The organism is Bartonella mastomydis, assembly GCF_900185775.1.
Taxonomy (GTDB): Bacteria; Pseudomonadota; Alphaproteobacteria; order Rhizobiales; family Rhizobiaceae; genus Bartonella; species Bartonella elizabethae.
Genome location: NZ_LT883138.1, coordinates 231,752 through 289,422, shown reverse-complemented (window position 1 = coordinate 289,422; position 57,671 = coordinate 231,752). Strand labels below are relative to the sequence as shown.

Below are 57,671 nucleotides of genomic sequence, written 5' to 3'. Positions count from 1 at the left end.
GCCGTACGGCATCTTAGCAACACCATAACCATTTGCTCCAATATGCTCGATTATGACATTGTCACTCACTGTCGCTTTTCTCCAAATAGTAAATATTCCACATTGCCATCACCCCCTGTAATGGGGGAGGAGAGTAAATCTTTTGCACGCCACCCTGTTTGAGTATTTAACCAGACAAAAAGCTCTTCAGCGGTTTCTTTAGCCCTTAATGGATCTAATATTCCTCCCTTACCAAGGTGCTTACGACCAACCTCAAACTGAGGCTTTACCAGTAAAACAGCTTGGGATCCCTTTTTAGCTAAAGACAAAACAGGAGGCAATGCAAGTTTGAGAGAAATAAAACTAACATCTGAAACAATAAGATCAATTTCCCGCCCACCTAAATGTTCCTGTTGAAAATCCCTCACATTTAAGCCTTCTAATAAGGTTATAGCACTATTGCCCAATAAACGTTTATCAAATTGATGATGCCCAACCTCAACAGCAATGACATGTGCTGCTCCACGTTCTAAGAGAACTTGTGTAAAACCACCTGTCGACGCACCAACATCAATGGCCGTTACTTTATCCGTTATAATCGGAAATGCATCAAGTGCAGCAATCAATTTCAATGCTGCCCGTGAAACATAATTCTGCGCTGGATCACAAACGACAATCTCTACATTGTCAAAAAAGGTTTGCCCCGCTTTAAAAACGGTTTCACCATTAACTTTAACAGTTTGGCGCATAATAGCATCACGTGCGCGGGAACGTGTCGTAAAAAAGTTTTTTTCAACTAAAAGAATATCGAGCCTTTTTCTGAAAGCCATCTCATACTCGAGTTTTTATCCTGTTAAAATCTCGCGCCCCAAAGCCGTCAACACCGTATTGATAATACCCATAGCATCAAGCCCAATCGTTGAGAGAACTTTTTCTGGTGAACCATGATTTAAATATTCATCAGGAAGTTTGAGTGTACGAACTTTCAAACCATGCTCTAAGAGCCCTTCTTGTGCTAAAAATTGTAATAAATGTGCTCCAAATCCACCGATTGCACCTTCTTCAATGGTCACCAATACTTCATGCTCACGGGCTAAACGACGCATCAAATCTTTATCCAAAGGTTTTGCAAATCGTGCATCTGCAACCGTTGTCGATAGCCCTTTAGCTCCCAACATATCAGCAGCTCGCAACACTTCTGACATTCGTGTTCCAAAACAAACCAGAGCGATCCTACTTCCTTCACGCAGAATACGTCCCTTTCCAATCTCTAATAATGCACCACGTTGCGGTAAATCTATACCAATACCTTCACCACGTGGATAACGAAAAGAAATGGGACCCTGATCATAAGCTGCAGCTGTACGCACCATATGCATCAGTTCAAGTTCATCTGAAGGCGCCATAACAACAAACTCAGGAAGTGTGGCCAAAAAAACAATATCAAAACTGCCAGCGTGCGTTGCCCCATCTGCCCCCACAAAACCGGCTCTATCAATGGCAAAACGTACCGGTAATTTTTGAATTGATACATCATGAATAATTTGATCATAAGCACGCTGTAAAAATGTAGAATAAATTGCAACAAAAGGCTTATACCCTTCACAAGCAAGTCCGGCCGCAAAAGTTACGGCATGTTGCTCAGCAATCCCAACATCAAACATCTTTTTAGGAAATTTTTCTGCAAAAGCATCAAGGCCTGTCCCTGTTGGCATTGCTGCCGTTATGCCAACAATCTTATCATCATGGCAGGCTTCTTCTATTAAAGCTTTAGAAAATACCTTGGTATAGGGTAGAATATTACTGGGTGCTTTAACCTGTCTTCCTGTTGTGACATCAAAACGGTTAACACCATGATACTTATCAGATGAGGCTTCTGCGGGTGGATATCCCTTTCCCTTATGCGTTACAACATGCACCAAAACAGGACCATGAGGATATTGGCGAACATTTTTTAAAACAGGCAATAAATGCCCAAAATTGTGCCCATCTATGGGGCCAACATAATAAAAGCCAAGCTCATCAAATAACGTTCCTCCAACCAAAAGGCCACGCGCAAATTCCTCTGAACGACGTGCTTTATCCAAAAAAAACTTTGGCAACTTTTCGCTCAACATCTTTACGCGTTCACGCAAATGACGATAAGAGGGACGAGAGACTAATCGTGCAAGATGCGCACTCATAGCACCTGTAGGCGGTGCGATAGACATATCGTTATCATTTAGAACAACAATCAAGCGTGCATCCAAAGCACCAGCGTTATTCATTGCTTCATAAGCCATGCCCGCAGACATTGCACCATCACCAATAACAGCAATGATATTGCGTCTTGTCTCTGCTTTCAAAGCACTTGCCACCGCCATGCCAAGCCCCGCCGAAATAGAAGTGGATGAATGCCCCGCTCCAAATGGATCATACACGCTTTCTGAACGTTTTGTGAAACCTGATAGCCCCCCCTCTTGACGTAATGTGCGAATTTTTTCTCTACGCCCCGTTAAAATTTTGTGCGGATAGGTTTGATGACCAACATCCCAAATAATCCTATCCTCTGGTGTATTAAAAATATAATGTAACGCAACAGTAAGCTCAACAACACCAAGTCCCGCCCCAAGATGGCCACCTGTTACAGAAACCGCATCAATTGTTTCGGCCCGCAACTCATCAGCCAACTGTACCAGATCAGACTCAGGTAATGCCCGCAAATCTTTCGGAAAACAAACACGGTCAAGCAATGGTGTTAAGACCTGAGACAAAAAAAATCCTTCCTATTATCTTAACTCAAGAGAAAGCAACAATAAAAATATATCTTTTCTACTCTTTTATTGAGCGTTTTACATCTTTTTTACTGAAAAAATACTCTTCTCTCTTTGAGATGATTGATGATCTTTCCTATTTTTAACTTATTTTATAAAAAAGAAATCAATAAAATTTACTCTCTATCAACAAAGATTATTGCATTTCTTAAGCGCCACAATAAATATCTCCAAATTTTAATATTATTGAGCGTCAAGCGGCTCTACGCCTTCTGGAGAACCTTCCTGTGAAAGCTGAATTTTTTCAACTTTGGCTTCAGCAACCTTCAAGAGTTTTTCACAATGTTTTTTCAGCGCTTCACCACGTTCATAAATATCAATGGATTGTTCCAAAGGCACATCGCCACGTTCTAAATTTTCAACAATAGCTTCAAGTTGCTTAAGCGCTTGCTCAAAGCTTAAAGCTGTAATATCCCCCTCTTGTATCTCTTTTTTCATATGAACCTCAAAAAATATCTGTCCTAGATATACGAATTCCAAAATCTTCTAAACCTAGATAATGGTGCTCTTTAGAAGCATAAACAATAACAGAGCCAATTCCTAAATATTTTAAAATTTGCGATCCTAAACCAATTTTGCGCCATTCTTCTTCGCGTTCAATCGCCTGCACATGATTTTCTGAACCGTCTCTTGCCATGTTTTGAATGCCAATCGTTGATTGTATAACAGACCCTTCACGCAAATAAACAAATACACCACGTTTTTCTTTTTCCATCATACGCTGCATCATCACCATGATATCTGAAGATTGACAAAAAACGTCATTTATAATGTTTTCATGGTGTAAATGCACAGGAATACCCTCTCCCTCACGGATATCACCAAAAATAATCGCAATATGTTGAACATCTTCCCAAGGGAGTTGATAACTTTGAATAATAGCAGGACCTACAGGTGTTTCAATCGGCATTTCTCCAACACGCTTGATCAATATTTCTTTACGCTGTCGGTAAGCAATTAAATCTGCAACCGTTATGATATGCAACCGATGTTCTTGTGCAAATTTTGTGATCTGATCGCCATGTTTAACACTTCCATCATCATTGACTAACTCACCAATAACACCAACCGGTGGTAAACCAACTAATTGACATAAATCAACAGCGGCTTCCGTATGACCCGAACGCATGAGGACCCCCCCTTCATGCGCAATCAGAGGGAAAACATGCCCTGGACGAACAAAATCATCCGCACTTGTATTTGAATTTGCAAGATTACGCACCGCTAATGTACGGTCATGCGCTGAAATCCCTGTTGTTATGCCGTGTTTAAAATCAACAGTAACCGTAAATTGCGTCCCGTGTGCAGAGTTATTATCTGGTACCATAGGAGCAAGATTAAATCGTTGTGCTTCTTTTTTAGGCATAGGTGTACACACAATACCTGTTGTGTGACGAAGAATAAATGCCATCTTTTCTTCTGTACAATGGGCTGCAGCAACCGTTAAATCACCTTCATTTTCACGGTCATTATCATCTGTCACTACAACAATTTCACCACCTTCAAAAGCTTTAAGCGCAGAAATAATTTTTTCTTCATTATACGCCATTATTCACCTTCTCAATCACCCAACTTGACCGCGATGTCTTAAATAATGGTCAGCAAGTGCACAAGCAACCATCGCTTCACCAACAGGAACAGCCCGAATCCCAACACATGGATCATGACGTCCCTTCGTTATTACGTCTACTTCATGACCATCAATATCCACAGAGCGACGAGGCGTTAATATGGATGACGTAGGTTTTACAGCAAAACGTGCAACAATTGGCTGTCCACTCGATATTCCCCCTAAAATACCACCAGCATGATTGGATAAAAAAAGTGGTTTTCCGTCATTTCCCATCCGCATTTCATCGGCATTTTCTTCTCCCCTCAAGCAGGCTGCCGCAAAACCATCACCAATTTCAACCCCTTTTACCGCATTAATTGACATAAGATATGATGCAATATCTTGATCAAGTTTTGCGTAAATAGGAGCTCCTAAACCTGCCGGAACATTTTCTGCAACGATCTCAATAACCGCACCAACAGATGTACCATCTTTACGAATTTTACGGATATAATCACTAAAAATTTGAACCATCTCTGCATCAGCTGTAAAAAAAGGATTATTTTCAACCTCTGACCAATCCCAACGATCACGATTAATCTTATGGGGACCAATGGCTATCACAGCTCCTCGAACAACCAAACCAGGAACAATTTTACGAGCCAACGCACCAGCCGCAACACGTGCTGCTGTCTCGCGTGCTGAAGCACGCCCTCCCCCTCGAAAATCACGGATGCCATATTTAACGTCATAAGTATAATCTGCATGGCCAGGACGATATTGATGAGCAATTTCTCCATAATCTTGAGAGCGTTGATCTGTATTTCGAATCAATAGAGAAATTGGTGTGCCTGTTGTAACGAATGTTCCCCCGTCTTCTTGAGCAATTGTTCCTGAAAGGATTTCTACTTGATCTTGTTCTCGGCGCTGCGTTGTATATAAGGACTGCCCAGGTCTACGCTTATCGAGATAAGCTTGAATTTCTGCACGCGTAAAAATAATTCCGGGGGGACAACCATCAATGACACAACCAAGAGCAGCACCATGACTTTCACCCCATGTTGTTACACGAAACAAATGACCAAATGTATTATGCGACATGAAAAAAGATCCGTTTCTCTGTCAAATATATGTAATAACAACGCATGTGGAGCTATACACAAAACAGCTCTTTAACTTCAAAATATTCTTGGCTACTTTAAATTTGGTCAAATCATTGCTGTCCAATACAAATCCTATACACCAAACTTATTCTTTAACAACGGAAATATCTGGAGCATCAACGGCTTTCATACCGATGATATTATAACCTGAATCGACATGATGAACTTCACCAGTAACAGAACGAGACAAATCTGAAAGAAAATAAAGGGCAGAATCACCCACCTCTTCAATGGATACCGTACGACGTAAGGGCGCATTATATTCATTCCATTTTAGAATATAACGGAAATCACCAATACCTGAAGCCGCTAACGTTTTAATGGGTCCAGCAGATATCGCATTAACACGAATCTTTTGGGGACCTAAATCTACCGCTAAATATTTCACGCTCGCCTCAAGAGCAGCTTTGGCAACCCCCATGACATTATAATTGGGAACAACCTTTTCCGCCCCATAATAGGTTAATGTTAAGATAGATCCACCATCTCGCATTAACTTTTCTGCACGTTTTGCTAGAGCTGTTAGCGAATAAACGGAAATATTCATTGTCATCATAAAATTTGATTCGCTGATGTCAATATAACGGCCACTTAATTCATCTTTATCAGAAAAACCAATAGCATGAACTAAAAAATCAAGTCTGCCCCATTTCTTCTCTACAGCTCTAAAGGCCTCATCAATAGAGGCACTGTCAGAAACATCACAATGCCCACAAACAAACCCCTTTAATTCTTCAGCCAAAGGCTCAACACGCTTTTTCATTGCTTCACCCTGATAGGTGAAAGCAAGCTCTGCTCCTGCAGCACTTGCTGCTTTAGCAATTCCCCAAGCGATGGAGCGATTATTAGCCAACCCCAAGATTAAACCACGCTTACCATACAATAAACCATTACCCTTAGCCATCAGCACTGCCCCATTGTTACTTAAAATTAATATTATTAATCTGCCTATGACACAGGTCAACTTTTTCTTCAAGTAATTGGTTTAAAATCAAACAAAAACTACGCTGTATATATAAAAATTTTACAAATTAATCCTTTTGCGTTTGCAAAAACTGTTCTAGCGCAGCATTTCCACCTTCCGGCAACATAACACGAACATGCACATAAAGATCATCTCTTGTACCATTTTTTAAATGAAGCCCTTTTCCTTTCAACCGCAAAACGCGATCAGAACTTGACCAAGCAGGAATCGTCAAAACCACACGTCCTTCCAATGTCTCAACTTCTTCTTTTGCTCCCAAAACAGCATGTTTAAGAGAAACGGGTAAATCAAGATGGAGCGTCCTTCCTTCAACCCGAAAACGAGGATGTTTTTGAATTTGAATGGTTATTAACGCATCTCCTGCTTGACCATGAGGGACCTCTTCTCCCTGACCTTTTAAACGAATAGTTTGTCCATCTTCAATATAATCTGGAAGTTTAATTTTTAACTTTTTTCCATGAGGGAAAACAGCTTCCACTTTTTCTGCGCCAACCATCTGCTCTAATGTTATGGTAAGATTAGCACGAATATGGGCTCCTTGTTGAGGGCGATTATAGTGTGTGGAATTCGAGAAGCTACCAGCTCCTCCAAACAGATCGCGAAAAATATCACTCGCATCAAAACCCGCCCCTCCTGAAGAGGAAAAGTCAAATCCTTTTGCTCTTCCTGAAAAAGGATTTTGTTTATTGCTAAAATTTTCACCAGCACCATAGGCTTGATAAAGTGGTTTGCCTTCCATATCAATTTCACCGCGGTCAAATTGTGCCTTTTTATCTTTATCACCTATAATCTCATAAGCCTGATTAATTTCAGCAAACTTCTCTTTAGCCTTTGCATCATCTTTATTGTGGTCTGGATGATACTTCTTTGCTAATCTTCTAAATGCCGATTTAATCTCTTGCGGTTTTGCGGTACGTGCCACACCTAGGATCGTGTAGGGATCACGCATATTGCCCTCTTTTCAATTTTTTCGTTTTCAAAATATCAACGGATATGTTGCTCAATATTCCTCATAGCTTCATCTGTCTATTCTAGAGAATAATTTCTTCTTTTCTTTATATGTCTATCAAGAAAGTAAAATACCAGATAAAATGAGATATTTATTTAATATAGCTCATTGTCTTCTATGCTAAAGACAAAAATAATGAAACCACCATAAAAATACTCATTAAAAATATATGAAAGCATTGGCTTTTTGAAAATAAGAAAAAATGGTACTCTACTTCTTGATGAAAAAGTAAATGAGAAAATATTCATGCTCACTGACATTTGGAGATACTATGAGCGATAAAATACCAACAGACGATCATTTTATGGACATGCAAAAACCTTTTGAACTTTTTGCAAAGTGGCTTGAAGAGGCAACGATAAGCGAAATAAATGATCCGAATGCTATGGCACTCGCGACAGTTGATGAAACAGGTCTCCCTAATGTTCGAATGGTTCTCCTCAAAGACTATAGTCCTCAAGGCTTCGTCTTCTATACCAATTATGAAAGCCAAAAGGGAAAAGAAATTTTAAAATCAATGAAAGCATCCTTAGGGTTTCATTGGAAATCGCTTCGTCGTCAGATCAGAATAAGAGGCATTGTTGAAAAAGTAACTCAACAGGAAGCCGATGCTTATTTCAAATCACGCCCCCGTGGGAGTCGAATTGGTGCATGGGCATCAAAACAATCTCAACCATTAGAAAATCGTTTTGTGCTCGAAAGAGCAATTGCTCAATATACTGCGCGTTATGCTCTAGGCAATATTCCACGACCACCTTATTGGTCTGGTTTTCGTGTTAAACCCCTTTCTATAGAGTTCTGGTGTGATCGCCCATTTCGTTTACATGATCGTCTACTTTTTACACGCGATTGTGTTGAAAACAACAATTGGAAAAAACAAAAACTTTACCCTTAATCCTTCAAGCGTCATCGTTATAAAGTTTTTCCTCATGCTTAAACGATTACTTTCTATTTGTGAAATTCTAAAAAGAGGTGATTTATTTCATTTCAAGAAGAATTTTATTTTTCTATAAACGTTGGTTGATAATATTCTCCATCGCTTGACGCTAGATTAGCGACAAGCTTATTGAAAAAAAATACTGCATTCACCAAAACAATGACTTTACTTTTGAACTTCTGGTAAGAGAAACAGTGATATTCAAAGGAAGCCTAAATAATACAATCATCATATATATTTTGATTCTGATGAATAAACAGAAAATGCACTTTTAATTAAAAAAGTTTTTTATTCCTCTTACAAGTCTATTTTTATTTCAATAAAACTTGACGGACTCGTTATAAAATACAAACAAACTTTGACAAATTCAAAAGAATTATAAACTTTAGAATCAATGAAAGTATCTTTGAATTTTCATTCCTCTTCCCATCATCACAGAACATATGATTTTATCTAACGTGTTGTTAAACTGCAGGATAAAAATATCATCCATAAACCACCACAGACTAAACCAGCAAAAATCACAAAACCAATAAGCGAATTGGATTTGAAAAGCTTAAGACATTGTGCACTGTCGTCTATATCAATGACTTTAATTTGAATAAGCATATGGATGCTTGCTAAAAAAATTCCCAAAAAACTCAATAGAGGAACTTTAGCCAAATAAAATGCTAAACTAACGAATATGACAAAACCACCATACAAAAAGACTAAAGCACGCTTGGTTCCTTTTCCAAAGAGAAGCGCTGTAGAACCGATACCAACAGTAGCGTCATCCTCTTTATCTTGATGTGCGTAGATGGTATCGTATCCTATGGTCCACAAGATTGATCCCACATAAAGTAAAATTGGTGCCCAGCTTAAACTTCCAAACACAACGGCCCACCCCATTAGTGCTCCCCAATTAAATGCAATGCCTAAAAAAAACTGTGGCCAATAGGTTACACGTTTCATAAAAGGATACAATGCAACGGCTATCAGTGACGAAATGCCTAGAAAAAAACTAAACCTATTAAATTGTGATAAAACGCCTAAACCAACCAAACATTGCACAAGTATAAAAACTTTTGCTTGAAACCGACTCACATGACCTGTCGGTAATGGGCGAGAACGTGTTCTCTCTACCTGAGAATCAATTTTATGATCAATCAGATCATTCCAAGTACATCCTGCCCCTCGCATAGCGATGGATCCTAGAAAAAAAAGAAAAAGATACCAAATCCAATGAAGAAGCATTGGTAAAAGAGGCTCGTAACGCATGTCATAAGAGAGAAAAGCCATTGTTGTTGACCAAAAACAAGGCCACATCAACAATTGCCATCCGATAGGCCGATCCCAACGCGCCAATTGCGCATAAAACCATAAAGAACAGGGAAGAAAATTATAGACCCATTGTTTGGCAGAGGCATCCATAACCCGTCCTTGACTATCATAGGACTGAACATGAGGAATATTTTTATTTTTTTTCATCAAATGATTTACCTTTAGTCTTGCGATAGAGACATTTCATTCTTATGAGAAGAGGATGAGATTAATCATCTTTTATGAGAGGAGCAAGCAATGAATATTCTTCTTATTGGCTCAGGTGGGCGAGAACATGCTTTAGCATGGAAAATAGCAGCATCACCACTGCTTAAAAAGCTATATTGTGCTCCTGGAAATCCTGCAACAGAAGAATTTGGTGAAAATATTAATTTAGACATTGATAACCACCCCCTTGTTATCGATTTTTGTAAAGCACATTCTATTGATCTTGTGATTGTAGGACCAGAAGCACCATTGGTTGCAGGTATAACCGACTCTCTTAATAGCGCCAACATCTGTGTATTTGGTCCCACTCAAAAAGCTGCTCAACTAGAAGGTTCAAAAGCTTTTACAAAAGATCTATGTCGTAAGAATAACATTCCGACAGCAAGTTACCAATGCTTTAATGATGCAGCTAAAGCCAAAGCTTACATTCATCAACAAGGTGTTCCCATTGTCATTAAAGCGGATGGCTTAGCAGCTGGCAAAGGTGTCGTGGTTGCAACAACAATAGAAGAAGCATTGAACGCCGTTGATGCCTGTTTCAAAAATGCCTCCTGCGATGCAGGAAACAAAATTGTTATCGAATCTTTTCTTGAAGGTGAAGAAGCAAGCTTCTTTTGTCTTTGTGATGGTAAAATTGCCCTTCCCTTTGGATCTGCTCAAGATCATAAACGTGTAGGTGATGGAGATACTGGAGCAAATACCGGTGGTATGGGAGCTTATTCACCAGCGCCCATCATGACCGAAGAAATGGTGAATCGCACCCTCAAAGAAATTGTTGAACCTGCTTTAAAAAGCATGCATGAAATGGGCGCCCCCTTTAAAGGCATTCTCTTCGTTGGATTGATGATAACGCAAAAGGGACCCGAACTCATTGAATTTAACGTACGATTCGGTGATCCTGAATGTCAAGTTTTAATGATGCGCCTCAAAGACGATATTCTGCCGATTTTTCTTGCTGCAGCTCAAGGGAATCTTAAAAATAAACCTCTTCAGTGGTCTGAAAAAGCAGCCCTCACCGTTGTTATGGCTGCGAATGGTTATCCAGGCTCTCCCCAAAAAGGGACTGTTATCCGTAACGTTGATAAAGTAAACAAACTTGCTGATGTGAAAGTTTTTCATGCTGGTACCGCATTGCGCAATGGAGAACTTATTGCAAATGGTGGACGTGTTCTCAATATAACAGCAACAGGAAAAACCATTACAAACGCACAAAAACGTGCTTATGAAGCGGTTGATTGTATCAATTGGCCAGAAGGCTTTGCTCGTCGTGATATCGGATGGCGCGCCATTGCGCGAGAAAACTAAATCTTTTGGTATTCTTTTTGACGATTTGATTCTTTCGCCTAACAGCATGATACGCTAATTTTCTTATTTGTTTTGGGTTGCTTATAATTTTGGAAAAAACGAGTCTATTTTCCTTAAAAAATAAAATACAGAAAAAGAACGCACTTCATTATCCATGCACAAAGCAATATTCCTCATGCTCTTTGGCCCATTTCACGATATTAACCGTGGAGAGTATAAATCGATTCCACCATCTTTATTGAATAAAGGCAAAAACCGATACCATCATTGTATCCAACCTCCAATCTGACCATAACCTTTGTTATCTAGAAAATTTATCAAAGAGTTTTTGCTCTTTTTTAATAGCATTCATCCATATGAGCATCCCTTCCTGATGACGTGAAAAACAATGATTTTGATTAGAAGAAAAAAATGAAATGAGAATATTATATTCGTCACTCTCATTCACTATGACAAAATGATCATTATTTGATAAATCAATAATTTGCTTTATAAAAAAGAAAGTAAAAAGACACTCTCAGTAATCTGCGTGTGCTTTAACGATATAGCAAAACCAAAAATTACATCATCAACAAAAAGCATTGAATATAATTGATTCCTGCTACTAATATGTGCTGCCAAAAAAACTCTTATTTACAATCCTTGGCTTCCTCTTTGCCTTAAAAAACGAAGACTCCTGCCAGAATCGATCTCTAAACAATCAGATTTCTTATTGAGTTGATTCCCCTTGTCTGCCCACTTATGTGCTTTACTGGTGTAAGGCTCGATAAACAAATTGAAGAATATTCACCTCGTCTGCTAAAAAAACCGCATGTGTGCAGCTCGCATGCCTTATATCACGGCACTAAAGAACCGCATTTACATCCCAATAAGATCGATGCTTATGGTCGCATAAAAATGAATGCACATGAATGTTACTGAAGTGCAATTCTATTTGCAATTACCAAACGCAAACCTAATGGATTGCTATAACGGAGTAAAAAACGCTTGTGTTTAGAATGCGGCGTTGTACAAAAAAATCGATGTAAATCAGAACGATCTTTTACAACCACAATGCGATTATCTTCATCAATCATAAGCATGGGAAGACCATAAGTATCCGCCCATAATCGCCAATCCAGAAGAACATTATTCAAATCTCTAGAAACCAAAAGTGGAATACAAGATTCTTCATCTACATGAAGTAACTCTAATGCAACAGCTCTTTCTCCTGAACGTGTTTTTACAGTACGTGCTGCAATTCCTTTGAAATGATAAGGGGGGACTAAATGCGATACGCTTGAAGGTTTATCCGTTTTAAAAAAAACACCGCGCTCATTTAATGAACAAATAACCTTATTACCCGTTTTGGATGAAAAATACGTCGTCGTCTGTGGCAAACGGCAAGGATCCAACCGAAATTCAAGCACCGCTTTTGCCTGATTAAAGCATTGATTAGCCATATACAGTGTCCCAATTTATCTTAAATAACCTACACCTTTTAGCAACTTTTCCTCATTGGATTATTAAAAGTTTGAATAAAAAACAACTTGTTTCTTTTTTGGTTATTAAAACCTAAACAAAAATATAGATCAACATTCTTGAATTATAATATTTTTCTAGGATTCATGATCCCTAAAGGATCGAGTGTTTTTTTTATTCCTCGCATAATATCCAGTGCGACAGGCGATTTAAAAGAACGAAGTTCTTCGCGCTTAAGCTGACCAATTCCATGCTCAGCAGAAAATGCACCTTGATAGTCCATCACTAACCTATGAATGCGATGGTTCATTTTTGACCATAACTGCAAGAATGCTGTCGTATCAGCGCCTATCGGTTGTGTAACATTGTAATGCAAATTTCCATCTCCCATATGTCCAAAACAAACCACCCTTGCCCCTGGAGCGATATCTTCAACAATAAGTGCAGCCTTAGAAATAAAATCAGGAATAAAAGCAAGTGGTACTGCAATATCGTGCTTAATCGATCCTCCCGCTAACTTCTGTGCTGGTGATATAGCTTCACGCAATTGCCAGAAAAAATCTTGCTGTTTTAAAGATTGTGCAACAATTGCATCTTCTATCACCGCCCTGTTCAAGGCTTTTTCTAAAATAATACTCAACACGGATGATGCTTCATCATTGCCTTGCAACGATGAAATGTTCATTAATACATACCATCCATGTTTCTGCTGAAAAGGAGACTTCTCACACATCTTATACTCTAAAGCCATTTGCAAACTGAGATTTCCCATGAGCTCAAAGCCCGTCACCATCCCTCCTCCATATTCTTGAGCCAGAGATAAAAATTCAAGAGCCTTTTCTGGACTATCTAACCCCACCAAAGCAACGGCTTTTCCTTTTATTTTTGGAAAAATCTTCAAAACGGCTGCAGTTATAACGCCTAATGTACCTTCCGCACCAATAAAAAGATTTTTCAAATCATACCCGCTATTGTCTTTTTTAACAAAGCGCAAATCATCCAAAAGACGACCATCTGGTAAAACAACTTCTAAACCAAGGCAAAGATCACGCATATTGCCATAGGCTAAAACAGCCGTCCCTCCGGCATTTGATGAAAGATTTCCTCCTATTTGGCAAGAACCTTCAGATGCCAAAGAAAGAGGGAAAAAACGACCCGATTCATCTACTTTTTTTTGTAAATCCCGTAAAATAACACCAGCTTCTACAACAACAAAATTCCCCTCAAGATTTATCGCTCTCATCTTATTTAACCGCTCCATGGATAAAAGAACGCTCTCTCCTCTTTCATCTGGTTGTTGCCCCCCCACAAGCCCTGTGTTTCCACCTTGAGGTACGATTGGTGTGCGTGTTTGGCTCGCTAATTGCATGATCAATGAAATTTCTTGCGGTGAAGATGGACGTAAAAGTAAGGGCGTTTTGCCATGAAAAAGCCCTCGCTCTTCAAGCAAATATGGTGCAATCAATGCCTGATCTGTTATCGCATACTTGGCCCCAACAATCTCTCTAAACCTCTCAATTAATTCCTGCTCCATGTTCATTTCTCCCTTGGAGCTGCAGCCCGTATAAGACGATCATTGATAGCCTCCCCTAATCCATATGATGGAATAGGTTCTACGGCAATACATTTCACTTTAAATGAATCCAATTCCTTCATGTATTGGAATAAATGAGAGGCTGCCTCTTCCAACTTTCCTTCCTCACTAAGGTTTAAACTAAAAACGGCATTTTCAGCCCCCATAACGCGCTTTGAACCAAATGCTAAAAGCGCTTCACCATTTTCTACCTTTTCTACATTTAAACGAATCGCAGCATCGGGAGCATAATGTGACTTTAACATCCCTGGAGCTTCAATCGCCGCCCTTTGATCTATCCGCTTTAGCGACTTTCCTACAACTTCTTCAATTTTATCAGCCGCAAGCCCCCCTGGACGCAAAAGATAAATATCTTCACCACAAATCTTAATAATCGTTGATTCAAGTCCTATTCTTGCCGCTCCTCCGTCCAATATCAAAGGAACAGATTTTCCCAAAGATGCAAAAACAGCCTCAGCCGAAGTAGGACTAATACGCCCCGATTGATTCGCACTAGGAGCCGCAAGTGGACGTCCAAAACATTGAACAATTTCCGCAAAACGACTGTCTGGAAAACGAATAGCTAATGTATTTAAACCGGCAGTCGTTAAAGGATGGATATCATGTTGTTCTTTTAAGGGTAAAACTAATGTCAAAGGTCCAGGCCAAAAGGCTTCCATGAGTTGGCGTGAAAGAAAATCAATTTCAACATAGCGCTCCGCCATTTCGATACCGTTGACATGCGCAATAAGAGGGTTAAATTGCGGACGCTTTTTTGTAGAAAAAATAGAAGAGAGTGCCCTGCCATTGGTTGCATCGCCCGCTAATCCATAAACAGTTTCCGTTGGTACAGCTACTAACCTGCCTTGTTCAAGAAGCGCTATTGCTTCTTTTATCGAAACGCTATCAAGTGGTCGAATCGTCATGACACATCATTCCTATAACGCTCTTTGAGTGGCGCAAAACTATAACGATGTAATCCTGCAATTGGACCCTTTTTATCAAGAGCTGTACGATGGGCTAGCGTTGCATACCCTACATGCTTCTCTAAACCATACCCTTTATAAACTTGTCCAGCACATTCCATCATCCGATCACGCGTTACTTTCGCAATAATAGATGCAGCTGCAATTGAGACGGAACGCTGATCACCCTTAATCAATGCCGTTGCGGGACAGGATAGCCGAGAGGGAATATCACGTCCATCAACAAGGATATAATGAACTGGAACAGCTAATCCTATAATACAGCGACGCATTGCTTCCAAAGTTGCTTTTCTAATATCAGATTGATCAATTGTACGGGCGCAAAGACTAGCGACTGAAACAGCTAAGGCACTTTGCAAAATTTGATGATAAAGTTTACTGCGTTGAAGAAAGGAAAGCTTTTTTGAATCATTTAACCCTTCAGGAATATGATTTTTATCCAAGATGACTGCCGCTGTTACGACAGGCCCAGCAAGAGGTCCCCGTCCTACTTCATCAACCCCTGCTATATGCAAAAAACCTTGGTTTTGCAAATCCAATTCATATGAAAAGTTTGGCTGAAGCGGCAAATTAAACATCTTTGATAAATCACAAATACAACAAACACCCATATATTTCTGTAACCTGCTTATTTTTTGCAAGCATTACAGTTTTAAATAACTCTTCAAATATTGCATGAATTCTTGCACAAAAGATAGAAATAAAATGCGAAATAAAAGAGTATCCTAACGTCCATTTTCGCTTCTAAAAGCTTATTCTAGTATGTATTTATTTTATCTAAAAAAACAAAAAAATAGATTTGTTTAGTCTCCTCTTCATTATCTATAATAGAATCAGGGTAAAATAGAAGTTTTTATTTCTCAAATCGTTCCCAAAGTCATGATCGGTTTTACAAACCAACTTGGGTACATTGATTTGATAAAAAGAGCTGCCTGTTGTGCTGCTTGTTGATTTTTAAAAATGCCAAAACAAGTTGCTCCCGTTCCAGACATACGAGAAAAAAGAGAGCCACATTCATCTAATATAGATAACACTTGTGTTAATTGAGGGGCTATTTTCAAAGCAGGGGAAAAAAGATCATTACGCGTTTCGTGTAAAGCTTCAACCAATGAATCAACGCTCTTTAAAGCGACTGGATCAATTTTTAAAGGAGGATGATGGCGCTTGTCTAACGCTTTAAAAACAGCTTGTGTTGAAATTTCTTGTCCATGATTAACCAATACTATTGCAAGAGAACAAGCTTCTTTTAGTCGTATAATCTCTTGACCAATTCCTTTAACTAAAAGTGGCTGCTGATATTCCAATGCAAAAAGGCACATAGGAACATCAGCACCAAGAACTAAACTCATTTTTGCTAATTGTTCACAAGAGCAATCAAGATCCCACTGTTGACGCAACATGCTAATAACCCCTGCGGCATCACCTGAGCCACCACCAATACCTGAAGCAATCGGGAGTGTTTTTACAAGTCGAAAAAAAGCAGGTTGAGCACTTTCAGGGAAAGTCTTACGCATAAAGTTCTGTGCGCGAATAACCAAATTGTCTGAATGAGATACAAGTTCTTTTGCAAACGGTCCCGTTAAAACAAACTGGTCACTTTCACAAGGCGCATAGTGTAGATAATCACCGCTAAGACTAAAATAAACCAAACTTTCTATTAGATGATAACCATCAGCACGTTGTCCTACAACATGCAGAGCTAAATTCAATTTAATGGGTGTAAACACATAAGAATGTCTTTGGAATGGAAATTGTACATCCGATGTCATATGACGTAATATTCACTTTTATAGGGTTCTTTTACAATTCTCCCCCTTTTATTCATACTTTTAAGCATCAGCCCTATAAACCGTTCGAAATATTCTTAATTTTTTTTCTAAACAAACAATAAATATTATGAAGAACTCTCATACAAAATAAACGACATGTTCTCATTCGTATCATTTCAAGCCTTTTTTCTTCTAACATCTGTTTTTTAGATAAAAATCCCTTTTGCTTGAATGTTCCTTTTTATCACAAACCATAACGCTGCCAAAGTGCTCGCTCTTCTGCGGCCATCAAAGCACTGTCAACGACCGTATAAACTGTATGAGCAGTCACCCCTGAAGGCGTTTTAAGTCCTAACAAACTTTTAGGAGGCGTAATAAGTCGAATTTTTGCATCAGGACCAAAGCGCTCTTTAATAACAGAACGGACATCATTCAACCCGTCAACCAGACCAAGCTCCACGCCTTTCTTTCCACTCCAAAACATTCCTGTAAAAATATCTGGATCACTTGATAACTTCGCTGCACGCCGCTCTTTTACCAAATCAATAAAAGTTTGATGAACTTCAAGTTGAAGAGACTTCAAATGCTCAATATCAGCTTTTTTTTCAGGCTGAAATGGATCTAGTGTAACCTTGTTCTTTCCTGCTGTGTAAACGCGACGTTCCACACCAATTTTCTTCAAAAACTCCGGAAAACCAAAGGAAGCTGAAACTACCCCAATAGAACCAACAATCGAAGAAGGATCTGCAAAAATCTCATCTCCCGCACAAGCAATCATATAACCACCAGATGCTGCGATATCTTCAATAAACACAAGAACTTTTTTATTGTTTTCTTCTGCTAAATCGCGGATACGCTTGAAAATAAAACGTGATTGCACTGGAGAGCCACCAGGAGAATTAATAACAATTGCAACAGCCGGTGCTTTTTTGTATGCAAAAGCCTTTTCTAAAAGATTGGCACATCTACTGAGAGAAAGCGTACGAGATATAGATGATGAATCCATAATCGCCCCTTTAAGGCGAACAACAGGAATTTCAAGTTTATTGGAAGAAAAACGGCGTGGAATAAAATTTTTTAAAACATCCATCAAAATAAAATCTCCTGAATTTAAGAACAATTAAATAGGCAAGGACAACAAAAAGGAAGAATGCGATACCATCCAAAAACGCCAATCAATCCCCACATGACAACCAGAAATATAACTTCACCCAAATCTAAGCCTCCTTAATAACAAAGTTTAGACTTTAAATAATAAACTGAAAAACACAAGAGAGCATTACAAAAGTTCCCAAAAACTTATACATCCATTATTGATTACATCAATCCGTGATGAAAAAGCATGCCCTTCATCTTCATGTATAACTAACGCTGGTAAAATCGATAAAGCTGCTCTGCTCCCCCGTTTCGCGTAAAATAAAAGACGAATTGCTGGGGTTGATGCACGCGCATGAATGGGGATGATACAGATACCACCAAAGCGACCTTCTAAAGCATGCAAGATATCCGTTAGTGATTGTGGACGCGCAATGAGCCCTAAATATCCACCTGGCTTAACGATAGCTGCTGCACTGCGTAGCCAGTTATCAAACATCGCTTCAGGCATAACATGTGCTTCAGATTTTTGTTTATCAGGTGTCTTGCGATCCATAGGATTATTAAAAGGTGGATTCATAATGGCAAAATCAAAGCTATTATCTATCAAACCTGCTTTTATACGAGCACTCCCTGTGAGCGTTACATCTGCTTTTAACAAACAAACTCGCTTAGAAAATTTTTCATTTTGCTTTAGCGTAAGTGTTTTTTGTGCATAAGATGCCATAAAAGATGAGCGCTCAACCAATGTAACATGAACTTGCGGACAACGCGAAGCAACAGCCAACCCTGCTGCTCCAGCCCCCGCTCCTAAATCAACAACCTTGCCCTTTAAATCAGTGGGAACCAAACTGGCTAATAACATAGCATCCATTCCAGAACGATGACCATGTTTACGGGGTTGAACCAAATAAAATTTCCCGCGATGAAAACTGTCTATTGTTTCATCACTCTGATTCGTTGTTTTATCCATTTAAAAGCCTAATGTTCACCTTTATCAACAACCCTTTGGTCCTTCAACTGCTGTTTTAATTTTTTTATTATTTCATAAGAACAGCATTACACGCGTTAAAAAACATTTCTTGCCCATATCATTCCAAGCTTCCACTTCAAAGCACCATCAAAAGCTTGAGTCAAAACAAAAGCCCCTTTATGCTAGCGAATAAATAAAATTTATATATGTCCATTGCAACACTCTAGGAGTCAACATATTGAGTGCCGTTATCAAACAAGAACAAATAAGAAATAACCAAATTTCTCTTCAATCTCTCATTCGCCTTACGCAACAAGATATGGAGCGCGTCAATCAATTTATTCTCTCTATGGCAAAATCAGAAGTTGAGATGATCCCTGAAATTTCTAACCATCTTATTTCATCAGGTGGAAAGCGATTACGTCCAATGATCACATTAGCAGCTGCTCATATGTTCGGCTATCAACATGACGGGCATATAAGACTTGCAACAGCCGTTGAGTTTATGCATACAGCGACTTTGTTACACGATGATGTGATTGATGAAAGTGATTTGCGACGCGGAAAATCTACAGCACGAATGATTTGGGGAAATCAAGCAAGTGTCCTTGTTGGAGATTTCCTATTAGGACAAGCTTTTAAAATGATGGTTGATGTTGGCTCTATAGAGGCGCTCTCTGTCTTAGCAAACGCTGCTGCAATTATTGCTGAAGGAGAAGTTATGCAACTTTCTGCCGCAAAAAATATCAAAACCAGCCCTGCAGACTATCTGAAAATCATCAATGCAAAAACAGCAGCACTTTTTTCGGCAGCTGCTGAAGTAGGCCCCATTATTGCTGGTTATGGAAATAAAGAGCGTTCTGCATTACGTGACTATGGAACATCTTTAGGATTGGCTTTCCAATTGATTGATGATGCGCTTGACTATAGTGGTAATGCTCAAAACTTAGGAAAAAATATAGGGGACGATTTTAGGGAAGGAAAGATCACAATGCCTGTGATTCTCGCATATGAGCGTGGGAATATGGATGAAAAAGCTTTCTGGAAAGAAGCACTTGAAGATGGTAACAACAGTAATGAAGCCTTCGCACACGCGCAACACTTAATGGAGAAGTATAATAGTATCACAGATACCATAGAACAAGCACGCATCTATGGAAAAAATGCAATTGATGCTCTTATTCCCATGCATGAAAATCTTGCTTACAATGCTCTCGTTGAAACTATTGAGTTTTGCATTGCCCGCGTAAACTGATTCTTTGCAAGAATCGCAGTATTTCTTAAAAAGTAATGAGATATGATTTATAAACGACACAATCGATTGATTATCTTGAAAAGGATTAGCTCCATGTGCTCTGCAACGATATCCCGACTTTTTACCCTCTTTATGGTGGGTATCATGCTGATGCCATCCCCTACCTACAGTAAAATAAGCGCAACGACTCATACAAGCTCATTTACAGGTGCTTATTTAGCTGGAAGGGTTGCAAATCATGAAAATAAAACAGATCTTGCGATCAATTATTTTAAACAAGCACTCGTTTATCAACCTGATAACATTGAAACACAAAAAGAACTCCTTGAAGCTATGCTCTCGGTTGGAGACTTTAAAGAAGCTGTGCAACAAGCCAAAAAACTTAAAGAGCAAGGTGTTATAACTCCCTTTGTTTCCTTAACGTTGTCAATAGAAAGTCTCATTAAAAAAGACTATAAGAATGCCAAGCTTCTTCTACAATTAAAAGAACCTCCCACAGCCAATAACCCAATACCTGAACTCATCGGTGCTTGGATTACATTTGGATCTGGGCAAAAATCTCAAGCAATTGCTGATCTTAAGAAGCTCAAAGGTCCTGTCTGGTATGAGCTTTTTATATCTTATCATCTAGCGCTTATGAGCGACCTTGCAGAACGACCACAGGATGCAAAAAAATATTTTATTAAAGCACTGAATAACAAACAGGGGACTCTTATCGCTCCTAACACCTATGAACGTATTATTACAGCCTATGCCTCATTCCAATTGCGCAATAATATGCGTAACCAAGCTCTTCAAACAATCCAGCATGGCGAACAAATGTTGTCAGCTCGAGAAGTTTTCCAAAACTTTCGAGAAAAAATTGCAAAAAATGCTTTCTTAGAAAGATTGATTAAAACACCTCAACAAGGAGCAGCCGAAGTGTTGTATAATTTTGGAACAGCTCTCAACCATAAAAACTCAGGACGTATTGCACGTATTTTTAAACAATTATCTTTCGCTTTATATCCTCAAAATGATGCAACACTGTTTCAACTCGCACATATTTCTGCTAAACTGGATGATCTTCATCAAGCCATTAAACTTTATCGCGCTTTATCTCCTAAATCTCCTTATTATAAAGATGGACAAATTCATCTTGCATTCCTTCTTGCCAATAACAACAATTACAAAGAAGCAATAAAACTACTGACGTTGTTAAATAAAAAATTTCCCAATGATCGTAACATTTTGATAACGCTCGTTGCTTTTTATATGCAGGATCATAAATTTCTTGAAGCGACGAAAACTCTAGACTATGCGATTGCTCAGATAAAAAACTTTCAGCAAGACGATTGGAAACTTTTTTATCAACGTGGTATTGCTTTTGAACGTCTAAAACAATGGCCAAAAGCAGAAATTGACTTGCGAAAAGCCCTTGAACTTTTTCCAAACCAACCGCAGGTTCTAAACTATTTAGCCTATTCCCTTGTAGAGCGAGGTGAGAAACTTAAAGAATCACTCCATATGTTGCAAAAAGCTTCTTCTTTGCAAGCTCATAACAGTCATATTCTTGATTCTTTAGGGTGGGCTTATTATAAACTAAAAGAATACAACAAAGCAGTCCAAATATTGGAAAATGCTGTCAGGTTACAACCTGAAGACCCAACATTAAATGATCATTTAGGGGATGCCTATTGGAAAGTTGGACGTAAACGTGAAGCAATATTTCAATGGAATCACGCAATTGACGGAAAACCAGAAAATTCTAAACAAATTCAAGAAAAATTGAAATTTGGTTTGCAATAAACAATGCTTAACCGTAAACCACATAAAATAATAAACAGAGAGACTGAAATTTTTTTGGTTGCTGTTTGTGTCGTTCAATATTTTAAAGAGTATAAAGTGTGAAATTACCTGAACATCTTAACCCTAAACGTTCTTTTCAGGGACTCATCTTAACTTTGCAAAATTATTGGGCCCACTATGGGTGCGCGATTTTGCAACCTTACGATATGGAAGTTGGAGCTGGAACTTTCCATCCAGCAACAACGCTACGCTCTCTAGGTCCGAGACCTTGGAAAGTCGCTTATGTGCAACCTTCTCGGCGTCCAACAGATGGTCGATATGGTAAGAATCCAAATCGTTTACAACACTATTATCAATTCCAAGTGCTTCTCAAACCCTCTCCACCCAATCTACAAGAACTTTATATAAAGTCGCTACAAGCTATCGGGCTTGATACGAAACTACATGATATTCGTTTTGTTGAAGATGACTGGGAAAGCCCAACCCTTGGCGCTTGGGGACTTGGATGGGAATGTTGGTGCGATGGGATGGAAGTCTCTCAATTTACTTATTTTCAACAAGTTTGCGGCATTGAATGCGCCCCAGTTTCAGGAGAACTCACATATGGTCTTGAGCGTCTAGCAATGTATATCCAAGGGGTTGATAACGTCTATGATCTCAACTTTAATGGTTTGGAGAAAGAAAATAAAATAAGTTATAGAGACATCTTTCTACAGGCAGAACAGGAATATTCATATTATAACTTCGAATTTGCTGATACGAAACTGCTCCACCAACATTTTATCGATGCCGAACGCGAATGCAATGCACTTCTTAATGCCGGAAAACCCAATAAAGAAAATGCATTCCATCGCTGTGTTTTTCCTGCCTATGATCAATGTATTAAAGCGAGCCATATTTTTAATCTTTTACAAGCACGTGGCGTTATTTCTGTAACTGAACGACAAAATTATATTCTTCGCGTTCGTGATCTCGCACGCCGTTGTGGGGAAGCCTTCTTACTCACAGAAGCTGGACAAATATATACTGGAGAAGCCTAATGTCTGATCTTCTTCTTGAACTTTTCAGTGAAGAAATCCCTGCACGTATGCAACGAAAAGCTGCTACTGATCTTAAAAAAGCTGTTACAGATCAACTTGTCAATGCTGGATTGACCTATAAAGCTGCTCGTGAATATTGGACCCCCCGTCGACTAACATTGGACATCCGTGGACTTTCTATACGCTCAAAAGATATCCATGAGGAACGCAAAGGTCCCAGTACAAAATCACCACAGCATGCAATTGATGGTTTTCTCCGAGCAACGGGGCTCAACGATATTTCTGAAGCACAGATTGGACATGATGATAAAAAAGGTGATTTTTATATTGCTAAAATTGTAAAAAAAGGTAGGGCAGCAGAAGAAATTATTGCTGATATTTTACCAGATATTATTCGCAACTTTCCGTGGCCAAAATCTATGCGTTGGGGAAAAGATTCCGCAAAAAGTGGTGCTCTAAAGTGGATTCGACCTTTACAAAATATTCTTTGTGTCTTCGGGCCAGAAATTGGTGAAACGCATGTTATCCCATTTACAATTGGTTCTCTTGAAAGTAACAATCTCACTTATGGTCATCGTTTCTTAAGCGACGGAAAGCCATTCCAAGTGCGCCGCTTTGATGATTATGTGATGCAACTTGAAACCCATAAAGTGATTCTGGATGCAGAAAGACGAAAGAATATTATTTTAGCGGATGCCCAAAATCTTTGCTTTGCAAACGGTTTAGAACTGGTTCAAGATAATCTCCTCCTAGAAGAAGTTGCGGGTCTTGTTGAATGGCCTGTTATTCTTATGGGTGATTTTGATAAATCATTCCTTGATATTCCTCCAGAAATTATTCGCTTGACCATTCGAGCTAATCAGAAATGTTTTGTCACCCGTAAACAAGGAGAAAAGGTAAAACTTTCTCATCACTTTATTCTTGTTTCTAATATTCTTGCCAACGATGAAGGCAAAGAAATTTCGAAAGGAAATAGTAAGGTTGTTCGTGCCCGTCTTTCGGATGCCCTTTATTTTTGGCAAACAGATCAGCATGATTTGCCCGATATTCAACACTTGGAATCTTCTGTAAAAAAATTTGATCTTGATATAAAGAAACCTCTTGATCAAAGAATGGCGCGACTTGATCATTTGAATGTAACTTTTCACGCCAAATTAGGGACGCAAGGTGCAAGAGTAGAACGCATCGCTAAACTCGCCCAAGAAATTGCACCTTTGATACAAGCAGATCCTCTTTTAGCAAAGCGTGCAGCAATCCTTGCAAAAGCTGATTTGCAAACGGAAATTGTCGGAGAATTTCCTGAACTACAAGGGGTTATGGGGCAAAAATATGCCCTTCTGCAAGGGGAAGATCCTCGCGTAGCTGTCGCAATTGAAGAGCACTATAAACCTCAAGGACCAACAGATCGTCTTCCGCAAGAACCACTTGCTATAACCATTATGCTCGCCGACAAAATTGACATGCTGGTTGGCTTTTGGCTCATTAATGAAAAACCAACGGGCTCGAAAGATCCCTATGCATTAAGACGAGCAGCCTTGGGAATTATTAGGCTTGTTCTTTCACGAGACTGGAAAATTAATCTTATGCCACTGTTTCAGTTGGCAACGGATCTTTTCGTACAACAAAAAAATAAATATGAAATCTCTCAACAAGAAAATCCACAATTGCAGAATTTTCTTCCAGAAAAAACAGAGTATATTTTATCCGATCTGTTATTCTTTTTTCATGACCGTTTAAAAATCCATCTAAAAGAGGAAGGGGCTCGCTATGATGCCCTTGAAGCGGTTTTAAACAAAGATTCTGATGATTTTTTATTGGTTGCACGTCATGTCGAGTCTCTTATCGCTTTTATTAATACCCATGATGGAATGAGTTTTGTAGCCTCTGTAAAACGTACTGCCAACATTCTTGAAAATGAATTTCAAAAAAACACAACAATAGCGCATGAAATTAATCCTGAGCTCTTTGTTGAAAAAGAAGAAAAGCAGCTCTATGATGCAATCTGTGAAGTGGAAAGAAAGGTTCTTGCGCCCATCAATACAACAGATTTATCATTTGCACTCGGTATTCTAGCGCCGCTTGGAAAATTGATAGATCTCTTTTTTGAAAAAGTATTGGTAAACGATAAAAACCCTAACGTTCGTGCGAACCGCCTAGCTCTTCTAAAACGTATTCACACACTTACACAAGCAGTTGCAGATTTCTCAAAACTTGTCCTTTAAAACTAAAATGTCTTATGAACTGATAAAAATAATAAAGATAAATTTTTTCTTTTTTTATTAATGAATATTTCAGAATATTATAAAGAATTTCCCCGTGGAATTTGCTCTAACTTTTTAAAGCAGTAGAACTTTTTATCATCAATGATACTTTATATTGAGTCATAAACACTACATATCGTAGATTTCTCATCATAAGTCTCTCTCTTATTGAATCAATTAAAAAAACTCCTCCGCACCCTACAAGCTGGGTGAGTGTGTCGATAACTTATTGAAAAAATAGTAAAAGTTCTCCCCATGAACAATGTCAACTGCTATTGAAAAATGAAGAGAATTGGCTAGGTAAAATAGGTGCTATCTGTTTGCACTCTTATTAAATAAAAAGATATCATACTCAGTAGATTTTATACACTTTATGGGGAGGGGGCCTCTTCACAGACTCTGTCATAAAATGAAGGAGAAAAGTATGTTGAGAATTTCTCTCCAAAATAAGCATATAAATGTGTACCGCATGGCTATTCTATAAAATAAAACCCCTTTGGATTGCTTATTCATTGGCTTTCTTTAAAGAAATCTTTTTTAAGTCTCCCAAGCCCTTTTTATGACGGAGACCATAAGTGTGTATAATGATAAAGCCATTTAGCCGCCTATCTTTGCCCTTGTAAAAGGAGCCACTCACATGCTTTTACCAGCCCCAAATGCTGCCGATAATCCTTAGCTCTTGAGAGAGTTCATAAGAGATGACTTTTCTTGCACAATTTTGTCCACAAACCATTCTCCCTTGTCGCGTGCAAAAAAACGATTTTGATTAATTCAAAATAGAACAGTTTTGAAATGAGAAAGGTATTTTCCATAAAACTGCCCAACATAAAAGCAGTTGCTCAATACAAAAATCGTCACACTATCTTAACTGATAATATAACAACAATGCTCGCTTATCGCTTCATACAAACAAAGACAATGGCACTTCTCATTATAATCTTTATGAAGAAAATCAAAAGATCAACCTAAGCTAGAGAACACGGCCCTTTAAACTCAATCCACAGCAAACTCACGACTAGCATCATGATATAGTAGATTAAAGCATTTGATATTGAAAAAATTATGCACTTAAAGAAGTAGTTTTGTATCTCTAAAATACCACTAATTAAGATATGTTTTCATCTTTCTCAATGATTCTTTCGAGAGAGCCTCTTTAACAAGTTCGTCTGCCCTGTTAGAATCTAATTCCTTTGCAATAAGGGTACGTGCTGTAGAAATTGCCAAATCGATAGCCGATGAAGAAACCATGCGGATTGCATCCGCTTCTGCTTGAGCAATTTTTTGCTCAGCCAGTTTATTGCGGTTTTTTACATATTCTTCCGCTTTTTTACGAGCTTCAGCAATCACGGATTCAACTTCATGCTTTGCCGCTGCAATAATTTCTTGTGCATCTTTTTCTGCTTCTGCATGCTTGCGTTGATATTCAGCTAATATTTCCTGTGCCTCTTCACGAAGACGTAGAGCCTCATCCAGCTCATCTTTGATACGCTTCGCGCGTGCATCAAGATGATGTAAAACTTTCTGCGGAATCTCGAAATAGACTAAAAGAGCTAAAAAAAGAACTAATCCAACAAAAGCCCAAAAAGTATCACTCATTTTTGTCTTCCTCAATAATCCGCAATTTTAATAACTGAACGAACAGCCTCTTTGCTGAGATCAACATCAATCAATTTTTTCACGACTTCAATGGCGACTTCTTCAGCGATAGAACCAACATTTTGCATCGCTTTATCGCGAATTTTTGCTATCTGTTTTTCAGCCTCTGCAAGCTTTTTCTCTAAACGCTCTTCAATTTCCTTCCGTTCAAGCTCCGCCTTTTGTTTTAATTCTTCACCAGCAGCTTGTGCTATGGTATGAGCTTTCAAACGCGCTTCTGCTAATTCACGTTCATAAGTTTCAACAACAGTATCTGCTTCCTGCTTCATGCGCATTGCCTGATCTAAATCAGATGCAATCCGATCTCGACGTGTTTCAATAACACCGCCAATACGCGGTGCAATCACACGAGAGATAAACAGATAAAAAAGCCCGAAAGAAATTGCCAACCAGAAAAAATGCGAACTAAAATGAACAAAATCAAAAGGCGGAAACACACGATTTGCATGCTCTGCCACTTTTTTGATATGTTCTATCGACGTTTCAGTGTTCTGTGCATAAGCGCTGGAAACAAACATCTTTTTTCATCCTTTAAATAGCTTAAGCTTTCTCTCACCGATGATAATTGACAAACATTTTTCTGATTGAGAGCTAAAAGGGTAAATCTTTCCTCATAGTGAGAACAAACATACCCTTTTGATGATGTTAAACCCCAAAAAGAAGTAATAAAGCAATGAGCAATGAAAAGATACCCAAAGCTTCTGTCACAGCAAAACCAAAGACGAGACGTCCAAACTGACTATCTGCGGCTGATGGATTACGTAACGCACCAGAAAGATAGCTCCCAAAAATATTACCAAGCCCTAAAGCTGTTCCAGCCATACCAAAGCAAGCAAGACCAGCTCCAATATATTTTGCTGCAAGCACCATTTCCATATTATTCTCCTTTAAAGTGAAATTGCACTATTCGACGGAAAACCGCCAGTTTTATTAATGTCCTGGATGAATTGCATCATTAAGATACATACATGTTAAAACTGTAAAGACATAAGCTTGAAGAAATGCAACCAAAAACTCAAGAGCCGTAATCGCTACAGTCATAATAAGAGGCAAAATCGAACCACCAACGCCCACGATTCCTACCCCAATCATTGAAACAACAAAACCTGAAAACACTTTGAGCGTAATATGACCAGCTAGCATATTCGCAAAAAGACGAAGCGAAAGACTGATGGGGCGAGAGAGAAAAGAAATAATCTCAATCATTGTCACGAGAGGCAAAACGACGACAGGAACCCCACTTGGAACGAACAGTTTTAAAAAACTGACCCCATGCTTATAAAAACCATAACCAATTACCGTCAAAATAACCACCATTGCCAACGAAAACGTGATCATGATCTGAGAGGTCACCGTATAAAAATAAGGGAAAAGACCAATAAAGTTAGCAACCAAAATAAAGGTAAACAGAGAAAAAACTAAAGGAAAAAACTGCATACCCTGTACACCAGATGATTCTCGCAAAGTCGACGCGACAAACTCATAGGCCATTTCTGAAAGAGACTGCATCCGTGTTGGAACCAATCCACGGCTTGACGATGAAATAAAGAGAAAAACAGAAGTTATAACAACTGTAACGACTGTAAACAATGATACATTTGTAAAGGATAAATCCATATTCCCTATGGAAATCTTAATCAGCCGTGAAATCTCAAACTGATGAATAGGATCTGGAGCGTGCGCTGTCACTTCAACCTCATTTATCGGACCTTCTCATTGGTCTCTTTATTTTGTTCATCTTGGCGCAATACGCCTTTTTGCCCTAATTGACTGGAGGAAACATACCCCACAGACCGAAGAATACTCAATACACCAGCAGCAAATCCAAGAAAGAGAAAAAACACCAATCCCCACGGCCATGAACCTGCTAACTTATCAAACCCTACCCCCAAAACAATACCAACAATAACACTTGCCAGAAACTCACTGGAAAGCTTAATAGCATCCGCCATCCTTCCTTGTGATTTTTCCCGCCTATCCTTACGTTCCCGCTTCCTTAATGCTTGCTTGCGCACTAAAGCTACGCTTAAGTTCTTACTACGACATTCCAAATCCTCTGAATGAAAACACTCTCTTTGCTTTTTCTCTTCAGCCTTCTTGCGGCTTATAACGGGTTTTTCGCCCATCGCCATCATTGGCTCCTTCATCAAAAAGCAAAGTAAAAATGCATCTCATAAAACCGTGTGCATCATATTGTTCCCGAATTTATTCGTCAAGATACTAAAAGAAATCTATCACAAATTATCGTATAAATTTTATCGCCTAAATAACGTATTTTTCAATTCACATGCTTTTTTAAAAAGCTTTTGTGAATAATATAAAACTCATAGCCCCATCCTCTTTATGCTTATGAAAAGTCAAGCAAGCACCATTATACACTTTTTTAACTCCAATGTTGTAACACCCCGCGTCTTTTAAAAAGCATAAAAGGTATTTTTTCTTTCATCGTTTTTACTTACACATCAAACCTACGTATAATGAGAACATCATGTTAATTAATTCAATATGAACATGTTTGAAATATGAAAGAATTTTATGATTTTCGACGTTCTTAAATCAATATAAAAGTGATGATTTATCATAATAAATCAAAAGATTATAAAATTTATAACGCTAAACATTAATACACTTGCACATCATCATTCTCGCTTGCAAACAAATGGAATGCTGTCTTTTTTCCATCAAAATTATATCTTTTCTTCCTATTCTTTAAATATTCTGAACATATGTGAATTTATATACACAAAACACATCGTGTAACACTTTGATAAGAGTGCACAAACATAACTGATATCTTCTTCTTGGTAACATAATAGACTAAACACCTCTCCACTGGTTGTGAATCAATTGCGTAGGCTTTACCCATCATGCGTTCATGAAAATTTATATACCATTGAAAGCTGAAAATAATGTGAAATCATTCACTAGGTCTTGTACGTTAATACCTATTTACAGGCACTATCGTGAAATGGGCTTAGAAGCATAAAGAGATTTTTCTTTAAGTCTGCGATATAATGAATGACAATTTTAAATAGAATACAATAAAACTCGAATACGATCGCTATACCGTTTTATATAATTTTAATCTAATTTTTGAATCTCACACTTTAAAAGTGAATGTTGTCAGATTCAGCGGATATTTTTACTTTTTATTAAAAAAAATCATCGCAAGTAAAAATGCTTATGAATATTCTTTAGTTCTATGAAAATATAATTTAATGCTTCTCTTCAAACGAGTACCATCATTATATTCCCTCCCCTCATATTATTTTCATTTTTACATTAAAATACACTCTTAAAAGGATTGTATGCTCTTTCTTCAATATTCCCTATTAAATTCTTCTCATAACATACAAATAAAGAAGCTTTATCAAGAAAAATTAAACTGAGAAAGTTCTATAGGACGCATGATAAATGATTATTGATTTATCAATACATTAAAATAAAGATTTTTTTCTTTTATGAAAAAGAAGATATTTGTCTGTGGAAATTATCATTTCACTTTCGATATTTAGAACACTATAAATCATGAAAAGGCTTATTTTTAAGGTTCTATAGATTTCATTCACTTTAAAATAAAGAGCTATCATTTCTTTTTAGAACGTGTCGCAAAAGGATTGTCAGATGCGCGTAATGATAGGCGCACTGGGACACCAGCCATATCAAATGTTTCACGTAACCCATTGATAAGATAACGCAAATACGACTGGGGCATGACTTGGGGCCGTGAGCAAGAAATCATAAATCCGGGAGGGCGTGTTTTCACCTGTGTGATATATTTAACCTTAAGCCGACGTCCTGAAACCGCCGGGGGTGGATGATGTGCTACAACAGTTTCAAGCCATTGATTCAATTTAGCCGTAGAAATGCGACGATTCCATACACGGTGTATCATCATGACATTTTCCATGAGTTTATCAATCCCGTGACCATATTGTCCTGATAAAGGAACAGCTCTCAAACCGCGAACTTGAGGAAGAAATCGCGCACATTTTTCATGCAAATCAATCAATGTAGCCTGACTATTTTCAATAAGGTCCCACTTATTGAAAGCAATAACTGGAACACGCCCTTCACGAATCACAAGATCAGCAATTTGTAAATCCTGCTTCTCAAAAGGTATCGTTGCATCAAAAACAATGACCACCACTTCTGCAAAACGAATCGCACGCAAAGTATCAGCAACCGATAGCTTTTCTAACTTTTCTTGAATTTTCGATTTTCGACGTAAACCTGCAGTATCAAAAAGTTTAATTTGACGACCACCCCATTCCCAATCGACAGAAATAGAATCGCGGGTCAACCCTGCTTCTGGTCCTGTTAACAACCGATCTTGCTTCAGCATACTATTGATAAGGGTGGATTTTCCTGTATTGGGCCGCCCCGCAATGGCAATCCGAATAGGCTTGCTTTCATCGTAAATAAGCCCTTCTTCTTCCGAATTGTTCACATCATCACCAACAGAGGCTGGCTGTATCGTCATATCTTCTTCTTTGTTGTTGCCCAAAGCGCGCTCTGCCCCAACAGCGTCTATAATGGCATCACGAAGATCGCTAAGTCCCAAACCATGCTCAGCCGATATGAGACACGGCTCTCCCAAACCTAATGACCACGCCTCATACTCTCCCCCTGTTGCCGCTTTTGACTCAGACTTATTGGCAACAAGCACAATCGGTTTTCCTGATTTGCGAACCAGTGAAGCAAAATTTAAATCACTCGGTGTTATTCCACTCTTTGCATCAAATACGAATAAAATAAGATCTGCTTCATCAATCGCAGCTTTTGTCTGAGAGCGCATACGCCCCTTAAGGGTATGATCTCCCGCTTCTTCCAGCCCAGCCGTATCAATTACATCAAAACGTAGATCTTGAAGTTTTGCCGCATGAATACGCCGATCACGTGTTACACCAGGCTTATCATCAACCAAAGCCAATTTTTGCCCAACCAAACGATTAAAAAGTGTTGATTTCCCAACATTGGGACGACCAACGATAGCAATGGTAAGGCTCATCGATTTATTCCTTATTTGCCTTGCCCTCAGCTTGCATAAGCTCAAGCATCATTCGAGCCCGATCTGTTATTTTTGATCTCAGCGCACTTTCTGCAGAAATTTTCTGAAAATAGTCCACGGCCTCATCAATCTTCCCTGCTTTATAAGCAGCTAAGCCCAAAGCCTCTCGCGCAGACATACGCATAGGATCAAGGTCATTTGCCATATCTTTAACGCGCTTTTTGACATCATCCAAGCTCCCTGAATCAACTAAAATATAGGCTGCACGAATTTTCGCAACTTTCCGCAAAATCTGCGGTGCTTTCTCATCCGCTGCAACAGAATCAAAGATCTCTACCGACTTGATAAGATCACCTTGCTCCATGCGTAAAGAAGCCTCCCGCAAACGGGCAAGAAAAGGATACCCCCCAAAATGAGAGTCTTTAACATTTTCCAATTGCTTTATCGCCTCATCAAAATGACGTGTATCCGCAAAATTAAGGCTTTTTACAAATGCATCACCAATATGGCTGGCTTTCTTTATTTGCGCATGATGATAAATTTGATAAGCAATTATCATGAGGATGAAAAGAAGAGCGGCCCCAATAATCAAAAGACCATACCGTCTCCAAAAAGCCAGCGCCTTTTCCTGACGAAATTCTGCATTAACTTCAGCAATAAAACTATCATACGACATATAACATACCTTGTAAAACAATTTACTTTCTACACTTTTACGCATAAATGAACAAAGATGGTAGCCCTCATTCACGAAAAATCTTTAAATTGCTCCGTTTATTCATTTCAAAGCAATATGTATTCCAATCGATTAGGCTTTTGCAACTGTATCAATTAAAAATGATGTAAATATCCTTTTGTTTCACATGACAATTTTTATATAATTTGAATTTATAAAAAAGACCACAACCTAATGTCATGCATGCTTGTCTATAATGTTAACCATTCTTTCCTCATTCAATGTATACAAAAGACAATCTTTCAAAGTCCTTTGAAACAACCGGTTCCTTGTCTTCGGTTGTAGAATGGCATTAAACAAGCAAACTCTTTACAAAAAACTACAGCTCAATCTCCCTCCCTAAAACCAAATAAACAAATTTTCACTCAGGAGAAAAAATACTGGAGCATTATTAAAAGTACGCTCGCTCCCCAAGCTTCAAGTAAAAAAAATTTATACAAAGGGTATCCCTTCAACTTATCTTCATACGGTTAATAATCTTTTAGAATTGATCCTTAAAGCTTTTAAAAAATATCCTATTGTAATGGCCAAACCCACATAAGCATGGGAACAGCCACAATAATAATTAACACCGCCAAGGGAGCCCCCAAACGTGGATAATCACTAAAACGATATCCTCCTGGTGCCATCACGAGCATATTGCTTTGATGTCCAATAGGTGTAAGAAACTCACAACCTGCACCAATGGCAACAGCCATCAAAAAAGCTTCAGGCTTATAATGAAGAGAATGAGCAAAACTTGACGCGATGGGTGCAACCATCATAACAGTTGCGGCATTATTTAAAAATGGCGTAACCAACATGGCTGTCACCAACATCAGAGCTAAAGCACCAGATGGCGGAAAAAATATTGCCAGTTGGCTCAGCCATTGACCAATGAGATCCGTACATCCCGTTTTCTCTAACGCTTCACTCACTGGAATAAGAGCTGCTAATAGGACTAATATTGGGCCATCTAATGCCTGATACAGATCACGCGCGGGTAAAACGCGAAAAATAACCATCGCAGCAGCAGCAGAAAAGAAAGAAAAAGCAACTGGCACAATATGAAAAGCCGTAAAAATAATGGCTATAAATAAAATGGCTAAGGATATAAAACCATGCCGTAAATTTCCAAACACAATATTTCGTTTTGCTAAGGGCAAACATTTCAGTTCCCTTAATAAATTCGGAATAACCGCATCTTGTCCTTGTAAAACAATTACATCTCCAAGATGAAAGATAATATCATCAAGTCTTCCCCGTACCCTCTCATGTTGACGACTTAACGCAAGCAAATTGACATTATAGTGATCAAAAAGTGAAAACTCTTTCGCACTAATGCCAATAAGAGGCGAATTATGCGTGATGACCGCTTCAATAATATCAATGTCACTGTCCTTATCCCCTGTAGAAAGAGTTCGTTCCTTAGAAAACTCTAAACGTGCAGAGTTCATCACACTATCTATTCCTGTATGCGATCCTTCCAGCAAAACAATATCGTTTTCAGACAAAACAAAATCTGGTAGTGGCGAAATAGATACTTTGTTTCTGATGATTTGAATCACCATAACATCACCACTTGATGGCTTAACCAAATCAACAATACTTTTCCCCACAATAGATGAATTTATTGGAATATGCACTTCTACAACATAATTACGAATATCAATGGCATCATCAAACGATCCACCTGAGCGCACACGCACTGGCAAAAGCCAATAAAAACAGACCAAATATAAGACACCAACCGTCGCAATAACCGCACCAACTGGTGTAAAATCAAACATCGTAAAAGGTGTTCCTGCTAAACGTTCTTGCATCGCTGAAATAACAACATTGGGAGATGTTCCTATCTGTGTCATTAGCCCCCCCAACAAAGAACCAAAGGCCATGGGCATCAAAAAAACAGAAGGAGAAACCTGAGAACGGCGAGCAAACTGAAAAGCGATCGGGAGCATAATAGCTAAAGCACCAATATTTTTAACAAACATTGATAAAACGACAACAGAAAAAACCAAAAAAGCTAATTGAAGGCGAACCGATTTCACATCTGGCCATATCCGCTGAATAATAAATTCCATTATACCAGAGCGTGATACAGCCGTACTGACAACAAATACACTTCCCACAATAATAACAATATCATTACTAAAACCGCTGAAAGCTTCCTTTGGACTGACAAGACCAAGAGCACACGCTATTAATAATGTACAAATAGCGACAAGATCATAACGAAATCGATCCCAAATAAACACAACCATCATGAGACCAATGATCGAAAAGGCTATTATTTGATTTTCTGTCATAACACTCACCTCTCCCCATTAAATTATAATGAACAAAAACATAATTTTATATGTTTTAAATATTCCTATAAACAGCAGTAAGATAAAAGCAGACATAGGAATATTTTATGATAATTTAAAGTGATAAAAAATATGATGCGCATAAACTTACCTCTCCTTCATTATGCGTGCTTTTCTATAACGTGCTCAACCAAAGAAAATCGATAAAAGTTGATAAAGTGATATTGCAAAAAAGATGAGAATAACTCTAATATAGAGGGGTGATGACTGTTGAAACTGGTACACGCTATATTTTAACCTTTGTCGTTGCTTAAAAGAGTTTATCTTCACTCTCAATTTTAAAGAGTGATAAAAATGAAAGAAAAAAGAATGGTCAAGCTTAACAGTGGGTATCAAAGTCACCTAAAATATTGGCTCACTTGCATTATTGGATTTTTTGCTATCTTGGCAATTATAGTTGTTGGTGGATTTTATATTGCAAAGCCCTATCTTGACAGTTTTGTAAAACAAGAGATAGCACGTCGTGCCATAAAAGCAGAGACATCTGAGGTCAGCATTCTAGGTAAAGTCAATTTGAAGAATGTTACACTCCCCGTTCCAGCCGGTACATCACTTAAAATTGGTGCCATTTCTGCTCGTCCTCCTCTTTCCTTTATTCCTGGAACTTTTACATTTTATAATGTTGATTTAAAGCATAATAATATTCATGTAAAAATTCCCCAAATTTCTTTTAAAAGCGTATCCTTAAAAGATAAAGATAGAACAATCACATCACGCCTTTTACAATCAATGATGCGTATTGATCTTGCCTCAATAAGTGCGCCTAATATACAGCTTTCTATAGAAAATAAAAACAAACAAACAGAAAAAGTTGAAGTCAAGAATTTCCAGCTTTCTGATTTTAAAGGCGGCCATATCCGTTCCGTTAGTATCAAAAATATGGATCTTAAAACGGTTGTAGTCAATGGTGATAAACAGATGCAGCTGATGGCTAAAAGTGATACAATAAAAGCTCATGATATCGACATCAATTATGCTTATTCTATCATTTTCGGAAACAATAATATTCTCAAACAAGGAAAAACCGTTACTGGCCCTATTTCTCTGAATAATATAAGTGTCGATATTTTTGAAGAAGCAGAAAAAAATAGCTCTTTCTTCCTTGGCCAATTTAACACATCTGGTCTAAAGATGAAACCGCTTGAACAAACGCCTGAAAAATTGGTCAAAGCTTATCTTAATGCAAGAAAAGAGAATAATAAAGTCGCAGAAAAAAGAGCACAAAATGGTCTTCTTCTAAACATACTGCTCGCCATTACCTCAGCAGATGCCAAAGTTGATAATGTCAGCGTTGATATCCCGCCATTAAAAGCAACGCTTGAATCATTTCAATTTAAACCAAGCTTGTGGAAACATCCTATCCCTAAAAAGCTTTTTCTTTCTCTCAATAACTTTTCTGTTTTACCTAAAAAAATGAATGAAAAAGATTTAGAACTTTTTAAAAAGATGGGATTTGAACAAATTGATGTTTCAGGAAAACTTGATATTTCTTACGATGAAAAAAAACATATGCTCTTTCTTGATGCAATGTCTTTCAATATGAAAGATGTTGGATCTGGAAACATATCAGCTAAAGTTATTGATGTTGATGAAAAGCTTTTTTCTGGTCAACAAAATATCATGATTGCTGCTTCTCAAAACCTTGGCATCAATGAAATTGATATACAATATCGGGATGCGGGTTTTATTGATAAGCTTTTTTCTTATCTTGCAAAAAACCTTAATGACAGCCAACATGATCTTAAAAAGGAACTCTATGACGATTTCTATTTAATGATGACGCAAACCCCAAAAATGTTGCTAAAAAATCAAAATGAAGCAGAAAAAATTTCAAAATCCTTAGGTGAATTTGCTAAAAATCCGCAAACATTAATTGTTAAAATTAAAGCAAAAGATAATAAAGGGCTCACAATGATTGATCTCGAATCCGCTTTACAAAATGATCTATCCAAGGCTTTAAGCAAAGTAGACCTCGCTATTAAAAATGAAGCATCGCCTTAAACGTATCGTGCTTTGGACATAATGATCTTGTCTATAAATCAAGAACTTTATTCCTCTTTTTGCTTTTATATGATACAAAAAGCATCATGATAGAGTTACTTACACAGAGAATATAGAAACATAAAATTGTCGATAGTTGGAGTTGTTCATGTCTGATTTATCTTCAAATCGCTTGCCTAATCGCGCTTCTCGTGTCACCAATCAAGCGCTTTCTGCTATCGAGCGTTTTCTCCATATTGAAGCTCTTAGTGGTATTGTTCTTTTACTTGCTGCTGCTGCTGCACTCATTTTTGCTAATTCTCAATATGCTGCTCTCTATGAATCTTTTTGGCATACACCTCTTGGCTTTAATTTGGGGCATTTCACTCTTTCATGGGATTTACATTTCTGGGTTAATGATGCCCTTATGACTATTTTCTTCCTCGTCGCAGGAATGGAAATTCGACGCGAAATTCATGAAGGTGCTCTTGCCAATTTTAAACAAGCAATTTTACCAATTATTGCTGCAGTAGGGGGTGTTTGTGTCCCTGCCATCATTTATTTCATTTTCAATTCTAACGACGGGCATATCCACGGTTGGGCTGTGCCAACCGCAACAGATATTGCCTTTGCTCTTGGTATTCTGGCTCTTCTTGGAAAAAAAATTCCTTCTAATCTTCATATCATTCTTCTCTCTTTAGCAATTATTGATGATATTATCGCTGTTCTTATTATTGCTTTTTTCTACTCAACAAACATTGAGCCTAGCGGTTTAATGATCGCAGGAGCGGGTATTGCGCTGGTATTCTTTTTTCAATGGATTGGACTTGCATCAGCATGGCTGTACATTTTACCTGGCGCAATCATTTGGTGGGGTTTATTGGTAACAGGCGTTCATCCATCCCTTGCTGGTGTAATCTTAGGTATGATGACTCCCGTTTTTCCTACACGCACTCTTGTAGCGCCACTCACCCAGCTCAGCAACGCTATGCAAATTCTTCAAGAAAAAAACACAAAAACAGATCTCCATCATATTTCAACTGCCTTGAAAAAAATGCGTAAAGGACAACGGGCCATGATTGCGCCGGTAACGCGTGTTCAAAAAGCCCTGCATCCATGGGTTGCATACGGTATCATGCCGATTTTTGCCTTTGCAAATGCAGGCGTAAGTTTTGCAAACTTTGACCTTTCTTCCCATGAATCATTTTTAATTGTTCTTGGTGTTGTTATTGGTCTTTTTGTTGGAAAACCTCTTGGCATTATCACAGCTAGTTATCTAGCCGTAAAATCAGGACTATGTCGTCTTCCTCCTCAAATGACATGGACCGGTATTTTACTCATTGGTTTTTTAGCAGGAATTGGCTTTACAATGTCTATCTTTGTTTCAATGCTCGCCTTTAAAGATATTATCCTGCTTGATGCTGCAAAAATTGGTGTTCTTTGTGGCTCTGGTTTATCTGCTCTTATTGGTCTGGGATATGGCTTTATTTATATTAAGCGCAATAAAGACATCTCTCATAGTTCCGAATAAAACCAAACAATCATCTGCTTTGTTGAAATAATTTTTTAGCATAATCAAGATTTTGCCTACTATTCTTGAAATGGGGGTATCTGCTTGCTAAGATATTTTTATCTTACGTTCTTGCTGGTTAAATAAGCGATTTGAAAAACTCCATAACACCGTTAAAAATTGCTTTTTATTGTTTCATTTATCAAAGATAAGAAGATTAAAGTCTCAAAAAAAGTTGCTGTTATTATCGCCTCTGTCCTTAACTTATTTTCTGCCCTCAAACATGCTTGAATATATCTCTACAGATCGTTCTTATATCGCTATATTCGTCTTCTACGAGAATGAAAATATCATGATCACAACAGAGATTAATAGTCTTTTTGGCAGAGCTTTCCTCTTTCAAACTCTTTAAAAAGTGCGTTAAAATTTAATGATTACCAATCGTCTCAATTAAAATATTAAGATATATAATATTTTTTTCAGTACTCTTAAATTATCGTGAGAAAACCTTTAAAACTCTAGATCTCACATAGAAACTAGATCATAAAGGAGAATAGATCACAGATAAATTTTTAAATGATATTCATAAATGGGTATATTTTATTTATTGTCAAAACAAGTCTTGTCTATATGGTGTCGTATTTGATTATGGATTAAAGAAACAGAGGCGGTTCCATCAATGACGATAAATCGTTCGTCTATTTCTGATAAAAGTTGATATCCTTCATAAACTTTTTCAATAAATGAGCGTTTTTCTTCGTATTTTAAGACTAAACCATCCCTTTTTTGCAATCGTTCGATAAGAGCAGCAGGAGGCAAATGAAGGTAAAATGTGATCTGAGGTCTTGGAATAGCTTGATTTAATTGAATCACACTTTCAAGAGAAAGACCTCGAGCGTAGAAATAAACAAGACTAGAATAAACATATCGATCACTGATTAATAAATTTTGCGATGAAGTTAAAGAAGGTTCGATAATTTCAAGCGTATGTTTGCGTCTATCTGTTGCGGCTAAAAGCGCTAAAAGCAATGGATCAATCTGTTTTCCACTCTCTAAATAATCTCTAACCTCTGGTTTATTTCTATACCAATTACTAGGCTGAAAAGTTTGTATGATATGTTTTTCTTGTGAGTAATGATGAGAAATTTCTTTTGTTTGAGTTGTCTTTCCACTCCCATCGAATCCACATAAAGCAATAAAAGAGCCAGAATATTTTTTTAGAGACCACATGGAATTATAAATATCTTTATTAAGATACATTTTCTCTCCATCCATATAATTTACATCATTTTACATTTAAAATCTTCTTGTTTACAGATAAAGCATTTTATCTCTTGACGTCAAAAGTATGATATCAAGAACCCTCTCCCCTTCAATGGAGGAGCTTGAAATTTTTATAAATTATTGACTTCTAGGATAATATTTTTAATTTTTAACCAAATAAAAAGAAAATTCTGAAAGTTCTATACTATTAATTCTAAAGTATAATTCCCTTTTATAACACACAAGTGCATTATTCTTCTCTATCAATCATCTCTTATAAGCAACTCCCCTTTATCTTATATTTAGAAGATCCATAAAAAGTATTTTATGTTGTTCCTTAAATTGTTTTTATTTACTATAATAAGCTTGTTTATAATATGAACAAAAACAGCTTTTTCTTTATCATAAGAAAATTTTCACTGTATTCATTACCTTATCAAATTAAAAATATAAATTATGCTTATAAAGCAAATCATTCATACATATGACAACTTTAATGTTCTTGAAACTGAGCGTTTAAAAATATTTAACTCTTATCCAGTCCATAAACAGCATGTAATGTTCTCACCGCAAGTTCAGTATAAGCGCTATCAATCAAAACAGAAATCTTAATCTCAGAAGTCGTGATTGCTTGAATATTAATACCCTTTTCAGCCAAAGCCTTAAAAGCTGTAGCGGCAACACCTGCATGGCTGCGCATTCCAATACCAATCACAGATATTTTGGCAAGATCACTTTCAAATTGGAGAACATCAAATCCAATTTCTTTCCGATTTTTCTCAAGAAGTGCAACGGCTTTTTCTACATCAGCTGATGGGACCGTAAAAGTCATATCCGTTTTTGAGCCATCTTCAGAAATATTTTGCACAATCATATCAACATTAATGCATTCTTCAGCCAAGGGACCAAAAATTGCTGCCGAAATCCCTGGACGGTCGGCAAGCCGACGCAGCGAAATTTGTGCTTCATCCTTAGCAAAAGCAATACCCGTAACATTTTGTTGTTCCACGATTTCATCCTCATCGCAAATAAGTGTTCCAGAAGAACTCATTGGATCCTCCATGCCTAATGCATCAGGATCCTCAAAACTTGAACGTACAAAGGTACGAACCTTATGAACCATGGCCAATTCAACAGAACGAACCTGTAAAACTTTTGCTCCAAGAGAAGCCATTTCCAGCATTTCTTCAAAAGCTACTTTTGGTAAACGGCGGGCTTTTGGTTCTATACGTGGATCCGTCGTATAAACACCATCCACATCCGTATAAATATCACAGCGATCAGCTTGTACAGCCGCGGCTATAGCAACAGCACTTGTATCTGATCCTCCTCGCCCTAAGGTAGAAATCCGATTATCCGGAGCTAACCCCTGAAAACCAGCAATAACGGCAACCTGACCTTCCTGAAAACGCTCTATTAAAAAAGACCCATCAATATCAGTAATACGTGCACGACCATGCGCATTGTCTGTATGAATAGGGATCTGCCAGCCAAGCCATGAACGTGCATCAACACCCATTTCTTGAAGTGTTAAAGCCAGCAAACCTGAAGTAACCTGTTCACCAGAAGCAACCACAACATCATATTCACGAGCATCTCTATGGATAGGCGAAGCATCACGCGTCCACTGAACAAGTTCATTGGTTTTACCGGCCATCGCAGAGACTACAACGGCAACTTCATGGCCTGCATCAACCTCTCTTTTAACATGCCGAGCAACATTATGAATACATTCAATGTTTGCAACAGACGTTCCACCAAATTTCATGACAATGCGCGCCATTAATAACACTCTTACCTTTACATCTCTTATCTCAAACGATAATGAGAATAAGATGCTCTATAAACTAACCATTTTCTCGACATAGCGAATATCTATCATTTGTGCAAGTTGCATTATGATTATATTAATTTTTCTTGACTTTGTATAAAACCTACTGGACTTGATCATTAAAAATAAAAGGAAGGCAACATGAGAGATGAAACACAAACAACTGTTGATCAAAGTGAAATTGATCACTTCTCACGAATTGCTACAGAATGGTGGAATCCACAAGGAAAATTTCGACCTCTTCATCAATTTAATCCAACACGTCTTGCTTACATCAGAGAAAAAATCTGTTTAGAATTTAATCGTGACCCTGTTTCACTGACGCCCTTTGATAATTTGAAAATTCTTGATATTGGCTGTGGGGGAGGATTGTTATGTGAACCCATGGCGCGTCTTGGCGCTATTGTTGTGGGCGTCGATGCCGCACAAACGAATATTGAAGTTGCAAAAATCCATGCAGCCCAAAATAACCTTTCAATTGATTATCGCACGACAACAGCAGAAGCACTCGCCAATGAAGGAGAAAAATTTGATATCATCCTTAATATGGAAGTTGTTGAACATGTCGCTGACGTTAATCTCTTCATAAAAGCGACAGCAAAAATGCTAAAACCACAAGGGTTGATGTTTGTTGCAACACTCAACCGCACGTGGAAAGCATGGGGGCTTGCTATTGTAGGCGCTGAATATATCCTCCGTTGGCTCCCTAAAGGAACCCATGATTATAAAAAATTCCTAAAACCTCAAGAACTTAAAAATTTCTTATCAAAAAACGCTCTGACTGTTATTGATGAGATAGGGATTACTTATAATCCATTAAACGATAGCTGGAATCGCTCAAAAAACATGGATGTTAACTATCTCCTTCTCGCAAAACGGTCTTAAGGAATATGATAAGCTTAAGGGGTATGTCATTTACAGCGATTATATGCCTTGCAATAAAGAATTGAGTTTTCCCTCAGCTTCTAAAGCGTAAAGATCATCACAACCACCAACGTGATAATCACCTATAAAAATTTGTGGAAACGTATTACGTCCATTCGCGCGCTGTACCATTTCTTGACGAAGGGACGTGGAAGCATCAATATCTGTATATTTTACGCCTTTTTTATCAAGCAAATCACGTGCTTTTGTGCAATAAGGACAACCGGGGCGTGTATAAATCATTATCTCTTTCATAAGTATTATCCTCCAAATATTTTTTAATAATATCCACTTTAAATTCCTACTGAGAAGAAGGAAATATAGAATCTTCTTTAAGGACACGCGAAAATGTTAGCACATCAACCCGTCGTGCACCTGCATATTTTAGTGCAGCAGCAGCTGCCGTAACTGTTGCTCCCGTTGTAAATACATCATCAATCAGTAAAACGGAACATCCTTTGAGATATTTTTTAACTTTATGCGAAACCTTAAAAGCATTTTTTACGTTAAGTTTTCTTTCTCTTGAAGAAAGACTAACCTGCGGGCGCGTATGCCGACAACGAACAAGCCAACTGGGTTTTAAAAGCTTTTTTTGTGATGCTGCAATATAACGCGCAAGCTCAGCAGATTGATTATAACGCCTCTCCCAAAAACGACGAAAATGCAATGGAATGGGAATAATAACATCACACTCATCAATAACCTCACGTCCAGCAGATATCATCCAATTAGCCATAAAAGAGGCCAATTCTATATGATCACCATATTTTAAGCGCGTTACCAAAGTGCGTGCAAGCCCTTTATGAACAATGACTGAGCGAACACGTGAAAAAGGGTAAGAATTACGCAGCGCTTCACCACTGAGAAAACCATCCCCCATATCACAAACAAAAGGTGTCCCCATAACAGGACAATAAGGTTTCGTAATAAATTGGAGATCTTTCCAACATTCAGAGCAAATCGTGCCATAAGTAGAGACATTTTGCTTACATCCAGGACAAATTGGTGGATAAAGCATCGTTTTAAAGCGCTCAATGAATTGACTGAGCACATCCCCGCTATTTAAAGCCGCTTCTCGAAAGTAAAACATTATAAATTTAGGCTTTTACAAGTTCCCCGTAGAACAAAAATTCCTTTGTATTTCCTCAATTTATAAATTTAATTTCTTTAAAAACTCTTAAGCCCCTATAAACTTATTTTTCTTTCACATTATAAACTTGACAGAGCGCGCGCAAACATGAACCTTTTCAAAATATATTCTTTCATAGATCGAAAGTGTTCCATAATATGGCCCATCCTTTAATTTTTGATCATAACCGCATTGAACAATTCCGCAAACGCGCTTTCCAAAAAGCAAAAAAAGGATATGACTTTTTACTCTCTCTCACGGCAGAAGATCTCTATCAACGTCTTAGAACTGTTGATCGCCTCTTTACATTAGCTCTTGATTTACACAGCCATACAGATCTTGCCACGCAAGCTCTCATAAAATCTGGAAAGGTTTGTTCTATAGAACGTATTGAAACCGATACGCTTTATCAAAGCCATGATAAAAAATTTCATTTACGTCATCGAGAATTTCTTGATTTTCCTCAAAACTATTGTGATCTTATTGTTTCACTTCTTTCATTACAATTGACGAATGATACCCCTGGTGTTCTAAGCCAGATAAAAAACACCCTTAAACCAGATGGTTTATTTCTAGCTGTTATGACAGGAGCAGGGACACTCAAAGAATTACGTGAATGTCTCCTACAAGCTGAAATTGAAATTTATGGTGGAGCAAGCCCTAGAATCTATCCTTTTGTCGACATTCGTGATGCAGGCGCTCTTTTACAGCGTGTTGGATTTGCTCTTCCTGTAGCAGATGTTGAAGAGATTACAATACGTTATAATACAATGTTTGACCTTATGGACGATCTTAAAGCGATGGGAATGCAAAATGCCCTCATCAATCGCTCACGACGCCCTGTCTCCAAACGCTTTTTTCTCCGCGCTGCTGAAATCTATGCACAAAAATTTAGTGATCCTGATGGACGTATTCGTGCACATTTTTCTTTCATCTGGCTCTCTGGTTGGGCTCCTCACCCCAATCAACAAAAACCTCTACATCCTGGTTCTGGGCAAATATCTCTTACAGAGGTTTTAAAACCCAAAAAAATATAACCCAAAATCATTTTTCAAAAATACTTTTATCCGTTGTCCGTAATATTTGACTGGTGATCGTTCCTGCTATCATTGAATCACTCACATTTAAAGCGGTACGTCCCATATCAATCAGCGGCTCAATAGAGATAAGGACAGCAACCAAAGTTACAGGAAGTCCCATGATTGGTAACACAATCAATGCTGCAAAAATAGCCCCTCCCCCTACACCAGCAACACCAATGGAACTCAATGTTACAATCCCAACAAGCGTCGCAATCCAAGTAGGATCAAGAGGATTAATCCCCATAGTTGGTGCAATCATGGTCGCAAGCATTGCTGGATAAAGACCAGCACACCCATTTTGTCCAATTGTTGCCCCAAAAGAAGCAGCAAAACTCGCGATGGATTGCGGTACACCTATCCACTGTGTTTGCGCTTCAATATTCAAAGGAATACTTGCAGCACTTGAACGACTGCTAAAAGCAAATGTCAAAACTGGTAAAACTTTTTTGAAAAAACGGAAGGGGTTAATTCCTGATATGCCGAGCAGCACACCATGTATTCCAAAAATTAAAATAATACCGACATAAGAGGCAATGATAAAAACGAGTAAATTTAAAATATCTGAAACATGCGAAGATGCTCCTACTTTTGTCATAAGTGCAAAAATACCATAAGGTGTCAAAGCAATCACAAGACGAACTAACCGCATAATCCAAGCTTGTGCTATTTGAATAAATAAAAGTGCTTTTTCCCCTTTTTCTGGCTCATCTTTCTTCAAAAGAAGAACCGCAGCTCCCAAAAATGACGCAAAAATAACAACACTGATAATTGATGTACGCTTGGAGCCACTTAACTCAGCAAAGGGGTTTTTAGGAATTAAAGATAAAATCATCTTTGGAATATTCATATCTCCAAGCTGAGAAATACGATCTCCAAGAACAGTGGAAACATTTTGCCCTTCATGCACCAAACCATTTGCCGTTAAACCAAAGGCATTCACAACCAAAATGCCAACCAACGCTGAAAGAGCCGTTGTAAAGAGTAATATTGAAATGGTCATTATACTCATTTGTCCAACAGCATAAACAGAATGCAAATGAGCAACCGCTGAAACGATAGAGATAAAAACTAATGGCATAACAATCATTTGGAGTAACAAGATATAACCATTCCCAACAATGTTAAACCATTCAACGGATTTCAATAAAGTGACTTCACCTTCTCCATAAATAACCTGCAAAACACCACCAAAAATCAAGCCAAAGATAAGCCCCAACATAACACGGCGTGAAAGACTCCATTGCATTCTTTTACTTTGGGCAATCCACAATAAAAAAATAACAAATAGAAATAAATTGATGAAAAAATTAAATGTCATTGTCTATGCCCAGTCTATATCCACAATTGTTATGATTGATGGTGAATAATATGCATCATTCAAAATCAATGCATAATATTTAAAACTAAGGTATAAAACTTATAAGGATTTTAAAAAATCATTATTTTTTTAATTTATAGATTAAAAGAGAATTTTTTATCTACGAATAACTGTTTAAAGAAAATAAATAAATTTATTTCCCCACTCTTTAAAATTAAAGAGCTTATCAAATAGTTTAAAAAGAGAAATATAAACACCTTTCATTGCATTTTAATATTGAATAATTCCAACCTATCTTATTTTATCAAAGTCCTTATCACTCTCTTTTTCCCTTTAAGTTGAAAAAAGCTTTCTTTAAAAATGATTCATTAACAAACGAATATTCATGAATTTTCTGAAAAATAAACTATCAAGCTCCTCTTGCCAATTTTATGGACAGCACTCTCAAAAACTTTTGGAGAAGAAGCTTTTTTGTTGTTCGCAATTTTTTATAGGCATAAAAAATGCCCTCTCAATAACAAAAAAATCGCAAATGTGAAGGCTTGAAAAACCATAATACCTATTGAACGGCAATACAACTAATAATGCACATAATTATTTAATACAATCTAAAACACAATGCCAACAAAAATACCCTATATCTTATCGATATGACCAAACTAAGTGATATCAACCGTCATAATAGCCGTATTCAATATCGGTCTATTTATCAAAGATAAGGAGTTAAATCACTCATGAAACGTACCATAACATTTATTATTTTATCTTCTCTATTGATACTTTTGTTTGCTGTATTAATATCACTTGGATATACGAAGGTGAACGATCTGAATCTGTATGATGAACTTTATCAGTCATATCTCAATAAAAACTGTAAAAGTTCAGGGTATCGCGAAAAAGAGGAAATAGCAAAAGAATATATAAAAATATTTAACAGTAAGATGGAACCTGTCATATCTACAGAATAAGATAAGGGATTGTTTTAGAAATATCGAATAGAACAACACGTGAATCTTTATGATTAGATATTTTAAAGTATTACCCAAAGCTACTCGTTTTTTGTGGATGTTTTACTATTTTTAAGTAAGGAATTCCAATGCGTATGCAGGTCTGCTAAATAATAAAATAGGATGCTTTTTATTTATTGAGAAAAGACCTTTCCCTCGAAAAACTTGAAGAAGACTTTTAGTAATCTGATGTTTGAATACGTAAAAATTTTCTATATGCTCCAACGAGAATTAACCAAAAAGAACAAATTATCCGTATAGAGAAAATGATCCTTCATAGTTTTCCTACCCATTAAAAAATCCAGCTATTGCCTTCATGATGATTGTATAACGATACCGTATAATGTCACAAAAAAGGTATACGAATCCCTATGCAATCTTGCTCTTAAAACACGGAAGCAACAAGCCGTTAGGAAGCATACTCTACATTTTTAAATAATAAAAGAAGTATTTGTGACTTACCAGCATAACAAACTAAGATTTTGTATTTTTACTCTACAGAATAAAATACTTCGTATTTTATACATATTGAATATAAATAATATTTTTATCCCTTATTTAAAAGTAATAAAATTATTTTCTATTCCCCTTCATAAGAGGAATAAGCTAAATAGATCAAATAATCTCTAGTACAACGATATAATATAGAGGTTATAGAAATATCGTTATCGTAGTAATTTTCAGTATGCTCGAGATCTTTGTATTGCATCCCTTATGAGCAATGTTGAAAAAAACGGGGATATTTTCTCTAAAATAAATGAACTACTCCTATGATATACAGTTCTAAAAGAATACAAAGTGTCTTTGCTTTAAATTTAATAGGCACATTCTAAAAATATAGGTTCTACAGACTCATTCCAAATAGAAGAGTAATGAGACAAAAGTTTTTCAGCATCTGTTTGCCCTGTTGCCACAACCTCTTCTAAAGGATTAAGAAAATTTGTTTCATCAAAACCATTTGCATCATACTGTTTGCGATTTTTTAAGCCCTTGCGTGCAATAGCAATAGCTTGACGGGCTAATTCTAAAAGAATGGTTTGACGAAAAGGAGTTTTAAACCCTTCTTTGGGAACGCGTTGGCGCATATCTAAAACTTCTTCAAAACACCAATCTTTAGTCAAAGCCTCTGCATCGTTAAGCGCCTCTCTATCATAAAGAAGCCCAACCCAAAAAGCCGACAATGCACAGATACGCTTCCAAGAACCGCAATCAGCGCCTCTCATTTCTAAAAATCTTTTTAAGCGGACTTCAGGAAATAACGTTGATAAGTGATTAATCCAATCTCCCATATTCGGAATTGAATTTGCAACGTGTCCTCTTAATGCTCCATTCATAAACTGACGAAACGTTATATGTGTACAATCATAATAACGACCATCACGTACAACAAAATACATGGGAACATCAAGGGCCCATTCAACGTAATCAGCAAAACCAAAATGCTCAGAGAATATAAAGGGAAGAACACCTGTCCTGTGATTATCCGTATCACGCCAAATTTCAGAACGCCATGACAAAAAGCCATTTGGACGTCCTTCTGTAAAAGGTGAACTTGCAAATAATGCAGTCGCAACAGACTGTAACTTCATAGATACTTGCATTTTTCGCCGCATATCACTTTCAGATGAAAAATCAAGATTAACTTGAACTGTTGATGTGCGATACATCATATTCAGACCATTATGCCCGACTTTCGGCATATAATCAGTCATAATCTGATAACGTGATTTAGGCATTTTCGGCGTTTCTGCTAACGTCCACTTTGGGCTCGCTCCCATCCCCAAAAAACCAATACCCAATGGTTCTGCAATTTTCTTGAGAAGCGTTAAATGTTCTATTAACTCATGATACGTCTGACCTACTGTTTTTAATGGTGCCCCAGATAATTCAAACTGTCCCCCAGGTTCCAAAGAAATAGCCCCCTGATCAATTGATCCTACAAGCCCAATAATATTCCCTTCATCTAAAATAGGTTTCCATCCTAAAGCGCTTTGCATCCCCTCTAACAGCGCTCGAATTCCTCTCTCTCCGTGATAAGGAACAGGATGAAAACCATCTCTATAAAACGGAAATTTCTCATGTTCTGTACCAATACGCCAATCTTCTTCTGCTTTATACCCCCCTTGGAAATAGCTAACCAAGGAATCTAAGTTATAAACTTCACTTTCATCCATTACATCAAGCGCCATAACTTATCGTATCCTATCATTAGTATTATCATCTTAAATGAATTGTTTAGAAAGATTTTACAGACATCTCAATCCATTGACCAATCCCCTACGGTAACATTAAGAAGAGCCAAAGCCGCAACAGCAGCAGTATCAGCGCGTAAAATGCGTGGACCTAATGATATTGAAACCACAAAAGGATGCTTTTTTAAAAAGCTCCGCTCTTCTTCACTAAATCCACCTTCTGGTCCAATGAGAACACCAGGTGCTGTAACATCACGCTTTTTAAAAGAAGATAATGGATTATGCGATTGATGCTCTTCATCACAAAAGAACAAAGGCTGCGTCTCATCCCAACGTGCTAAAAGCTCTACTAATGATAGAGCGGATACGCATTCAGGGAGAGATAAAATACCACATTGTTCAGAAGCTTCAATCACATTGGCTTTCATACGCGCCATATTGATACGCGTAACCTGTGTATGATGCGTTATAACAGGCTGCAAAACCGATACCCCCATTTCAACAGCCTTCTGCACCATATAATCCAACCGCGCGTTTTTGAGTGGAGCAAAGCAATAAATAAGATTGGAATGCGTCGTTTGTAATCTTTCTTGATGAATAAGCTGAACTAAAACAAATTTTTTCTTAACAATAATAAGTTTAGCAAGCCACTCACCATCCTGTCCATTAAAAAGTAGAATTTCTGCTCCTTCTTTCATCCGCAAAACATGCACAAGATAAAAAGCTTGTGCCCCTTCTATCTTTATTTCTTCATTCAAAGCCAATGTCTGTCGGATAAATAATCTTTTAAGTTTATAGTTTATGCGCATAAAATCTTGCCAATGCTTACTATTGTCATCAAGAAATGAAGAAAAAGATATAACAAAAAGAAAAAAATATATCTATAGAACTATAATATATTAAAGAATTATAGAGTTTTTTTAACTTTATGAGATAATGATAGGAACCAATAGATCATTAAGTGATTCTGCTTTCATACAAATTTAAATAATACACCATTCATCTCTGCATTCAGTCATTCATGCATCAGTGGAGGAAAGATATGTCTGCTAAAAAAGCTACAATTATTACGATTACAACCCTCTTAGCCTTTATTTTGATTACAGTGGGTATTGGTTCTGTTGGAGCAGATGGAAAGCATACAGTGACCAAAGATGGATATGGTATTTCTTCTCAGATTCAATAAGTTCTGGTTGATATGCCTGAACATTTTAAGGCAACAAAATATTTTGTAGCAATTTTCTAAGATTTGCGCGCATATTATAACTCTCCTGTATTTGAAAAATTACAGAGAGAGGTGTTTTTATTCCTCTCTTAAATTTTTTTATTTACATAACAACTGCATTTATCTGACAAAGAGGAGGATTCTTAGTTTCATCACGAATAGAAAGTACGAGAATCTTATGATCTTGAAATCTCTTATTTAAATTTAAAAACGACTTTAAATTGCAAAGAGACGAATTATTATTATCGAATAGAGTGTTATGCAGATGAAAAACAATACTCAATCTGCGTCAATGTCTTTTGTAACCAAAAAACTACCATGATCTTGTCCTTTAGAGCTCAGAGAAAATGTAAAAGGCCATGCAAGGCTGTTAGCAAGACATTGGACATCTTTACATAAAGTTTCTGATCTATGATTTTTGCGCAATTGTGCCTGTAATATCAATTCATTCTGCTGCTCTTGAGCAAGAGCAGGTGTAACAGTCCCCTGTATGGATAAACTCAAGTCTGCTGTACACATCAATGACTCTGTCACTTTCATCACAGCTGCTGAAAGGCTTGTCTGAATATCCCAGTGATCAAAACTTGTGGAGAGAGAATCATTATTGGTTAAAAGAAATTGTTGTTTGCTTGAAAGTTGTGTTTGTAATTCATTCAAATCATACCCTAAGAGCCGCCCAGAAGACATCTTTAGTGTTAATCCACCCTGCATTTTTGTAAAAACTTCCATCCAAGAACCCGCAAGTGTTTGTATCGTTGCAGTAAAATTTGCTTTGCTCTGTACAAATGGAATAAATCCTAAGGCTTCTAAAGCCTCCTGCGTATCAATGGAAGCCCCTGAAATATTTCCTCCAATACGTATTTTCTGCCCAGTAGGCGTAACTTCAATAGTACTTTGAACGGATCCACCCCAAATATTTGCATGTCCAAGATCAAAAATCCCATGCCCCTTTTTTATTTGTATTGCAGCAGCTAAATTTGTGAGTGAAATATTTTCTATTTTGGCTTGTGGTGCAGAAAGTCGTATATCCACCCCAATATGATCAAAAAGCGCCATATCAAAGAATGAATTTTCTTTTTTAACCCCCAAAAACAGTGAACTCAAAAGGTTAAGGTCTAGATTATCAAATGCTAAAGAGCCCATGATATTTGGTACATAATCTTGAAAATCAAGTTCCAAAGCCCCACGTGCATTAGCTTTCCCCACCGTAAATGCAACATTGTTCATTTGGATATGCATGGGCCGCGCTAAAAAATGAGATTCCCATACAATAGGGGCCTTTAATCTATATCCCCAAAACTGATTCTCTCCAATCCAAGACAATGTCTGATTCCATCCCGGAGAACGCATCGACACCTTTCCGTCAAAAATATAATATTCAGATAACCTAGCCTGTCCTGTAAAGGTTATTCCCCCACGTACAGAATTGAGGCTTGCCTTAATCTGGCTTTTTCCTCCTGCCAAAAGCAACAATACTTGAGAAGCATCAATTGATAATTTTGTAAATTCTCCGCGCCAACGAGCATCTGCACGCAACCGTACTTCCTCTGTCGATTCTGGCCAATCTAAAGTCGCATTTAATCCTGTTATTTTTTCTGCTATTCCTGAAAGACTATCATGATAAACAAGAGAACCATTTTCAATGACAACCCGCCCAAAAGGTTGTTTTAAAAGATGCTCTATCTCTGGATGATCAGGGTTGTGTTTTAATATTTCACGCGCCTTGCGTATGGCTAATCCTAACGTGCCTTGTGAGCGAGAAAATCGATCAAAAAAATCTGCCATTGTTTTAACGGGCTTTTCCATAACAAATTGAGGACGCATAATGCGCGTTTCTGAAAAAGAAACACGCCCCCAAAGAAGGTCGACAACAGAAAGATCAACTTCTATGGATTCAGCTTCCATGAGTGGCGCAACATCATCCATTTTTGATGATAAAGTAACACCGGAAAGCCACGCTTTAGGATAAGGGAAAAGATTTAACCGCGGTGGATCACGCAATTGCACATTATAGCCCGTCCATGCACTTAACTCTTGCGCTAAACGAACACGAATCAAATCTGTAGAGATAAGATACGGTAAAACGAGAATCCCCACCCCAAATAAAAAGATAATTGTAATAAAAATTCCGCTCAAAAATTTTACTATTCTGATGCGCACAATATCCCTCTACACATATTCCCCTAGTAACAGATTAAAAACAAACTTAAATAATCGTTAATAAGACTTCTTATACCCCCATAATTCACCATATCCATTTTGTATTTTCATTATTTTTGTTCTTTATCCAAAGTTTATTTAAACAGCAATATTGTTGCTTCTTCATAAAACAATTATTTAAACGTCTTCTAAAACTATAAATCCACAACATTATCAAACCATTCTTACTGTTCCCCTATGAATATTGCTATAAAACTCTATCGTATTATTAGAAAATGCTTTACAAAAAAACAAACAGCCTTACCGAAAGGATCTCTCTCATGAATAATATTATTGACGGAAAAAAACTTGCTGAAGAGATTATTGTGAAAGTTAAGGCTGAAACAACAAAACTCCGAAATAACTATAATATACAACCTAGTATCGCTGTCATTATCGTTGGAGACGATCCTGCAAGCCAAGTCTATGTCTCCTCAAAAAATAAAAAAGCTGAAGAATGTGGGTTTCTTTCAATTAAACATGTCATTTCCAAAGAAACGCAAGAAAAAGAGCTTCTTCAACTTATTGCAATGTTAAATTCTGACCCCAAAATTCATGGTATTTTAGTACAGCTCCCTCTTCCCGCCCACATCAATACAAATCGCATAACACAAGCCGTTGCTTTTCAAAAAGATGTTGATGGTTTCCATTATGTCAATGTAGGAAAACTCGCAGCAAATGCACTTGATGATGCTATTATTCCCTGTACACCAGCTGGTGCCATGATGATGATTGAACAACACTGTGGGCGTGATTTATCTGGACTGGATGCTGTTGTTGTTGGACGTTCTAATATTGTTGGAAAACCTATGGCTGCTCTTTTAACAGCAGCCAATGCTACTGTGACAATTGCCCATAGTCGTACCCGTGACCTTGATGATGTATGTCGGAGCGCCGATATTCTCGTAGCGGCTGTAGGCCGTCCTCAAATGATTAAAAAAGACTGGGTGAAAAATGGTGCAATTGTTATTGATGTTGGTATTAACCGCATTGCCGCACCAGAAAAAGGTGTAGGAAAAACGCGTCTTGTTGGAGATGTCGATTTTGAAAATGTAAAAGAAAAAGCTGCTGCAATTACCCCTGTTCCAGGAGGTGTTGGCCCCATGACAATTGCTATGCTTATGGTTAATACACTCAAAACCGCTGCCCGATTACACAATCTTCCTATACCCAAATTCTAAAAATTTTAACAATCATTGTACATGACTTCATTGCGCATGGTTCACTTTGTTTCTTTTTGCATTTCTCATGTCATAAAAACAGATGCTCCTTGATCTGCGCGATTAACCGATTGACGGAAAACACGAAAGAGTTCGCGTCCAACACCCTGTTCATTTTTTGAAAGATCAGGGGGGATGACTATTCGTGCATTAAATTTTGCTAAATCCTCTAAAAGAGTTAATTTACCCCCATGAACATCGAGGAAAACAATGTCACCATCTTGCAACCGCGCAATGGGACCATTATCCAAAGCTTCTGGTGTCACATGGATGGCAGCAGGAATTTTTCCTGATGCTCCGGACATACGCCCATCGGTTATCAATGCTATCCTTTGACCGCGATCTTGTAAAACGCTTAAAATAGTGGTTAATTTATGAAGCTCTGGCATCCCATTGGCTTTTGGTCCTTGGTAGCGAATAACAGCAATGAAATCTTTATCATGCAACGCTCCAGATTGAAAAGATTTTTGGAGCTCCTCTTGATCATTAAAGACAAGGACTGGTGCTTTAATCTGCCAATATTCTTCTTTAACAGATGAAACTTTTATAATAGCTGTTCCCAAATCTCCCGATAAAACACGAAGACCACCGTCAGGCTGAAATGGTTTTTTCCACCCTGCTAACACCTTATGATCACCACTCTCCTTGAGAGCCGGTTCACGTACCACACCGCCATCAGCAGAAAGTTTGGCTTCAATGGCATAAGCATTGAGATCTTTACCAAAAACTGTAGAAACATCTTCATGCACTAAACCGGCTTCAATAAGCTCACGAATAATAAATCCTATTCCCCCTGCAGCATGAAAATGATTGATATCAGCCAAACCATTCGGATAAATTCGTGCTAAGAGAGGTACATGGCATGAAATTTCTGCAATATCACGCCACGTCAATTGAATACCGCAAGCGGCAGCTATAGCCATCAAATGAATCGTATGATTGGTAGAACCTCCTGTTGCATTTAACCCTACAATGGCGTTCACAAAAGAACGCTCATCGATGATCATACCAAGTGGTCTATAATGATCACCAAGATCTGTCATTTCAAGTACACGCTTTGTCGCTTCTTTTGTTAGAGCATCACGCAACGGTGTATTTGCATTAACAAAAGAAGCTCCCGGCATATGCAGCCCCATCATCTCCAGTATCACCTGATTTGAGTTAGCAGTTCCGTAAAATGTACATGTTCCTGGTCCATGATAAGAACGGGCTTCTGACTCCAACAAGGTTTGGCGATCTATTTTATTTTCCGCGTAAAGTTGACGTATTTTTGCTTTTTCATCATTACCTTGACCCGTTGTCATAGGACCAGCGGGTATAAAAATTCCTGGTAAGTGACCAAATGTTAGTGCACCGATCAATAAACCAGGAACGATTTTATCACACACCCCAAGATAAAGTGCTGCATCAAAGACATTGTGTGATAAGCTTATCGCTGTCGCCATTGCAATCACTTCACGTGAAAAAAGGGAAAGCTCCATCCCTGTATTCCCCTGCGTAACACCATCGCACATCGCAGGAACACCCCCTGCTACCTGTGCAACACCACCAACCATACGGGCCGCTTCTTTAATTAAGTGAGGAAACTTTTCAAAAGGTTGATGCGCTGAAAGCATATCGTTATAGGCCGTAATAATGCCAATATTTCCAACGATATCTCCCTTCAAACGCTCTTTGTCTATTGCACCACAAGCAGCAAAACCATGTGCTTGATTAGCGCATCCCAAAAGACTTCGCTTGGGACGGTGGGTTTGTGCGTTCGCGATGCGCTCTAAATAAATTTCCCGTGTTGATCGAGAACGTTCATAAATCCTTCGTGTAACTGTAGCAATTATCTTGGAAAGTGCCATATTTACTTCCCCCCTTTCATTATTTCTCTCCATTATTCATTAAAGAGAGATTGCGTTTCTATTCCTCTTGTCTCTCATGTTCTGATTCACTTATTTCATTTTCTGCAGGTGACCAATAAACCTGCACAAGATGAGGGGAATTACGCAAAATTGCCCGAATCGGCATCTCTATTTCAGATCCATCTTGACAAGCTTCTTCAAAACAATCGCGTTTCTGAAAACCTTCAAAATGGAGAATAATACAACGCGATTGCATAATAACTGGCAAAGTTAGTGAGAGTCTTGGCTCAAAAGCACTCTTGGCATGAAGTGGTAAAACAAGTGCTTGTGTTCGAAGATCAAGGGCTTGCTTTAAACGATCAGCATCAGGAAAAAAGGAAGCCGTATGTCCATCAATCCCCATTCCTAAAACAATAACATCAAAGGGTTTAGGCAAAGTATTAACACGACTTGCTGCTGAAAAAGCTGCAAGTTCAACGGTGCGTGCCTTATGATAAAGTCCTACAAAACGCGCTTTTGCAGCAAAATTTTGCAACAAATAACGCTGTACCATATGTTCATTTGAACGCTCATGGTGAGCTGGTACAAAACGCTCATCAACCAAAGTGATGATAATATTTTGCCAGTCAATGTCAGCCTTTGATAAATAATGAAAAAACAATTCTGGTGTTTTTCCACCAGAAACTGCTAAAATTGCACGTTTGCGCTCAAGAACAGCTATACTAAGCTCTGCTGCAACACGGTCAGCCAATGCTAAAGCAAGAGTCGTGGGTGTTTCAAAATTTAAACGGTCAATATTCATTCCATGCACACTTACTGCTTATTGCTCTAAACTAAATTGTTCCATATACGTCCATCACGTTCCATTAAAATCGTCGAAGCAATGGGGCCCCATGAACCAGCACTATAACCATGAACAGGCTGCTTTATTGCTTGCCATCCCTCAATAATAGGATCAATCCAACGCCAAGCCGCTTCAACTTCGTCACGACGCATAAAGAGTGTTTGATCTCCACGAATAACATCCATCAATAAGCGTTCATAAGCATCAGGATTACGTTGAGAAAATGCAGAAGCAAAACTCATATCCAAGGGGATATGACGAAATCGCATACCACCAGGACCTGGATCCTTAATCATCAGCCATTGTTTGACGCCTTCATCAGGCTGGAGACGAATAACAAGCCGATTAGAAAAAATCTCATCCGAATCTACATTAAAAATATTATGTGGAATGGATTTGAAAACAACCACAATTTCAGACATTCGCGTAGGCATACGCTTACCAGTTCGTAAATAAAAAGGCGTATCTGCCCAACGCCAATTATTAATCTTAACCTTTAACGCTACAAATGTTTCGCTCTCACTTGCTCTTCCCAAGTCTTCAAGATAAGATCCCACACGAACACCATTCAATGTACCAGCAACATACTGCCCACGCACAGTATGTTGTTCTACATTATGAATCTCAAGAGGTGTTAAAGAATGCAAAACTTTCAATTTTTCATCACGCACAGCATTTGCTTTATTCGCAAATGGTATTTCCATCGCCACCAAACAGAGCAATTGCAACATATGGTTTTGCACCATATCGCGTAGTGCACCTGCACTCTCATAATATTCTGCACGCCCTTCCAAACCTAAAGATTCAGCAACCGTTATTTGAACATGATCAATATAATTGGAATTCCATAACGGCTCATAAAGTGTATTCAC

General features: G+C 37.9%; 47 protein-coding genes (2 of these 47 running past the window's edge). 12 read left to right on the top strand and 35 right to left on the bottom strand.

Annotation, left to right across the window (positions count from 1 at the left end; all coding sequences use genetic code 11):
- From FJG96_RS04425 to FJG96_RS04390, 8 genes are all read right to left on the bottom strand, one after another.
- Window positions 1-69: the start of a class I SAM-dependent RNA methyltransferase gene (locus tag FJG96_RS04425; RefSeq protein ID WP_139412916.1), read on the bottom strand. The gene continues 1,185 nt to the left of window position 1, outside the view; 69 of the gene's 1,254 nt are visible here — the first part of the coding sequence; it begins with the start codon at window positions 67-69; its stop codon lies beyond the left edge, outside the window.
- Window positions 66-809, bottom strand: coding sequence for a TlyA family RNA methyltransferase (locus tag FJG96_RS04420; RefSeq protein ID WP_139412915.1), 744 nt, complete (start codon window positions 807-809; stop codon window positions 66-68). The genes FJG96_RS04425 and FJG96_RS04420 overlap by 4 nt, the downstream gene beginning before the upstream one ends.
- Window positions 810-824: 15 nt before the next feature.
- Window positions 825-2,732, bottom strand: a complete 1,908-nt coding sequence (gene dxs / locus FJG96_RS04415; protein WP_139412914.1) for a 1-deoxy-D-xylulose-5-phosphate synthase — start codon at window positions 2,730-2,732, stop codon at window positions 825-827.
- A 243-nt stretch (window positions 2,733-2,975) separates the two neighbouring features.
- Complete coding sequence (locus tag FJG96_RS04410) at window positions 2,976-3,230, bottom strand: exodeoxyribonuclease VII small subunit (protein ID WP_139412913.1); 255 nt, start codon at window positions 3,228-3,230, stop codon at window positions 2,976-2,978.
- A gap of 7 nt (window positions 3,231-3,237) precedes the next feature.
- Window positions 3,238-4,341, bottom strand: a complete 1,104-nt coding sequence (gene ribB / locus FJG96_RS04405) for a 3,4-dihydroxy-2-butanone-4-phosphate synthase (protein ID WP_139412912.1) — start codon at window positions 4,339-4,341, stop codon at window positions 3,238-3,240.
- Between the two features lie 15 nt (window positions 4,342-4,356).
- On the bottom strand, window positions 4,357-5,445 hold the full coding sequence (aroC, locus tag FJG96_RS04400; RefSeq protein ID WP_139412911.1) for a chorismate synthase: 1,089 nt from the start codon (window positions 5,443-5,445) through the stop codon (window positions 4,357-4,359).
- Window positions 5,446-5,592: 147 nt separating this feature from the next.
- Window positions 5,593-6,411 (bottom strand): enoyl-ACP reductase FabI, encoded by an 819-nt coding sequence (fabI, locus tag FJG96_RS04395; protein WP_139412910.1) that lies wholly within the window; start codon window positions 6,409-6,411, stop codon window positions 5,593-5,595.
- A 127-nt stretch (window positions 6,412-6,538) separates the two neighbouring features.
- A complete protein-coding gene (locus FJG96_RS04390; protein WP_139412909.1) occupies window positions 6,539-7,441 on the bottom strand; it encodes a DnaJ C-terminal domain-containing protein in 903 nt (300 codons plus the stop codon).
- 331 nt (window positions 7,442-7,772) lie between these two features.
- Here FJG96_RS04390 and pdxH point away from each other — a divergent pair, with 331 nt between their 5' ends.
- On the top strand, window positions 7,773-8,396 hold the full coding sequence (pdxH, locus tag FJG96_RS04385) for a pyridoxamine 5'-phosphate oxidase (RefSeq protein WP_139412908.1): 624 nt from the start codon (window positions 7,773-7,775) through the stop codon (window positions 8,394-8,396).
- A 495-nt stretch (window positions 8,397-8,891) separates the two neighbouring features.
- Here pdxH and ubiA read toward each other — a convergent pair whose 3' ends face one another.
- The gene (gene ubiA, locus FJG96_RS04380) at window positions 8,892-9,908 is read right to left on the bottom strand and encodes a 4-hydroxybenzoate octaprenyltransferase (protein WP_139412907.1); all 1,017 of its coding nucleotides are present in this window, start codon (window positions 9,906-9,908) and stop codon (window positions 8,892-8,894) included.
- Window positions 9,909-9,998: 90 nt separating this feature from the next.
- Here ubiA and purD point away from each other — a divergent pair, with 90 nt between their 5' ends.
- Complete coding sequence (gene purD / locus FJG96_RS04375) at window positions 9,999-11,273, top strand: phosphoribosylamine--glycine ligase (protein WP_139412906.1); 1,275 nt, start codon at window positions 9,999-10,001, stop codon at window positions 11,271-11,273.
- Between the two features lie 914 nt (window positions 11,274-12,187).
- On the opposite strand, the gene FJG96_RS04370 is transcribed toward purD, so the two are convergent.
- The 7 genes from FJG96_RS04370 to FJG96_RS04340 form a co-directional block, all read right to left on the bottom strand.
- Window positions 12,188-12,715, bottom strand: coding sequence for a DUF6101 family protein (locus FJG96_RS04370; RefSeq protein ID WP_139412905.1), 528 nt, complete (start codon window positions 12,713-12,715; stop codon window positions 12,188-12,190).
- Between the two features lie 143 nt (window positions 12,716-12,858).
- Entirely contained in the window at window positions 12,859-14,268 is a 1,410-nt protein-coding gene (locus FJG96_RS04365; protein ID WP_139412904.1) for an FAD-binding oxidoreductase, read from the bottom strand.
- Between the two features lie 2 nt (window positions 14,269-14,270).
- Window positions 14,271-15,233 (bottom strand): L-threonylcarbamoyladenylate synthase, encoded by a 963-nt coding sequence (locus tag FJG96_RS04360; RefSeq protein ID WP_139412903.1) that lies wholly within the window; start codon window positions 15,231-15,233, stop codon window positions 14,271-14,273.
- Window positions 15,230-15,904 (bottom strand): ribonuclease HII, encoded by a 675-nt coding sequence (locus FJG96_RS04355; RefSeq protein WP_425456568.1) that lies wholly within the window; start codon window positions 15,902-15,904, stop codon window positions 15,230-15,232. Before FJG96_RS04355 ends, FJG96_RS04360 begins: the two co-directional genes overlap by 4 nt.
- Window positions 15,905-16,153: 249 nt before the next feature.
- Window positions 16,154-17,062, bottom strand: coding sequence for a 4-(cytidine 5'-diphospho)-2-C-methyl-D-erythritol kinase (locus FJG96_RS04350; protein WP_139412901.1), 909 nt, complete (start codon window positions 17,060-17,062; stop codon window positions 16,154-16,156).
- Between the two features lie 244 nt (window positions 17,063-17,306).
- Window positions 17,307-18,152 carry a S49 family peptidase gene (locus tag FJG96_RS04345; protein WP_139412900.1) on the bottom strand — a complete coding sequence of 282 codons (846 nt, stop codon included), beginning with the start codon at window positions 18,150-18,152 and terminating at the stop codon, window positions 17,307-17,309.
- Window positions 18,153-18,341: 189 nt separating this feature from the next.
- Window positions 18,342-19,130, bottom strand: a complete 789-nt coding sequence (locus FJG96_RS04340) for a tRNA1(Val) (adenine(37)-N6)-methyltransferase (RefSeq protein WP_139412899.1) — start codon at window positions 19,128-19,130, stop codon at window positions 18,342-18,344.
- A 238-nt stretch (window positions 19,131-19,368) separates the two neighbouring features.
- Between FJG96_RS04340 and FJG96_RS04335 the strand changes: the two genes are divergently transcribed.
- The 4 genes from FJG96_RS04335 (at window position 19,369) to glyS (ending at window position 25,435) form a co-directional block, all read left to right on the top strand.
- A complete protein-coding gene (locus FJG96_RS04335; RefSeq protein ID WP_139412898.1) occupies window positions 19,369-20,385 on the top strand; it encodes a polyprenyl synthetase family protein in 1,017 nt (338 codons plus the stop codon).
- 93 nt (window positions 20,386-20,478) lie between these two features.
- The gene (locus FJG96_RS04330) at window positions 20,479-22,173 is read left to right on the top strand and encodes a tetratricopeptide repeat protein (RefSeq protein WP_139412897.1); all 1,695 of its coding nucleotides are present in this window, start codon (window positions 20,479-20,481) and stop codon (window positions 22,171-22,173) included.
- Window positions 22,174-22,271: 98 nt separating this feature from the next.
- Complete coding sequence (locus FJG96_RS04325; RefSeq protein WP_139412896.1) at window positions 22,272-23,213, top strand: glycine--tRNA ligase subunit alpha; 942 nt, start codon at window positions 22,272-22,274, stop codon at window positions 23,211-23,213.
- Window positions 23,213-25,435: a glycine--tRNA ligase subunit beta gene (gene glyS, locus FJG96_RS04320; protein WP_139412895.1), complete on the top strand. Its 2,223-nt coding sequence runs from the start codon at window positions 23,213-23,215 to the stop codon at window positions 25,433-25,435. The genes FJG96_RS04325 and glyS overlap by 1 nt, the downstream gene beginning before the upstream one ends.
- 1,140 nt (window positions 25,436-26,575) lie before the next feature.
- On the opposite strand, the gene FJG96_RS04315 is transcribed toward glyS, so the two are convergent.
- The 8 genes from FJG96_RS04315 to FJG96_RS04280 all read right to left on the bottom strand — a co-directional run bounded on the left by FJG96_RS04315 (window position 26,576) and on the right by FJG96_RS04280 (window position 35,165).
- Window positions 26,576-27,070 (bottom strand): F0F1 ATP synthase subunit B, encoded by a 495-nt coding sequence (locus tag FJG96_RS04315; protein ID WP_139412894.1) that lies wholly within the window; start codon window positions 27,068-27,070, stop codon window positions 26,576-26,578.
- Between the two features lie 11 nt (window positions 27,071-27,081).
- Window positions 27,082-27,648 (bottom strand): F0F1 ATP synthase subunit B, encoded by a 567-nt coding sequence (locus FJG96_RS04310; protein ID WP_139412893.1) that lies wholly within the window; start codon window positions 27,646-27,648, stop codon window positions 27,082-27,084.
- A 127-nt stretch (window positions 27,649-27,775) separates the two neighbouring features.
- Entirely contained in the window at window positions 27,776-28,006 is a 231-nt protein-coding gene (locus tag FJG96_RS04305; protein ID WP_005773968.1) for a F0F1 ATP synthase subunit C, read from the bottom strand.
- A 54-nt stretch (window positions 28,007-28,060) separates the two neighbouring features.
- Entirely contained in the window at window positions 28,061-28,819 is a 759-nt protein-coding gene (locus tag FJG96_RS04300; RefSeq protein ID WP_005773970.1) for a F0F1 ATP synthase subunit A, read from the bottom strand.
- A gap of 11 nt (window positions 28,820-28,830) precedes the next feature.
- Window positions 28,831-29,262 (bottom strand): AtpZ/AtpI family protein, encoded by a 432-nt coding sequence (locus tag FJG96_RS04295; RefSeq protein ID WP_139412892.1) that lies wholly within the window; start codon window positions 29,260-29,262, stop codon window positions 28,831-28,833.
- A gap of 1,454 nt (window positions 29,263-30,716) precedes the next feature.
- On the bottom strand, window positions 30,717-32,141 hold the full coding sequence (gene der, locus FJG96_RS04290) for a ribosome biogenesis GTPase Der (RefSeq protein ID WP_139412891.1): 1,425 nt from the start codon (window positions 32,139-32,141) through the stop codon (window positions 30,717-30,719).
- Between the two features lie 4 nt (window positions 32,142-32,145).
- Window positions 32,146-32,817: a DUF2659 family protein gene (locus tag FJG96_RS04285; protein ID WP_139412890.1), complete on the bottom strand. Its 672-nt coding sequence runs from the start codon at window positions 32,815-32,817 to the stop codon at window positions 32,146-32,148.
- 575 nt (window positions 32,818-33,392) lie between these two features.
- Window positions 33,393-35,165 carry an SLC13 family permease gene (locus tag FJG96_RS04280; RefSeq protein WP_139412889.1) on the bottom strand — a complete coding sequence of 591 codons (1,773 nt, stop codon included), beginning with the start codon at window positions 35,163-35,165 and terminating at the stop codon, window positions 33,393-33,395.
- A 354-nt stretch (window positions 35,166-35,519) separates the two neighbouring features.
- On the opposite strand from FJG96_RS04280, the gene FJG96_RS04275 reads away from it, so the two are divergent.
- Together FJG96_RS04275 and nhaA are read left to right on the top strand one after the other, a co-directional pair.
- Window positions 35,520-37,226 carry a hypothetical protein gene (locus tag FJG96_RS04275; protein ID WP_139412888.1) on the top strand — a complete coding sequence of 569 codons (1,707 nt, stop codon included), beginning with the start codon at window positions 35,520-35,522 and terminating at the stop codon, window positions 37,224-37,226.
- 148 nt (window positions 37,227-37,374) lie between these two features.
- Window positions 37,375-38,736: a Na+/H+ antiporter NhaA gene (gene nhaA, locus FJG96_RS04270; RefSeq protein ID WP_139412887.1), complete on the top strand. Its 1,362-nt coding sequence runs from the start codon at window positions 37,375-37,377 to the stop codon at window positions 38,734-38,736.
- 579 nt (window positions 38,737-39,315) lie between these two features.
- Here nhaA and tmk read toward each other — a convergent pair.
- A complete protein-coding gene (gene tmk / locus FJG96_RS04265; protein WP_139412886.1) occupies window positions 39,316-39,975 on the bottom strand; it encodes a dTMP kinase in 660 nt (219 codons plus the stop codon).
- Window positions 39,976-40,504: 529 nt separating this feature from the next.
- The gene (locus FJG96_RS04260) at window positions 40,505-41,761 is read right to left on the bottom strand and encodes an aspartate kinase (RefSeq protein ID WP_139412885.1); all 1,257 of its coding nucleotides are present in this window, start codon (window positions 41,759-41,761) and stop codon (window positions 40,505-40,507) included.
- A gap of 189 nt (window positions 41,762-41,950) precedes the next feature.
- On the opposite strand from FJG96_RS04260, the gene ubiG reads away from it, so the two are divergent.
- On the top strand, window positions 41,951-42,694 hold the full coding sequence (gene ubiG / locus FJG96_RS04255) for a bifunctional 2-polyprenyl-6-hydroxyphenol methylase/3-demethylubiquinol 3-O-methyltransferase UbiG (protein WP_139412884.1): 744 nt from the start codon (window positions 41,951-41,953) through the stop codon (window positions 42,692-42,694).
- 39 nt (window positions 42,695-42,733) lie between these two features.
- Here the strand turns inward: ubiG and grxC are convergent, their stop codons facing one another.
- The gene (gene grxC / locus FJG96_RS04250; protein WP_139412883.1) at window positions 42,734-42,988 is read right to left on the bottom strand and encodes a glutaredoxin 3; all 255 of its coding nucleotides are present in this window, start codon (window positions 42,986-42,988) and stop codon (window positions 42,734-42,736) included.
- 46 nt (window positions 42,989-43,034) lie between these two features.
- Window positions 43,035-43,823: a ComF family protein gene (locus FJG96_RS04245; protein WP_139412882.1), complete on the bottom strand. Its 789-nt coding sequence runs from the start codon at window positions 43,821-43,823 to the stop codon at window positions 43,035-43,037.
- A 197-nt stretch (window positions 43,824-44,020) separates the two neighbouring features.
- Between FJG96_RS04245 and FJG96_RS04240 the strand changes: the two genes are divergently transcribed.
- Window positions 44,021-44,899, top strand: coding sequence for a methyltransferase domain-containing protein (locus FJG96_RS04240; protein ID WP_139412881.1), 879 nt, complete (start codon window positions 44,021-44,023; stop codon window positions 44,897-44,899).
- A gap of 7 nt (window positions 44,900-44,906) precedes the next feature.
- Here FJG96_RS04240 and FJG96_RS04235 read toward each other — a convergent pair whose 3' ends face one another.
- From FJG96_RS04235 to FJG96_RS04220, 3 genes are all read right to left on the bottom strand, one after another.
- On the bottom strand, window positions 44,907-46,262 hold the full coding sequence (locus FJG96_RS04235) for an L-cystine transporter (RefSeq protein WP_005773985.1): 1,356 nt from the start codon (window positions 46,260-46,262) through the stop codon (window positions 44,907-44,909).
- Window positions 46,263-48,084: 1,822 nt separating this feature from the next.
- Window positions 48,085-49,458 (bottom strand): glutamate--cysteine ligase, encoded by a 1,374-nt coding sequence (locus FJG96_RS04225; protein WP_139412879.1) that lies wholly within the window; start codon window positions 49,456-49,458, stop codon window positions 48,085-48,087.
- 68 nt (window positions 49,459-49,526) lie between these two features.
- On the bottom strand, window positions 49,527-50,270 hold the full coding sequence (locus FJG96_RS04220) for a 16S rRNA (uracil(1498)-N(3))-methyltransferase (RefSeq protein ID WP_139412878.1): 744 nt from the start codon (window positions 50,268-50,270) through the stop codon (window positions 49,527-49,529).
- A gap of 233 nt (window positions 50,271-50,503) precedes the next feature.
- Here FJG96_RS04220 and FJG96_RS08850 point away from each other — a divergent pair, with 233 nt between their 5' ends.
- Window positions 50,504-50,647 (top strand): hypothetical protein, encoded by a 144-nt coding sequence (locus FJG96_RS08850; RefSeq protein WP_005773989.1) that lies wholly within the window; start codon window positions 50,504-50,506, stop codon window positions 50,645-50,647.
- Window positions 50,648-50,965: 318 nt separating this feature from the next.
- Here the strand turns inward: FJG96_RS08850 and FJG96_RS04215 are convergent, their stop codons facing one another.
- Window positions 50,966-52,846, bottom strand: a complete 1,881-nt coding sequence (locus FJG96_RS04215) for an AsmA family protein (protein ID WP_139412877.1) — start codon at window positions 52,844-52,846, stop codon at window positions 50,966-50,968.
- Between the two features lie 320 nt (window positions 52,847-53,166).
- On the opposite strand from FJG96_RS04215, the gene folD reads away from it, so the two are divergent.
- The gene (folD, locus tag FJG96_RS04210) at window positions 53,167-54,066 is read left to right on the top strand and encodes a bifunctional methylenetetrahydrofolate dehydrogenase/methenyltetrahydrofolate cyclohydrolase FolD (protein ID WP_139412876.1); all 900 of its coding nucleotides are present in this window, start codon (window positions 53,167-53,169) and stop codon (window positions 54,064-54,066) included.
- A 65-nt stretch (window positions 54,067-54,131) separates the two neighbouring features.
- Here folD and edd read toward each other — a convergent pair whose 3' ends face one another.
- The 3 genes in view from edd to zwf are tightly spaced (at most 58 nt apart) and all read right to left on the bottom strand, a layout consistent with a single transcriptional unit that may run on beyond the window.
- Window positions 54,132-55,955 carry a phosphogluconate dehydratase gene (gene edd / locus FJG96_RS04205; protein WP_139412875.1) on the bottom strand — a complete coding sequence of 608 codons (1,824 nt, stop codon included), beginning with the start codon at window positions 55,953-55,955 and terminating at the stop codon, window positions 54,132-54,134.
- Between the two features lie 58 nt (window positions 55,956-56,013).
- The gene (pgl, locus tag FJG96_RS04200) at window positions 56,014-56,766 is read right to left on the bottom strand and encodes a 6-phosphogluconolactonase (protein ID WP_005773994.1); all 753 of its coding nucleotides are present in this window, start codon (window positions 56,764-56,766) and stop codon (window positions 56,014-56,016) included.
- Between the two features lie 17 nt (window positions 56,767-56,783).
- A protein-coding gene (gene zwf / locus FJG96_RS04195; RefSeq protein ID WP_139412874.1) for a glucose-6-phosphate dehydrogenase crosses the window boundary here: on the bottom strand, window positions 56,784-57,671 show its 3' portion. Its footprint extends 585 nt past the window's final position; only the last 888 of its 1,473 coding nucleotides appear in the window; its start codon lies off the right edge, out of view — the gene reads right to left on this strand; it ends in the stop codon at window positions 56,784-56,786.

Excerpts from the sequence above, each read along its gene's own strand:
- FJG96_RS04420 (WP_139412915.1), bottom strand. The coding sequence starts at position 809 with ATGGCTTTCAGAAAAAGGCTCGATATTCTTTTAGTTGAAAAAAACTTT.
- FJG96_RS04410 (WP_139412913.1), bottom strand. The coding sequence starts at position 3,230 with ATGAAAAAAGAGATACAAGAGGGGGATATTACAGCTTTAAGCTTTGAG.
- ribB (WP_139412912.1), bottom strand. The coding sequence starts at position 4,341 with ATGGCGTATAATGAAGAAAAAATTATTTCTGCGCTTAAAGCTTTTGAA.
- aroC (WP_139412911.1), bottom strand. The coding sequence starts at position 5,445 with ATGTCGCATAATACATTTGGTCATTTGTTTCGTGTAACAACATGGGGT.
- fabI (WP_139412910.1), bottom strand. The coding sequence starts at position 6,411 with ATGGCTAAGGGTAATGGTTTATTGTATGGTAAGCGTGGTTTAATCTTG.
- FJG96_RS04390 (WP_139412909.1), bottom strand. The coding sequence starts at position 7,441 with ATGCGTGATCCCTACACGATCCTAGGTGTGGCACGTACCGCAAAACCG.
- pdxH (WP_139412908.1), top strand. The coding sequence starts at position 7,773 with ATGAGCGATAAAATACCAACAGACGATCATTTTATGGACATGCAAAAA.
- ubiA (WP_139412907.1), bottom strand. The coding sequence starts at position 9,908 with ATGAAAAAAAATAAAAATATTCCTCATGTTCAGTCCTATGATAGTCAA.
- purD (WP_139412906.1), top strand. The coding sequence starts at position 9,999 with ATGAATATTCTTCTTATTGGCTCAGGTGGGCGAGAACATGCTTTAGCA.
- FJG96_RS04370 (WP_139412905.1), bottom strand. The coding sequence starts at position 12,715 with ATGGCTAATCAATGCTTTAATCAGGCAAAAGCGGTGCTTGAATTTCGG.
- FJG96_RS04365 (WP_139412904.1), bottom strand. The coding sequence starts at position 14,268 with ATGGAGCAGGAATTAATTGAGAGGTTTAGAGAGATTGTTGGGGCCAAG.
- FJG96_RS04360 (WP_139412903.1), bottom strand. The coding sequence starts at position 15,233 with ATGACGATTCGACCACTTGATAGCGTTTCGATAAAAGAAGCAATAGCG.
- FJG96_RS04355 (WP_425456568.1), bottom strand. The coding sequence starts at position 15,904 with ATGGGTGTTTGTTGTATTTGTGATTTATCAAAGATGTTTAATTTGCCG.
- FJG96_RS04350 (WP_139412901.1), bottom strand. The coding sequence starts at position 17,062 with ATGACATCGGATGTACAATTTCCATTCCAAAGACATTCTTATGTGTTT.
- FJG96_RS04345 (WP_139412900.1), bottom strand. The coding sequence starts at position 18,152 with ATGGATGTTTTAAAAAATTTTATTCCACGCCGTTTTTCTTCCAATAAA.
- FJG96_RS04340 (WP_139412899.1), bottom strand. The coding sequence starts at position 19,130 with ATGGATAAAACAACGAATCAGAGTGATGAAACAATAGACAGTTTTCAT.
- FJG96_RS04330 (WP_139412897.1), top strand. The coding sequence starts at position 20,479 with ATGTGCTCTGCAACGATATCCCGACTTTTTACCCTCTTTATGGTGGGT.
- glyS (WP_139412895.1), top strand. The coding sequence starts at position 23,213 with ATGTCTGATCTTCTTCTTGAACTTTTCAGTGAAGAAATCCCTGCACGT.
- FJG96_RS04315 (WP_139412894.1), bottom strand. The coding sequence starts at position 27,070 with ATGAGTGATACTTTTTGGGCTTTTGTTGGATTAGTTCTTTTTTTAGCT.
- FJG96_RS04310 (WP_139412893.1), bottom strand. The coding sequence starts at position 27,648 with ATGTTTGTTTCCAGCGCTTATGCACAGAACACTGAAACGTCGATAGAA.
- FJG96_RS04305 (WP_005773968.1), bottom strand. The coding sequence starts at position 28,006 with ATGGAAATGGTGCTTGCAGCAAAATATATTGGAGCTGGTCTTGCTTGC.
- FJG96_RS04295 (WP_139412892.1), bottom strand. The coding sequence starts at position 29,262 with ATGGCGATGGGCGAAAAACCCGTTATAAGCCGCAAGAAGGCTGAAGAG.
- der (WP_139412891.1), bottom strand. The coding sequence starts at position 32,141 with ATGAGCCTTACCATTGCTATCGTTGGTCGTCCCAATGTTGGGAAATCA.
- FJG96_RS04285 (WP_139412890.1), bottom strand. The coding sequence starts at position 32,817 with ATGTCGTATGATAGTTTTATTGCTGAAGTTAATGCAGAATTTCGTCAG.
- FJG96_RS04280 (WP_139412889.1), bottom strand. The coding sequence starts at position 35,165 with ATGACAGAAAATCAAATAATAGCCTTTTCGATCATTGGTCTCATGATG.
- FJG96_RS04275 (WP_139412888.1), top strand. The coding sequence starts at position 35,520 with ATGAAAGAAAAAAGAATGGTCAAGCTTAACAGTGGGTATCAAAGTCAC.
- nhaA (WP_139412887.1), top strand. The coding sequence starts at position 37,375 with ATGTCTGATTTATCTTCAAATCGCTTGCCTAATCGCGCTTCTCGTGTC.
- tmk (WP_139412886.1), bottom strand. The coding sequence starts at position 39,975 with ATGTATCTTAATAAAGATATTTATAATTCCATGTGGTCTCTAAAAAAA.
- FJG96_RS04260 (WP_139412885.1), bottom strand. The coding sequence starts at position 41,761 with ATGGCGCGCATTGTCATGAAATTTGGTGGAACGTCTGTTGCAAACATT.
- ubiG (WP_139412884.1), top strand. The coding sequence starts at position 41,951 with ATGAGAGATGAAACACAAACAACTGTTGATCAAAGTGAAATTGATCAC.
- grxC (WP_139412883.1), bottom strand. The coding sequence starts at position 42,988 with ATGAAAGAGATAATGATTTATACACGCCCCGGTTGTCCTTATTGCACA.
- FJG96_RS04245 (WP_139412882.1), bottom strand. The coding sequence starts at position 43,823 with ATGTTTTACTTTCGAGAAGCGGCTTTAAATAGCGGGGATGTGCTCAGT.
- FJG96_RS04240 (WP_139412881.1), top strand. The coding sequence starts at position 44,021 with ATGGCCCATCCTTTAATTTTTGATCATAACCGCATTGAACAATTCCGC.
- FJG96_RS04235 (WP_005773985.1), bottom strand. The coding sequence starts at position 46,262 with ATGACATTTAATTTTTTCATCAATTTATTTCTATTTGTTATTTTTTTA.
- FJG96_RS04225 (WP_139412879.1), bottom strand. The coding sequence starts at position 49,458 with ATGGCGCTTGATGTAATGGATGAAAGTGAAGTTTATAACTTAGATTCC.
- FJG96_RS04220 (WP_139412878.1), bottom strand. The coding sequence starts at position 50,270 with ATGCGCATAAACTATAAACTTAAAAGATTATTTATCCGACAGACATTG.
- FJG96_RS08850 (WP_005773989.1), top strand. The coding sequence starts at position 50,504 with ATGTCTGCTAAAAAAGCTACAATTATTACGATTACAACCCTCTTAGCC.
- folD (WP_139412876.1), top strand. The coding sequence starts at position 53,167 with ATGAATAATATTATTGACGGAAAAAAACTTGCTGAAGAGATTATTGTG.
- edd (WP_139412875.1), bottom strand. The coding sequence starts at position 55,955 with ATGGCACTTTCCAAGATAATTGCTACAGTTACACGAAGGATTTATGAA.